Raw genomic sequence first — 56,404 nt, 5'->3', positions numbered from 1 at the left:
CACGTTGTTGATCGATGGGCTGGTCGAAAACATGAGCCTTCGAATAGTAGAGCTACCGGTTTCTGGTCTGTCGCGTACTTTGACAGTCGTTGCCAGAAAGGGCGAGTTGCAGAACCTGCCAAAGGCTTTCGCAGACCTGTCGAGCCAAGAGCTGTCGAAGCAGATCAAAGCACAGATGGGAAATATCGCGGAAACGAGCTTGGATTGCGGCTGAACCAGATCCTTTGAGACAAAGAATACACGGCGGTGCTCGGTGCTTTTCCCAAGTCACCACGTCTTTGTTCAGGTGGATAAGATGTCGACCTGGCCTAATTAATGTTTCGTCTTAACAATGCGCAAGGACGGGGCAATTGCAGGTCGTATGGTTCAAACGCGACTTACGTATGGAAGACCATCGTGCGTTGGTGCAGGCCGCGCAACATGGACCTGTTCTGCCGATTTACGTTGTTGAGCCCGAGCTTTGGCAGCAACCGGATGCGTCCGCGCGGCATTGGAGTTTTGTGGCCGAGACGCTTGTGGAATTACGTGACGATCTGGCTCGAATGGGTCAACCTTTGGTCGTGCGTTTTGGGTCCATTACCGAAGTTCTTGGGACGTTAAAGCAAAGCGGGCTTCTGCAGGCACTCTGGTCCCATGAAGAGACGGGGAACGATTGGAGCTACAAGCGTGATCTGCGTGTCGCAGCGTGGTGCCGCGAACAGGGCGTGCCCTGGTTCCAGGTGCAAAACCACGGCGTTTGGCGAAAGCTAAAGTCCCGGGATGGTTGGGCGACACGTTGGGATCGGGTCATGGCGGAACACGTCAGCCGAGCACCATTTCTGCACCCCGTCAGCGTCGAGCCGGGGCAAATACCAACGATCCGCGATCTGGGTCTGTCCGATGATCCTTGCCCGCAGCGTCAGGCTGGGGGTCGGCGCGCTGGCATGGAACGCCTTACGAGTTTTCTGAGCGATCGCGGAGAAAACTATCAACGCGCGATGTCCATCCCGGTTGACGGGGCGATGGCGTGCTCAAGGCTCTCGCCGTACCTGGCGTGGGGCGCCATTTCGATGCGCGAAGTTGCCCAAGCCTGTGAAAAGCGCCGCCATAACCTGCCGAAAGGGGCGCGAAACTGGCAAAAGTCGTTACGTTCATTTTCCGGACGATTGCACTGGCACTGCCATTTTATCCAAAAGCTTGAGGACGACCCCCGGATCGAGTTCGAAAACATGCATTCGGACTACGACAGTCTGCGTCCTGACATCCCTGACGCTGAACTTTTGCGCGCTTGGTGCGTAGGTGAGACAGGATACCCGTTTCTGGATGCCTGTATGCGGTCATTGCAGGCGACAGGGTGGTTGAATTTTCGGATGCGCGCGATGGTGATGGCAACGGCAAGCTATCACCTGTGGTTGGATTGGCGCGCGCCGGGGCAGCATCTGGCGCGGATGTTCACCGACTATGAACCCGGCATTCACTGGAGCCAGGTTCAGATGCAATCGGGCACGACAGGCATCAATACGGTGCGCATCTATAACCCGGTCAAACAAGGGTATGATCAGGACCCAAGCGGCGCATTTATCCGAAGGTGGCTGCCTGAATTGGCGGAAATTCCTGACCAATACATTCACGAACCTTGGAGGTCGGAAACGCCCTGTACCGTGATAGGGCGGCGTTACCCAGCTCGTATCTTTGACCACCTTGCCGCGGCAAAAACCGCGCGTGAGCGTGTCTGGGCAGTGCGACGTGGTCCCAGGTTCCGGGCTGAGGCGCAAGCGATCGTTGCCAAACATGCGAGCCGTAAGACAGGGCGTCCAAAGCGTGGGCGGGGGTCAAAAAACGGGGCGGTGCAGCTGAGTCTTCCTTTTGGAGATGCCCAATGAAAATGCGCAAGAAATCGGAGCTGCCTCAAAAAACATGCGCCACATGTGGTCGTCCGTTCGCATGGCGCAAGAAATGGGCGAAGGTGTGGGATGAAGTTCGCTATTGCTCGGTTCGGTGTCGGCGATCTTCTTGAATCCTGTGCTGCCGAAGCAGTCTTTGGTCTTCGAAAGATACGGCTGATCTTCAGCCCGTTTGCTGGGGTGCAAGTTCATCAATGCGTATGGCGCCGCGCCAACTCTTGTTTGCCTTGAGATGCCAGCGACTTAAGTCGAACTCAAACAGAACCCACGAGACGATAAATGCCCTCAGCCGCAGTGCTTCTGCCCAATCAACTGTTCGCTGAACACCCCGGTTTAGATGAGAGCCGGGATCGTGTGGTGTTGTTTGAAGACCCGCTATTTTTCGGCGACGCGCAATATCCGATGCGGATGCACAAGCAAAAGCTATGGCTCCACCGTGCAAGCATGGCGCGCTTTCATCAGATCTTGCGCGCCAAAGGCGTCAATGCCGAGATCTACCCTTATGAAAAGCGAGCGGATGCCTGCCTTCGACTGTTTCAACGCCTCGCCTCAGAGGGGATTGATCAAATAGTCATGGTAGATTCTGTGGACTTCATTGCACGCAGACGCCTGGAAAAGGCTGCGCGCGCTTTGGACTTAGTCCTGGACTTCCGCCCATCGCCGGGCTTTTTGAACAAGCCTGACGACAATGAGTTTTGGATCAAGGACCGCAAACGCTGGTTCATGGCCGACTTTTACAAACACCAACGCCGCCGGTTTGGTGTTTTGATGGAGGGCGATCAGCCTCTTGGTGGTCAATGGAGCTTTGACAAAGACAATCGCAAAAAGGTTCCCAAAACGCTGATCAACAGCTTGCCTTGGATAGATTGGCCTGAACATGACGCCGTGGATCAAGCTGCCAAGCGCAGTGTGTTGTCTGAGTTTCCAGATGCGCTGGGCACGATAGAAAAGCTCTACTATCCAACGTCTCATCAGGCTGCGGAAGCGTGGTTGCATCAATTCCTGGAACGCCGCTTTGACAGGTTTGGCGACTTTGAAGACGCTATTTTGGAGGGTGAAAGCTGGCTCTGGCACGCTGTTCTCACGCCTGCGCTGAACATCGGACTGTTGACGCCAAAACAAGTGCTCGACGCAACGTTGTCATTTGCACGGAAACGAAACGTTCCGCTCAATTCGGTCGAAGGTCTTGTGCGCCAGATCATCGGGTGGAGAGAATTCATGCGCGCCACCTATGAACACCTTGGTGTTCAGATGCGCACTTCAAACAACTGGGGCCATACCCGCAAGATGCCCGCGTCTTTTTATGACGGGACGACAGGCATCGGCCCGGTCGACGACACGATCCAGCGCATCCTGCAAACAGGCTATTGCCATCACATCGAACGCCTGATGGTCCTGGGGGGCTTTATGTTTCTCTGCGAGATTGACCCGAATGAGGTGTATCGGTGGTTCATGGAGATGTTCGTTGACAGTTATGATTGGGTTATGGTCCCGAACGTTTATGCCATGAGCCAGCATGCCGACGGCGGGCTTATTACCACCAAGCCTTACTTTTCAGGCTCGAACTATGTCCGAAAGATGAGCCATTGGGGGAAAGGTCCATGGGCAGAGACCTGGGACGGTTTGTACTGGAGGTTCATTTTCAAGCATCAGGACGATCTTGCCCGCAACCCCAGATGGTCCATGATGTGTAAAGCAGCGGCGCGAATGGGGCCAGAGACCAAACAACAGCACCTTAATGCCGCTAACACATTTCTGGATCAGCAGTTTTGAAAGCCTGTTTGCTGGACTCTTGAAGCTCGGGCTATAAGCTTGGTTTGACTTTCAAAAGAGGTACAGAATTGCTGGCTCGGATTGCTTCATTCATGTTCACGGCGGGGGTTGGGATTTGCGGGACCGTTACCGCGTTGGCCGCGGACGTATTGCATCAATGGGTGCAATTGGGACCTGATAACACAATCATAGTTCGTGCGATTTCGACGACACCCGACTGTCCAATGATTGAAGTCGACGGGCAGTTTTTTGCGATGGCCAAACGTGCAGAACCGAACAACGCTTTCGACGAAAGCGTCTGCGAGCACCGCGCGTCAATAGCCACGGAAAGTCTGTCGCTCAATGGAAGCCCGCTGCCAATTCTGCGCCCAAACGCAGAACGCATTATCGTGCTTGGGGATACCGGATGCCGCATTCGGGGAAGCCGCGTTCAGGATTGCAATGATCCAGCCGCCTGGCCGTTGAAATCCATAGCGGAAGAAATTGTGTCGAAATCACCGGATCTGGTAATCCACGTCGGAGATTATCTGTACCGATCATCGGAATGCCCGGATCCCGAGAAATGCGGAGGATCTCCATTCGGTGATAATGATCAGGCTTGGTCCGCCGATTGGTTGGAACCTGCAGATAAGCTGCTGACAACCGCCCCGTTTATCTTTCTACGCGGAAATCATGAAAACTGCGGGCGCGGCGACAAAGGATGGTTTCGCTATTTTGCATCTGGTTCTTTCCCGGCAAACTGCCCTGCAGTGACCGAACCCTGGAGCGCCTCGGTGGGTGATCTTGATTTTGTGTCCTTCGATTCCTCTGCTGGTCCCGCACCGCTCAGCAGCCCTGATTTGTTGCCGGTCTACGGGCAAATGGCCAGGGACGTGTTTGCGAATACCAGCAATGAAACATGGCTGCTTACGCATCGCCCACTATGGGTGAACATGCACGCCTTTGGCGAGCTGATCGATGGCGACGACACACAGCGCGAGGCTTTCGGCGCAATTATTCCAGAGACTGTCAGCCTTATTCTGTCCGGCCATATTCATGCCTTTCAAGCAATAGACCTGTTGCATGGACCCGTTCAGGGCATCGTCGGCAACAGCGGAACGCAGCTTGATCCCATGCCTTCCGGCATTGCCAATGACGTTGAAGTTGCGGGAAGTCTGGCGCGCACCATCGTCAACAACGGTGAGTTCGGTTTTCTGATGCTGAACAGGCAACCTGACGGCGGTTGGCTGATTGACGCGATTGACGCAAAAGGGCAGGTGTTAAACCGCTGCGAACTGGAGAGACGATCGCTTTCTTGCGAGTGAAGTCAGTAAGGCACCGGTTAGATCCGTTTGGTTCAGCATCAAGCAGAATATGTTTGATAAGCCGCCTTAGCCGACGTCATGCGCGGCGAAACACCGTTAAGGCTAGCGCAGTTAGGTGGCGGGCTTAGTCATTTTGCGATGGCGTTCTAGCAGATCAACGCCCAGCTGTTTCAGGAACCACAGCAGGTCGATGAAAATCCAGTTCTCAGCCAGTTTACCGTCCTCGCATCGGTAAAGGTCGACAATACGCATGTCTGCTTCGGTTTCAGAGATATTGGTTAATCCCATAAACCCGCCCTTTGGTTTCATGGTCAGGCTCGGATATCCGAAAAAACCACAATAGGCGCCTTCGCCGATCCGCGTTGCATGGCCATTGTGACGTACGAATTCCAACCCGTCCTCAAATGGCCGGGTATGACCTTTCATGTAACCCTCATGCGTAAAAGACGCGCCGATGCCCGCCGGGCCCCACCATAGCATGTCATCGGCCCAGTCCTTTTCCAGATCGGATTTCGTCGTACGCACCCCCGACGTAATGAGCGTGTTCAACATGCCATAAAGAATATCCAGCGACTCTTCGCCCTGTTCCGGTGGGCAGGGCCCGAACAGCAGCCCGTCTTGCGTTTGTGGCCCAGGGGTAATTGTGTAAACGCCCGTCGGCTCAGGGATGACCTTGCTGCCCGTTTGGATCATCAAACCTATGATGTCGATATGAAGTGACGACTCTGCAATTTTGTTGTCTTCGATGCGGAAAAACTCGCAATACCGCAGGAAGGCCATTTTTTGCGTCGGCTCAATCCCAAGCCACGGCTTTTGAAACTGACCCAGCAAATGACCCATCGAGCACACCCACAAGGACTTGTAGTCATCCAGACGATTGCGGCCTGCAAAAAAGATGTTTTCGCGCCGCTGAATTGGGGCAAAGGCTGATTTGAAGGGAGTCCAGAAGCTTTGGGCGAACGCCTCGGGTCCGCGGAGTTCATTGAAAGGGTAGCTGCAAAGGCATTTAAAGCCTTCTCCCGTGTATCGTGCCAAAATGTCCGCCGCGTTGTTCGGTTCAGCCGCGTCAACTTCACCATAGAAATTCCGTATCAGCTGTTTGGCGTCTTGTAGTTCCATTTTGCGATCCTGTATTGAAAACGTATGCAATAATATATTCCATAATTCAGCACATCAATCCCCGTGGTGGAATTTAAGTTTGAAAATTTATGTAAATGGAGGGTAAAACTGTTGCTAAGAAAGAGAATACGTATGCGAACAATTGATTCGAGGTTCAAAATGGCAAAAGAAACAGAAGCCCTTGGAAAGCCCTCTGCAACACGGACGCCAAAACCCGCGGGCAAGGACAGGGGCACGCATATCCGCTTTCGTCCGTTAAGCGATGAGCATATGCCTGCGGACTTTTCGGTTTCGCTGGAGAATTACCGCCGTGGTGGTACGCGCGAATTCCTGGACAAAGAACCTGACCATGTCGTGACCCATTCGATGCATGGGTTCGAGCCCCGTTTTAAGAACATCGTCGATTACATCGTTCGCATCACCCACCAGATCTGGGAAGAAAAGGACATCGGATTTATCTACGACACCTACAGCCATGATTGCCGGGTGTGGGATGACATCGGCCTGCAATATGGTCGCGACAAGATCGTTGCTGATACCGTTCATACCAACAACGCAATTCCTGATATTCGACTGGTCGCGGATGAAGTGATCTGGGCGGGAAATGACGAGGTCAGTTTTCACACGTCACACCGAACCATGATCCTTGGCACGAACACAGGGTTTTCGCGATTTGGTCCGCCGACAAACCGCCCGTTGCGCCTGCTTTGTATCGCCAATTGCGTCGCGCGGGATAATGAGATTTACGACGAGCATGTCGCCTATGACACCGCCGCCCTGATCCAACAGATGGGGCTGGACGTTGGCGAAACCGCCCGCCGCATCGCTTCGCAACGTGCCCAGGGGCCATTCGCGCCGAACTATGCGGCAAGCGATCCGAACCGTTTGGGCGGCCAAGGGTTCCCCAAGCGCCCGACAATCCCTGACGTTGTTGATGGCAATGTACGTGAGTTCGTTAGCGCCGCGTTTGAAAGTATCTGGAACCGTCGCGACTTTAGCGCGATGGATCGCGTTTATGCGCCGGATGTGGTCTTTGAGGGCTCGACCAGCCGGGTTTATCGCGGTGTCGGTCAGTTGCGCTCGCATGTGATGTCAATGATCGCCATGTTCCCGAATATCAGAATCTCGGTCGATGACATCTATTGGATGGGGAACGCGGAAGATGGGTTTCTGGTCTCGGTTCGTTGGGGCGGAGTTGGTGCCCATCGCGGTAACGGCGCTTATGGCGAGCCAACCGGAAAAGAGGCGCATGTCTGGGGGATCACCCAGTGGCAGATCAAGGATAACAAAGTCCTCAAAGAATGGACTGTCTTCAACGAATTCGGAATCCTGATGCAAATCCTGGGAGAATAACGGCCCGGTCAGAGCGTAAACGCACCCCGCTGGGGGTGCGTCTTGCCTTTAGCCCCGCATATTCGAAAGGCGCGCCAGAACATCCAGGCCTTGCTGCTTCCAGAAATGCAGCAAGTCGATGAAAATCCAGTTCTCGGTCAGTTTGTCGCCCGAGCGGCGATACATGTCGATTACGCGCATATCCCCCGGCTTGCCGGTGGCAGGCATTCCCATAAAACCGCCCGTTGGCGTAAGTGTCAGATTGGGCCAGCCAAAGAAGCCGCCAAAATTCCCTTCGGCGATGCGGGCAATGTGGCCGTTGAAGATGCGATCCCCAAACCCCTCACGGAATGGTCCGGCATGTTGTTTTGCGTATCGTTCGATTGTGTACGTCGCGCCAATTCCAGTAGGCCCCCACCAGATCATGTCATCGTTCCAGCTGCGGGGTAGCTCGGTCAGCAACCCTTGCTCCTCACGTCCTTTCCAGTCGCGGATGTCGTTGATCATGAACTCGATGGCATCCAGTGTCTTTTGCCCCTCGACCGGGTTTTGTGCGTCAAACATGACGCCATCGTGGGTCATCGGGCCGGGCTGGACCAGTTGCGCTCCGGTTTGGGGTGGGAAGGGGTTCAGGCCTGCTTGCATCATCAAATGTGGGATGTCGAAGAACATTGCTGTATCGGTGATCTTGCCTTCGTCCACGCGAATGAATTCGGCATAGCGCAACATGACGATCTTGTTGGTGGGCGGAATGCCCAACCAGGGATGGTCGAACAAGCCCATAAGGTGCCCCATCGAGGCGACCCATATGCCGCCATCCTCAAGGCCGTTTTCCCCGGCCATGAACAGGTCCAACCGTCGCTGCAGGCGTGTCACCGAGGTCTTCAGGGGTACCCAGAATTGATTGGCGACCTCAGCGGGGTCGTGAATTTCGTTGAACGGATGATACCCACGCCAGATTGCGTCTGGCGCACAAAAGGTTTTCACCGCAGCGACAGGGTCATCGTCTATGGCAGCATAAAAGTCTCGAACGAGGGATTTGGCGGATTGTAAGTCGGACATAGGTCACACATTGATATTGTGGTTGGGGTGCGCAAAAAGAAATCCGGCAAATAAAGCCGGATTTCCATAGTTTGATGTTAGCCCTTTACGGCACCTGCCGTAAGGCCACTTACGATTTGTCGCTGGAAGAACAGCACCAGGAAGAACAGTGGAATCAAGGCGCTGACTGCGGCGGCCACCGCGAACATCACATCGCCTGTCTCTCGCACCGTCCCAAGGAAGCTGGCGATCTTTGGTACCATGGTCTGGTTTTCGGAGCTTAGCAGCACGGCACCGATGGCAAAGTCGTTATAGGCCAGCAGGAAACTGAACAGCCCTGTGGTAATTACGCCCGGCCACATGACGGGAATGATCACATAGCGGAACGCCTGGAACCGCGTGCAGCCATCGACCATGGCGCTTTCATCCATGTCTTTGGGGATGTTCAGAAAGAACGAATGTAGCATCCACAGGGTAAATGGCTGGTTGATTGCGACAAGCACGATGACGGTGGTTCCCAGCTTGCCCCATACGTTCCACTCAAAGAACGGCAGCAGGTAGCCCGAAACCAGCGTGATATGCGGCATCGCGCGAAAAACCAGAGCGGCCATCAGCAGCCAGAACGCATAGCGGAAACCGGATCGTGCAAGGGCGTAGCCGCCCAGTGTGCCAAAGGTCAGCGAGATGATCACCGTAAAGAACACCACGATCGCGGTATTGATCGAATTGCGCCAGAACTCTTGCTCGACCCAAGCGCCGTAGTAGCCCTGACCTGTAAAGGCGCTGCCCGTTTCGGCCTTTGTCATCACGCCGTAGATGGCGTTCGTCCAATCGGATTTTGAGAAGAAGTCGGGCTGAACCTTGAATGATCCCCAAACCGTCCAAAGGAACGGGCCGGCGGCGATTAGGACCCACAGGACCACGAAGCTGGTGGTGAACCAGACCAGCCCTTTGGAGCGTCTGTCTGCTACGGATGTCGACATGATCAGGCCCTCTTCCGATTAAAGTCGCGCCATGTACGGACCAGCACGGGTGCCAGCAGGATCGAGACGCCGATGATTGTCAGAATTGAAGTTGCCCCGGCCGATCCGAACAGCTGGACGTCACCACCGCGCAGGTCGTTGAAAATGATCCAGGACAGCGACGTCGCTTTGGCCGAGGCCTGAAAGGCCACGATCGGTTCGAACACGCGGAAATTGTCCATCAATTGCATTAGGGTGATGAACACCACGAGCGGCATCATGTAAGGGACCACAACGTAACGTATTGCCTGCCAACGCGAGGCCCCGTCGATCTTGGCGGCCTCAAGCGTTTCTTTCGGTACGGTCTGCAGACCCGCATAGAACACGATGAAACTGAAGGGAGCGGAGCTCCAAATTCCATAGACCATCAGCATGATCCATGTCAGCGGTGTCGATGCCTTCAGTGACAGGTTCGGGTCGTTGAAGATCTTCTGCAATGTCGCGCCGATGACGCCGTCGGCATCCACCATCCAAAACAGGATCAGCGCCCCGATCAGCGGCGTTACGATCATCGGAAGTAGGGAGACGAAGATTGTCGGCCCCTTGATGATCTGCGGCAACGTATTGACCGCTAGCGCGACGCCCAGACCGATGATTAGGACAAACGGTGTCACGACCGCCGTATATGTGAGGGTAAAGAAAAGAGCCTTATAAAATGGCAGGTTCATCAGTTCGGATATGAACTCGCCCATGGTCTCGGTTTCGTTCCAGGCGGTGCTCACCTCTTCTGTGGCGAGGTGCTTGCGATTTGTATAAGTCCCAAGCCCGTTAAAGCGCCCCAGCGGAGCCTCATCCTGCAGCGCCGAGGTGGCTTCGGCATCAACTTGCAAAACTGTTTCGCATTTGAAGGGTGTGCAGTTTTCAACCTCGACCATGATCTGTTCGTGCTCGACGAAAAGCGACTGCACGGCGACAGAAACAATCGGAAGGGCGATGAACAAGATCATCGCGGACAAAGACGGCAAGATAAACCAGAAGAATGCGCGGTGTTTCACAGCCCCATACCCTTTGTTTCTGCGTGCTTTTGGAAAACAACGACCCGGGGCGGCCAAAGCTGCCCCGGGTTTTGACGCTTAAAGGTAACCGGCCTCTTTCGCGGCAGCGACATAGGCTGCTTCGATGTCGGACAGCGTCTGCTCCGGGCTTTCGTTGCCTTGCAGGAAGTCAGGAAGCTCTTCCTGAATAGCCTGATGCAGCAGACCCATGTAAGGCAGCATCGGGTAGGGCTCGGCACCGCCGCTTGCGGTCGCAGCAATACCTGCCGCGGCTGCACCCGGCTTGTACGAGTCCATCAGCCAAACGGCGGCATCGTTGTTTGCCTCGACCATCTTGTCGGAAATGCCGTGGACCATCGCGATGAACGTCGCCTCGGCGTCTTCGTCAGAGATGTTCTTTGAGATGGTGAAGCCGTCCCACCAGAGTGAGGAAGCGGGCGCCGATCCGCCAGCGACGGTTGGTGCGCCAACAAGGACAGTGCTTTCAGCGACCCCGGCTTCGGATCCTTCTCCGCTCAGCAACTCACCGCCGCTGGATCCCCAAAGCTGGGCAATAGCCAGATCGCCTGATTTCCAGATCGGCACCACGGTCGCGGTGTTGTAGGTCAGGAAATCCGGATTCGACAGCGCGACCAGCTGCTTCATCATGTTCAGCGTTGCAAGGCCGTCTTCGTTGTTGATCGACGGCTCGGCTGTTCCCGGCTTGAAGAACTCGCCGCCGTGACCGAGATACATGTTCACGAATTCCTCGCCCAGGTTCCAGTCGGCCATGCTGAGGAAGGCGAACGGATGGTCCATGATGCCTGCGTCTTTGATGGCCTGGCCGGTCTCAACCACTTCTTCCCAGGTTGCGGGCGCGGGCTTACCGACCTGCTCCAGAATGTCTTCACGCAAGAACAGGTGCTGCGCGTTCGCCATGAAGGCAATCGCCATGATCTTGCCGTCGATCGTGATCAGTTGGTTCTTTTTCAGGCTTTGCCCATGTTTTGCGACCAGATCGTCCAACGGGCGAAGCAGACCTTCGTTCAAGAGCGGCACGATCGAAGAGTTCGCAACAATGACAGAGCTGTATTCAGCTGGATTGGCCGTCAGGGCCTGCTTGTGAAAGGTGCGGAAATCTTTGTTGTGGTTGGCAGCGACTGTAACGCCATCACCCGCACATTCGGCCGCTGTAGACGTAACCGCCTTTAGTGCGGGGAAGTCGTTTGCCAGTATATTGACGTTGCCACTGGCGATTTCGCATTCGGCATACGCTGCAGTGGCGATCAGTGCCGCAACCGCACCGGCAGCGAAGTTTTTAACTAGTTTCATCGTTAGAGGTCCTCCGGTTGGTTCTGTACAGGCGCTAACCTGCCATATCCTTGTTTTTTGGACGCTACTTGATCAGTAGTGCATTCGCATTCAGCATTATGCCAATTTATCTGTACCTGACAAGTTAATCCTTCTCGGCGGCCATATTTCTCATAATTTGCTTTAAAACTAATGATTTTGCCTTCTATTTAGGCGTGTTTCCCATGATCTAGGTAACTTCCACTTGCTATTCTTCCGAATCTTTGGCAGCTTTTTTGAGAACGCATGCAAAAAATTCCGGGGTGACCATGGCGGAAATTCAGCTCAAGAATATTTCAAAGCGGTGGGGTTCATTTATTGGCGTGCACAATTTTGATCTGACGATTGCGGATAAAGAGTTTCTGGTGCTGCTTGGCCCCTCTGGTTGTGGCAAGACCACTACGATGCGCATGATCGCCGGGCTCGAGGATATCAGCGAGGGCGAGATTACGATTGACGGGCAGGTCGTGAATGATCTTGACCCCAAAGATCGCGACGTTGCGATGGTGTTCCAAAGCTATGCGCTTTACCCAAATCTCGACGTTTACGAAAACATCCGCTTTCCTTTGAAGGTTCGCAAAACTGATCCATCAACGCATGACGCGCGTGTCAAGCGCGCGGCCGAGATGGTCGAGCTGACGGAATTCATGCATCGGCGTCCAGCTGAATTGTCGGGCGGTCAGCGACAGCGTGTGGCACTGGCCCGTGCAATCGTGCGTGAGCCTAACGTGTTTCTGATGGATGAACCTCTGTCGAACCTCGACGCCAAGTTGCGCGTCTCGACCCGCCATCAGATCAAGAATCTTAGCCATGAATTGCAGGTCACAACGATCTACGTGACCCACGACCAGATCGAAGCCATGACACTGGCCGACCGCGTCGTCGTTATGAATAAAGGCGTCGTGCAGCAGGTCGGAACGCCGACTGATATTTACGACACACCAGCAAATACCTTTGTGGCAAGCTTTATTGGAAGCCCTGCAATGAACCTGTTGGAGGGTGAGGTGTCCGGCGGCGTGTTCACCGGCGAAAACGTTCGAATTGCAGGCCTGCAGACGACGCACGAGGGCAAAGCAACTCTTGGGTTTCGTGCGGAAGATGCCAGCATCGACCCGGATGGAACATCTGCTGCTCCGCTTTATTCGTTGGAACTGCTTGGCGACGCAACGATTGTCACGCTCAAGCTTGGTGGGACTGTTGCCTCGGTCCGTGCCGGTAAAGAATACCGCGCTGAGATCGGAACGCAGGTGTCGGTCGATATTCCAGCGTCCGCCTGTCACCTGTTCGATGCCAGCACGGGCGAACGAATGGACTGATACGATGCCCAAACCTCAGGCATATGATTTTATCGTGATCGGTGCGGGCTCGGCCGGCTGTGCGGTTGCTGCCGGTCTCATCGAAAACGAAGCTGGCAGTGTTCTGGCGCTTGAAGCCGGGCCGTCAGACAAATGGCCGTTGGTGCGCATGCCTTTTGGTCTGGTCTGGATGATGGGCAGCAAGGGTCGCGACTGGCGCTACAAAACTGTCGGAATGCAGGGCATAAATGGGCGCTCTCTGGCCATACCGCGCGGCAAGATGATCGGCGGATCCGGCTCGATCAACTCGATGGTTTGGTATCGCGGGTGTCAATCGGATTTTGACGATTGGAACGTGCCGGGTTGGACCTGGGAACAGGTCGGCCCGACATTCGAAGCAGTTGAGGCAAAGATTGCCCCTGCCAGAATGGAGGCACCGCATCCGCTGACGCATGCTTTGGAGTGCGTTTTTGACAATGACCCTTCGGCAGATGTTACCCCCGAACGCGAAAGCAGCGGTCCTTGTCGGTTCAACATGCACAACGGGCGCAGATGGTCCGCGGCTGATGCTTTTTTGCGCCCGGCACTATCAAAGGGCGGCAGCGTCCTGCAGAAGACGAATGTAAAGTGCATTCGGTTTGACGGTGACCGGGCTTCAAAAGTGGAGTTGACGGACGGCACCCTTCTGAAGGCGCGCAAAGGCATCGTTCTGTCCGCCGGCGCGATCGGATCGCCCGAAATTCTTCTGCGTTCGGGTGTCGGTCCGGCGGATGATCTGCGTAAGGCGGGTATAGATGTCGTACGCGATGCACCGGAAGTGGGTGAGAATTTACACGACCACCCCGGATGCGGAATTCATTACTCAGGTCCGAAATCTGGCTATGGGCTAAACGCCCATGATGCCATGAACTGGTTGTCAGCCCCCTTGAACTGGATGGTGCGCGGGCGCGGCGTTCTGGCGTCTCCGACATGCGAGGGTGGGTTGTTCTTTGACAGCACCGGGCAGGGCGGACGGCCTGACATTCAAAGTCATTTCATTCCGTTCTACCTCGATTGGAATGGCCGGCGTTACACCATGGGCTCAGGCTATTTCGCCGATGCGGTGGTGTGCCGTCCGAAATCCCGGGGTCGCCTGACTGTAACGGGCGAAGGTTTGGCGATTGATTTTGGACTGTTCAATGATCCCGACGATCTGGATCGTCTGACACGCGGCTGGCAACGCCTGCGCATGATCATGGCAGAGGCCGACTTGTCCCCGCATACGGCACCCGAAGCATTCCCCGGACCCTTAGTGCAGTCCGAAGAAGACGTGCGGGACTATATCCAAAACCGTGCCGCTACCGCATACCACCCCGTCGGCACATTGAGGATGGGAATGGACTCCGGCTCGCCCGTAACGGAACGCCTCGGATTTCGCGGGGTCGAAGGATTGTGGGTCGCTGATGCATCCATCATGCCCAGCATCACAAGCGCCAATACCAACGCCCCATCCATGATGATTGGCCATCGTGCCGGTCAAATAATTTCGGAGGATGCCGCATGAAAGGTTCTCGCCCCGAGCAGGCGGTTTTGACCCGCGACACGGACCTGAGCAAGACGGATGAAACGCGCCGCGTGATCGAAACCATGGTGGATGGTCTGAACGATCACCGTATCGACGATATCGGCGAGTTCTTCAGCCAAGGATTCCGGTGGCTGGGCAATCAGGGCTGCGGAACAAAGACTGGCTTGAAAGAATTTCAGGACAATTGGCAGCGACCCTTTCAGGCCGCGTTTTCGGACAAGACCTGCATCGACGAAGCACGGCTTTACATGGGTGAATGGGCCGCTGCCTTTGGCCGGCAAGAGGCGACGCATTCGGGCGAATTTCTGGGGATCGCACCCACCGGCAAACGTGTCGAGATCAGGTACATGGATTTTTGGAAGGTCGTTGACGGCAAGATAGTCGACAACTGGGTGAATGTAGACTTTGCCCATGTTGCAGCGCAGCTGGGCGTCGATCTTTTTAACGGTGAAGGCTGGGAAGCCTATGACCGGGGCGAGAAGACACCGCCCCGTCCCGCAAACTGAGGGCTGAAAAAATGGCAATTGAGTATCTGAAACGCGGCAAGTCTGACGCTGACCGGGCGGAGGATGACGCCAAAACGCGCGCCGTTGTGGAGGCAACGCTCAAGGATATCGAGACCCGCGGCGATACCGCCGTTCGTGAGCTGAGCGAAAAGTTCGACAACTACTCCCCCGCGTCATTCCGACTGTCGCAACAAGAAATTGACGAATTGATTGATCAGCTGACGGATCGGGAACTCGCGGACATCAAGTTCGCGCAGGAACAAGTGCGTAACTTTGCGCAAGCGCAGCGCGACTCGATGCTGGATATCGAGATCGAAACCCTGCCTGGCGTGATCCTGGGGCATAAGAATATCCCCGTGCAATCGGTGGGCTGCTATGTGCCCGGCGGCAAGTTCCCGATGGTGGCCTCGGCCCATATGTCGGTGGCTACAGCCTCGGTTGCGGGCGTGCCGCGCATCATCGCCTGCACGCCGCCTTTCAACGGCAAACCTAACCCTGCAGTGATCGCCGCGATGTATCTAGGCGGCGCGCACGAGATCTACGTGATGGGCGGCATTCAGGCAATCGGAGCAATGGCACTGGGAACTGAAACCATCGACCCCGTGCACATGCTGGTCGGTCCCGGCAACGCCTTTGTGGCCGAGGCCAAGCGTCAGCTCTTTGGTCGCGTCGGCATCGACCTGTTTGCAGGCCCGACCGAGACGATGGTGATTGCGGATGAAACCGCCGCCGATGCTGAGCTGTGCGCCACCGACCTGCTGGGTCAGGCCGAGCATGGCTACAACAGCCCCTGCGTGTTGCTGACGAATTCGCGCAAACTGGCTGAGGAAACCTTGACTGAAGTCGACCGCTTGCTGGGCATTTTACCCACCGCAGGCACGGCGAAAGTGTCTTGGGACGAATATGGCGAGGTGATCGTTTGCGACACCTATGATGAGATGTTGCAGGTCGCGGATGACATAGCATCCGAACATGTGCAGGTGATGACAGACCGCGACGACTGGTTCCTTGAGAACATGACGTGCTATGGTGCGCTGTTCCTTGGGCCGCGCACCAATGTCTCGAACGGGGACAAGGTGATTGGCACGAACCACACGTTGCCCACCAAAAAGGCGGGCCGTTACACTGGTGGCCTTTGGGTTGGCAAGTATCTGAAAACACACAGCTATCAGAAAGTTCTGACCGATGAGGCTGCTACGCTGATTGGCGAGTACGGCTCGCGCCTTTGCATGCTTGAAGGTTTTGTTGGCCATGCGGAACAATGTAACGTCCGTGTGCGCCGCTATGGTGGGATCAACGTCCCTTACGGTGAACCTGCGCCCTACCGCGAGGCCGCTGAATGAGCGACGTCCATTCAGCGAACAAGGCGCTGATGGCACCGCTTCGTGCGGCGATGTACGACTTTGACAGTGTCCGTGTCCAAGCCGCGCTGAACGGCGCGGTTTCTGACGATGCGGTCATTCACATGCCCTATCCCTTGGGTGACATGACGGGTCCGCAGGCATTGTATGACACCTGCTATGCCCCGTTGCTGAACGCCATGCCCGACCTTGAGCGGCGGGATTGGATTGTAATTGGCGGCAGAACCGAACACGGAGACGATTGGATCGGTTGCGGCGGACACTATTTTGGCACGTTCGCCGCCCCCTGGCTGGACATTCCACCAACCGGGCATCTGACCCATATGCGGTTTCATGAGTTCTATCGCATCCACGCAGGTGAAGTGGTCGAGATCCAGACCCTTTGGGACATTCCCGAAGTGATGATGCAGGCGGGTGCGTGGCCGATGGCTCCGTCCCTGGGGGTGGAGTTTTGCGTCCCGGGTTCAGCCTCGCAGGATGGAATTGTCGCGGGGCCTTGGGACGAGGCCAAATCTCAGGCATCCTGCGATCATATCGTTGAGATGCTTGAGTATCTCAAGAAGCATCCCAGCCAAGGCGGTCCAGAAGTGATGGAGATGGATCGGTTCTGGCACCCGCGTATGAACTGGTATGGCCCTGCTGGAATAGGAACCGGGCGAGGGTTTGCTGGGTTTCGCAATTGGCATCAAATTCCGTTTCTGAACGGGATGCCGGACCGCGGGCAATATGTAAAAGACATTACCTATCATTTCTTCGGGGACGGGGACTACGCCGCGGTCACAGGCTGGCCGAACATGATCCAAACCGTGACGCATGACGGCTGGATGGGCATCGCGCCATCGGGCAAACGGATTACCATGCGCAGTCTGGATTTCTGGCGCCTTGAAAACGGAAGGATACGCGAAAACTGGGTTCTGGTAGACCTGTTGGACGCTTATGCGCAACTGGGCGTTGACGTTTTCGCCCGACTGCGCGAGTTCAATAAGGCCCGTGTTCCCGGTCATGTACCCTTTCCCGTAGGAGAGCCCTGATGGATCTGCCACCCGTCCCTTCTTTTCGCCTCGACGGTAAGCGCGCCTTAGTCACCGGCGCGTCCTCGGGCATTGGTTTGGCCTGTGCGACGGCACTGGCCAGTCACGGGGCAGAAGTCACGCTGGCCGCGCGGCGCGCTGACAAACTGGATGAGGTTGCTGCCGCGTTCGCCGAACGGGGCTGGAGCGCTACGCGCCTGATGTTGGATGTCGCTGATGTCGCTGCCACCGAGGCGGCCGTAGATGCAGCCGGTCCGTTTGATATTCTGATAAACTCGGCCGGTCTTGCGCGGCATAGCCCGGCACTGGAAACTACTGAGGCTGATTTTGACGCAGTTAGCGACCTGAACTTCAAGGGTGCCTATTTCCTGACGCGTGCTGTTGCACGCGGCCTGATCGCGGCCGGTAAACCCGGCAGCGTTATCAATATAACCAGTCAGATGGGGCAGGTTGGCGGCATAGACCGTGCAGTCTATTGCGGCACTAAACATGCGGTTGAAGGCTTTACCAAATCCATGGCGATTGAGTGGGGTCCGCATGGCATACGTGTGAACTCGCTCGCGCCCACATTCATCCGCACGCCTCTGGCCGAGCAAACGCTGGCGATCCCGGAACGGCGCGCGTGGATAGAGGAAAAGATCAAGCTGGGTCGTGTGGGCGAGTTGGAAGATATCACTGGCGCGGCGGTCTATCTGGCCTCTGACGCTTCGTCTCTTGTGACCGGCACGTCTCTGCTGGTCGATGGCGGATGGACGGCAGACTGATGGCAGAGAAGGTTACATCATTCGACGTCGCCCGCCTTGCCGGTGTCAGTCAATCCGCCGTCAGTCGGGTTTTTACGCCGGGCGCATCGGCATCTGCCGCGACCCGGAAAAAGGTTAAGAAAGCAGCGGAGGAGTTGGGTTATCGCCCGAATACTCTGGCCCGAGCGATGATCACGGGCAGAAGCCGGATCATCGGCTTGGTCGTGGCCTACCTTGAGAACCAATTCTACCCGATGGCATTGGAACATCTGGATCGCGCCTTGAAGGAACGCGGGTACCATATCCTTCTGTTCATGGCGAAAGACGACGAGGGTGTCGACGAAATCGTTGAAGAGCTGATGTCTTTTCAGGTCGACGGGATCATCACGGCCTCTGTCGCCATGTCCAGTGATATTGCCAAACGATGCGAAGATGCCGGAATTCCGGTGGTGATGTTTAACCGCGGACAGGAAACCGGCAATCTGGTGCGGGTGACATCTGACAATGTGCAGGGCGGGCGTACGGTCGCCAATTTCCTGGCGCGGGGTGGTCACACGAGGATCGCCCATATCTCGGGCTGGCAAGGGTCTTCGACGGGTTTGGATCGCATGAGCGGGTTTGTCGACGGCCTGAAGGACCATGGGTTGGAACCTATTGCTATCGAAGACGGGATGTACAATCAGGAAACGGCATCAGCGATTGCGCGTGCCATGTGCAGCACGCCGGACCGACCAGATGCGATCTTTGTCGGCAACGACCATATGGCGTTTGCCGTTATGGATACCCTCAGGTTCGAACTGGGGCTGTCCATCCCGGATGATGTCAGCATTGTCGGCTATGACGACGTGCCTATCGCGGCCTGGCCAGTTTATGACCTTACGACCATTCGGCAGCCGATCAACAAGATGGTAGCCGCCACAGTCGATGTGCTGCTGTCCCGCATCGAGGATGGCAAGGCGTCGGAAAGTATCCTGATCCCCGGCCCGTTGAAAATGCGGGGGTCGTCCCGGAAACCAAAAGGCTTTTTCCCATGAGTTATGCTAAAAAGTGGACAGATTTTCCCGACTACATCCTTGGGATCACGAAAGAGATATGGGAGGATCGCGGCACCGAGACGCTGAACCGCTATTACGCGCCCGAAATTCCGGTGCGCACGCCGATGGGGATCAGCCACGGCAACCAGGGTGTGATTGCCGCGACTATGGCCACCTGTCATGAGTTTCCCGATCGCCAGCTCTACGGCGAGGATGTGATCTGGTCCTACTCGGACGAGCACGGCCATCTGTCCTCGCACCGTCTGCTGACCACCGCGACGCATCTGCAGGATGGGCAGTTTGGTAAGGCCAGCGGTAAGAAGTGGGTTGTGCGCGTCATCGCCGATTGCGCGGCCAAGGGCGAGACGATCTATGACGAATGGCTGGTGCGCGACTATGGCGGGCTGGTGCGACAACTGGGGCTGGAGCCCCACGACTACACTCGAGATCTGATCGCAGCCGAAGGCGGGCCAGACAAGGCTGCACGCCCCTTTACCCCCGAGATCGACGTGGACGGCGGTTATCACGGCACCGGCAACGAAAATGAGTGGGGCGCGCGCTATGCCGAGACGCTGACGCGCATCATGAACAAGGATTTCAACCATATTCTGGTGGATTACGACCGTGCGGTCATAGGGGAATACGCGGGCGCGCAACAGGCCATTGGGCGTGAGGCTGTCAGCCGGTTCTGGGTCGGCCTGCGCTCGTCCTTTCCGAATGCCGAATTCAAAATTCACCATCAGATCGGCATGGAGGGCGGAATGATGTCACCGCGCGCCTCGGTGCGCTGGTCGCTGGATGGCACCCATGACGGCTGGGGCGCGTTTGGACGCCCAACCGGGGCCAAGGTCCACGTGATGGGCATGTCCCATGCCGAGTTCGGCCCGTGGGGCCTGCGCCGTGAATTCAGCCTGTATGACGAAGTAGCGATTTGGAAACAGATCCTGCTGGAAACCGGAGACGTCTGAGTGACGCAACGGGCCTCATATCTGGACAACAGCCAGTCTGCGCGGCGTTTTCACGCCCACCGCGCCAGCTTACGGGCGCGGCGGCTGAACAACCGACCTCCCGGAGGGATGGTTTGATTTCGTCAAACCACCCCTATCCAAGGAGAAAAGACCATGAGCACTATTGAACAACGCATCGTCCGCTATGGCGAGCTTCAGCCCTGCAAAACCGCCTTTATCGACGCCCACACGCCGGGGTCGGATCAAAAGGAAAACTTCACCATCGTCGGCGGCGGTGTGTCGGAAAGCCCCGACCAGCATGTCCACATCACCGACAAGATCGGGTTCAACATCGGCGCGGCGGGGCAACCTCCGAAATGCCGCAACTCTCTGCACAGCCACACCACGGCCGAGGTGTTCTTTGTCGCCAAGGGCCGCTGGCGCTTTTTCTGGGGTCGGTACGGTACGGCGGGTGAGTTCATTGCCGAGGAAGGTGACATTTTCAACATCCCCACGGGTATCTTCCGGGGGTTCGAGAATGTCGGACAGGACTACGGCATGATCATGTCGATCCTGGGGGGCGACGATGCGGGCGGTGGCGTGACATGGGCCCCGCAGGTCATCGAGGACGCGCAGGCCCATGGTTTGATGCTGGGCAATAACGGCGTGCTCTACGACAGCAAAAAGGGCGAAGAGCTGCCCCATAACGTGCAGCCCATGCCCCTGTTGACCGAAGACCAGTTGAAAGCCTATCCCGAGGTTCCGGTCGAAGACGTTGTCGGCAAATATGTTGCCCGTTACTGGGACCTGATGGCGCTGGCCGCGAACAAACCCGCCGTGGTGATCGGTGAGAACGGCCTGATCAAGGACAAACCGGGGTTCGAGGTTGATTTCCTGACCCGCGGCTCTGGCGTTGAGGCCCCGGTCGAAGCCACCAAACCCGTGGTTCTGATGCCCGCCAGCGGCCATTGGCGCATTGCCATCAACGATGTGGTTGTCACCCTGTCCAGCGGTGACACAGCGCTGGTTCTGCCCGGCGAACGCTATAGCGTGATGCCGTCGATGACCGGTCAGGCGGGCCTTTACCGGATCACTGCCACCGACGATCCGGCAGGGGCAACCTGGACCGGGGCCTAAACGAACAGGTGGTCGCAGGCCAAAGCGCTGCGACCGCCCTTAAGACCAAGATCAAGGAGACAAAGATGACCCGCGTTCTGACGACCCATGTGGGCAGCCTGCCCCGCACGCAAGAGGTGGTGGATTTCATCTTTGCCCGCGAGCGTGACGAGCCTTACGACCCTGCCGCCTTGGACGCCTGCATGACGGCAGCAGTTTCACAGACGGTGAAACAGCAAAAGGACGCGGGGATCGACATTGTCTCGGATGGTGAGACGTCAAAGATCAGCTATGCGACCTATGTCAAGGATCGCTACACCGGGTTTTCGGGCGACAGCCCTCGAAACGCACCCGCCGATCTGAAAATGTTCCCCAGCTTTCTGCAACGTCTGGCCGAAGCGGGTGGCACTCCGCAATATGCCCGCCCTATGTGTACCGGAGAGGTTCGGTCAAAAGGGCAGGGCGAGTTGCAAAAGGACATCGCCAACCTTAAGGCGGCAATGGTGGAACACGGTGTCGAGCGGGGTTTTATGAACGCCGCCAGCCCCGGCGTCATTTCCCTGTTCCTACAAAACGATCATTACAAATCGCGTGAGGCTTATCTGGCCGCGCTGGCGGATGCGATGAAAGAGGAATACGAAACCATCGTCGCGGCGGGTCTGGACTTGCAGCTTGATTGCCCCGATCTGGCCCTGTCGCGCCACATGCTTTTTACTGACATGACGGATGAAGAGTTCATCGAGGTTGCGCAAATGCACGTGGACGCTCTGAACCATGCGTTGTCGAATGTTCCTGCGGAAAAAGTGCGGGTTCATATCTGTTGGGGCAACTATGAAGGCCCGCATTTGTGCGACATTCCTATGTCCAAGATGTTCGACACTCTGATGGCCACCAAATCGCGCTATGTCCTGTTTGAGACGTCAAATCCGCGTCACGGCCATGAATGGGCTGTGTTCCGCGACCGCAAAGCCGATATCCCTGACGATAAAGTGTTGGTGCCGGGCGTGGTCGATACGACCACCAATTTCGTGGAACACCCAGAACTGGTGGCTCAGCGTATTGCGCGCTTTACCGATATTGTCGGGGCAGAGCGTGTGATCGCGGGTAGTGATTGTGGGTTCGGCACCTTTGCCGGGTTCGGCGCTGTTGATCCCTCGATCGCGTATGCCAAGCTTGCGGCTTTGGCCGAGGGTGCAGCCGCCATGTCGGAGGGTTAGATGACCCCCTTGCTACTGCTGCCGGGCATGATGTGTGATGCCCGGCTGTTTGCCCCCCAGATCGAGGCCTTCACCCCCACGCGCGCCGTATCCGTTCCGGCATTGTCGGGCAGTGATAACATGGCAGATCTGGCAGCGCAGATTTTGGCGCAGGCCCCGGACCGCTTTGCCCTTGGAGGGCTGTCCATGGGCGGGATCGTCGCGATGGAGATCACCCGTCAGGCCCCTGATCGGGTGGCTGGCCTGGCCCTGTTGGACACAAACCCGCTTGCCGAGATGCCTGAGGTTCAGGCCCGCCGTGGCCCGCAAATGGAACGCGCACTGGCCGGAAAGTTGGATAGCGTGATGCGGGACGAGATGAAGCCCAATTACCTCAGCGATGGTGAAAACCGGGCCGAGATACTGGATCTGTGCATGTACATGGCGCTGACATTGGGGCCGGAGGTTTTCTGCGCGCAGTCCGTTGCCCTGCGCGACAGGCCGGATCAAACCGAAACCCTGCGCGCGTTTGACAAACCCGCCTTGGTTTTGTGCGGTCGTGAAGACAAGCTGTGCCCGATCTCGCGCCATGAGTTGATGCATGACCTGCTGCCGCGCTCGGAATTGGTGATCATCGACGGTGCCGGACATTTGCCGACACTGGAAAGACCGTTAGAAACCGCGCGTGCACTGGACCGCTGGCTAAAGGAAGTTGACGATGAATGATGAACTGCTGGCCCTGTTGAAATCGGTCGACACACCTACTGTCTGCAATGCGATTGAGGTTTCTCAAGGCGGACGGGGTTTTGATCGCTTTACCCGAGGAACCGTGCTATGCAGCGATCCAGACGCCGGAGCAATCGTCGGGTTTGCCAGAACCGCAAAGATTGCGGCAGTTGCCCCGTCCTCGGAACCCGCGGACGTCATCAAGGCGCGCCGCATGGACTATTACCGTCACATGGCCGAGGGACCGCGGCCGGGTATTGCGGTGGTTGAGGATCTCGACGGGGAAAATGCAGTCGGCGCGTATTGGGGCGAGATCAATACGACCGTCCACAAGGGGTTTGGTCTGTCAGGCGCTTTAACCAACGGCGTGATGCGCGACCTTGGCGACCTGCCCGAGGGGTTTCCAGTGATTGCCGGCTCGGTTGGCCCCAGTCACGCCTTTGTTCACGTACGCGAAATTGGAACGCCCGTTACCGTCTTTGGCATGCGGGTTGAAGATGGCGATCTGATCCATGCCGACCGCCACGGCGCTCTTGTCATTCCGGCGGACTACATTCCCAGACTGGGCGCTGCGATCCACAAGCTGCTTGAGACCGAAAAGCTGGTATTAGAACCCGCCCGTGCCGAGGGCTTTGATTTCGCCGCCTTCGAGGCGGCCTGGACAGCGTTCGAAAAAGCCCGAACCTGACGTTAGCAGGCGTAGGTGGTCTACTTCAGTGTTTGAGGAGACTTGCAAGTCAGTCCCAGCGTGCCAGACACTGTGATTGATTACTGTTTAATCCGTGGGTGGTGGACAAAATCACATAAACCTGAGTTGGGGCTGTCGCATTAAGTGCGGGAATACGCGTCACAGTCTCCGAGACCTCTGGGCTCAGTCTATGTCATAACCCGTACTGTTTGATAAAAGGTTCTGAACCGCTCCAATCGTTCCGACAGTGCATCGGAAGGTGAAGGCTCAAATGTTGCAGTGCTGGTGGTCTGGACGGACAGGTCACTTATGCTCAGGGCCTTGTCGCCACAAGCTGCGAGCCTGACTGCGCCGAAGGCCGGACCAGTGTCTGACCCGGCCGATCGTTCGATCGGTTTGTCTATCACGGATGCAATCAAGCCCAGCAACAGGTCTGAACGGCTTCCGCCTCCGATCGCGGAAAGTGCGGGTAGGTTTTGTATTGTTTCGCCAAAACTTTCGGCAGCGTCAGCAAAGCAAAAGGCAACGGATTCGACCACGGCCCGGCAGATTTCAGCCCGGGTTGTTGCGTCCTCGAGGCCAAAAAAGCAGGCGCGTATATGAGGGTCGCCGTGGGGGCTGCGTTCTCCGGTCAGGTAGGGCAGAAAAATGGGTACACGTTCAGTATTGGCGGTTTCGGCCAGCGTGATGACTTCACCGGCCGTCACCCCCAATTGTTCAGCGATCCAGGCAATCGGGCGTGCGCCGTTCAACATAGCCGCCATTTGGTACCAGCGATCTGGCAACGTATGCGCAAAGGCGTGAACGTATTTCTCGGGGTTGGGTTTATACGTGTCGTCGGCCACGAAAAGCTGGCCAGACGTACCCAGCGAAATGAACCCCCGTCCGGGTTCAGTGGCCCCAAGCGAAACTGCACCTGTGGCAGCGTCCCCTCCACCCGCCACAACCGGCGTGCCAGTTTTTAAGCCAGTTTCCGACGCGGCACTGGCAGAAACTGCCGCGACCACGTCGTGCCCGTGATGCAAAGGAGGCAGCCAGTCTGGCGAGGTATCGCTTGCTGCTGCGACGTCCGAATTCCAATCCCGCGTGCCCTGGTTCAGCCACATGGTACCGGCCGCGTCAGAAATATCCGTGGCCAAATGGCCATGCAGCTTTAGGGCGACGTAGTCCTTTGGCAGTAAGATATGCGAAATGCGGGCATATTTGTCTGGTTCATAGCGTTTCAGCCACATGATCTTTGGCGCGGTAAAACCGGGCAGGGGTAAGACGCCCGAAGTCGTCCCGATCTGCGGTACGGCCTGGCGCAGCTGATCACACTCTGCTGTCGACCGGCTATCATTCCACAAAATCGCGGGCCTTATGGGGGTCTTGTTTGCGTCGAGCAGTACCGCCCCATGCATCTGGCCGGACAGGCCGATGGCCTTCACGTCGCTCAGCCGAACGGACGTGCCCAAAGTGTGCAACGCGTTGCAGGTCGCGTGCCACCAGATATCCGGCGGTTGCTCGGACCAGCCCGGCTGCGGAGAGGAGGTTTCCAATTCAACTGCGGCTGTCGCGACAATCCGGGTTGTGTCCGAACACACGACCTTGACCGCCGACGTCCCAATGTCGATCCCTATGTACATATGGGAATCTGTAGCTTTCACAGGTTTGCGCGGCAAGGGCGAGGGGATTGATTTTTTGGCGCGCGGAAAGAATATGTAAAGTTACGAAAGAAACAGGCGCAGACCCCGACGTTATGACCAAGATAAAGAACATGGAGGAATTCGCAGCTGTCAGCGGTATATCGCGGCCAACTGTATCCAAGTATTTTCACGACCCCGATAGCGTTCGCGCGAGTACACGCGCACGCATTGAAGAGGCGCTTGAGCGGTTTGACTACCGGCCTAATATCTACGCGATTAACCAAAACAGGAAGCTGACAAAGAATATCGGAATCGTCGTACCCTACCTGGCTGATCCGTTCTTTGCCGAGATCGCCAGATACCTTGAACAAAGCTGTATCGCGGCTGGCTATCGCCCCACGCTGTTCAGTTCGCATGGTGAGCAAAAGCTGGAAAACGAAATTCTGGATAGTTTGCGATCTCTCAAACCTGCGGGAGTGTTGTTGGCCCCTTTGGGGCGCGCATCTGACCGGTTGGCAATCGAAAAGTTCTGCGCCGATGTCCCGACTATCCTTTTTGACAGTAACCTCGATGGCCTTGGAGCGGCATTCGTCGGATCTGATAACTTCAGCTTCGTTTCGCAGACCGTAGAATACATGATCCGAACCGGCGAGCCCCCGTCCTTCTTTGAAATGCGCACCCCGGCAAACCCGAACGCAAACAAACGCCGTAAGGCTTATGTCGATGTCATGGAAAGCCTTGGGCTGGAACCGCATGTCATCAAGGTTGAGGGCAGGGGATGGGCTTTCGAAGACATCGGCAAGCGCGGTGCGTTGAAGGTCTTGGAAGAACGGCAGCTAAAGACAGACTCGGTTTTGTGCAGCAACGATCGTCTCGCAATCGGGTTTCTTGCGGCCTGTTATGAGCAGGGGATTCGTGTCGGCCGGGGCAAAGATTGCAGTCTGCGCGTGGCCTCGAATGATGACCATCCCTTTGCAAAATTCACGTGCCCGTCGTTGACAACTGCGGCCCATGATTATGACAACGTGGCAGCCAAAAGCGCGGAGTCTCTGTTCGAACTCATTGAAAATGGGGGTAAATTCGAAACGCGCGCTGAAACTTTGTTCCCGGCGCGCTTGGTTTTGCGTGAGTCCGCCTGACTTCAAAATTTAACGCGCGTAAAGTTTTTATTGACGCCGCGACAAGATTCGATCTACCCTTCCTGCACGACATCCAAGCTCAGGGAGGACAGGGATGTATCTCAAACACGCACTTCGCGCGGCGACTGCATTGACATTTGTCGCCACGGCAGCGGCCCAAGCGGAAACCATAACGATCGCCACAGTGAACAATGGCGACATGATCCGCATGCAGGGCTATACCGACAATTTCACCGAGGCGACCGGCATTGACGTCGAGTGGGTGACGCTGGAAGAAAACGTTCTGCGCCAGCGCGTTACCACGGACATCACGACCAAAGGTGGTCAGTTCGACATCATGACGATCGGCATGTACGAAACGCCGATCTGGGGTCAAAACGGCTGGCTGGTGCCGCTGGATGGCATGTCAGCAGAGTATGACGTCGGGGACCTGTTGCCTGCGATGGCAGGTGGTCTGAGCAACGATGGCACCCTTTATGCTGCGCCGTTTTACGGCGAAAGCTCGATGATCATGTATCGCACAGACCTGATGGAGAAAGCTGGCATGGAAATGCCAGAGGCACCAACATGGCAGTTCATCCGCGAAGCGGCTGCTGCAATGACGGATCGCGATAACGACATCAACGGTATCTGTCTGCGTGGCAAGGCCGGTTGGGGCGAAGGCGGAGCCTTCATCACTGTCACCGCAAACTCGTTCGGTGCGCGCTGGTTTGACGAAGACTGGAAGCCCCAGTTCGATCAACCAGAGTGGAAAGAGGCACTGACCTTCTTCTTAGACATGATGAATGAATCGGGCCCTGCAGGGTATGCCACCAATGGGTTCAACGAAAACCTCTCACTGTTCCAGCAAGGCAAGTGCGGAATGTGGATTGATGCCACGGTTGCGGCGTCTTTCGTGACCAATCCGAATGACTCGACCGTAGCTGACAAGGTCGGCTTCGCTCTGGCCCCGAATGCGGAAGGTGTCGACAAGCGCGCCAACTGGCTCTGGGCATGGGCGCTTGCGATCCCGGCTGGTACGCAGCAGGAAGATGCCGCCAAGAAGTTCATCGAATGGGCGACCTCGAAAGACTATATCGAGCTGGTAGCCGAGAACGAAGGCTGGGCCAACGTTCCCCCGGGTGCGCGGACGTCTCTCTATGAGAACGACAACTACAAGGACATCCCTTTTGCGCAGATGACGCTGAAGTCGATCCTTGCGGCTGACCCCCAGAACTGCTGTGCGCAGCCGACCCCCTATACTGGCATCCAATTCGTTGCGATCCCGGAATTTGCGGGTATTGCGACACAAGTCAGCCAAGAGTTCTCGGCGGTCTACGCCGGACAGCAATCGGTCGATGAAGCCCTTGCCAAAGCGCAGGCCTTTACCGCCGAAGAGATGGAAGCCGCAGGGTACTGACGTCTTCTCCCCAGTGGGTGGGCAGATCGCTGCCCCCCGCTTCTTCACTTTCACAAATCGTGTTTTTCTCGCAGGCTTGCGTTACGCCTGAACAGAGAGGGTTTGCGTCATGGCTACTCAACACTCCCGATCCGTTGCCCGGTTGATGATGGCACCCGCCGTAGTTCTGCTACTTGGTTGGATGCTGGTGCCGCTGACGATGACATTGTACTTTTCATTCAAGAAATACCTGCCGCTGCGCGGTGGTGATCTGGGTTGGGTCGGACTGGATAACTACATTCGTTTCGTCTCTTCCAGTACATTCTGGCCCGCGGTCCAGGCGACGCTGGTGATCGTTGGTGGCGTTCTGGTGATCACCGTCGTTCTTGGTGTCTTGCTGGCGATGCTTTTGGATCAACCCATGTGGGGGCAGGGCGTCGTACGTATCCTTGTGATAGCGCCTTTCTTTGTCATGCCGACCGTATCTGCGCTGGTTTGGAAAAACATGTTCATGGACCCGGTCAATGGTCTTCTGGCTCATCTGTGGCGCTTTTTCGGGGCCGAGCCGATCTCGTGGCTGTCCGAGGCGTCGATGACTTCGATCGTGATGATCGTGTCATGGCAGTGGCTGCCTTTCGCAACGCTGATCTTGCTAACCGCAATCCAGTCACTGGACAGCGAACAACTGGAAGCCGCCGAGATGGACGGAGCACCGCCACTGAAACGGTTCTACCATATCATCCTGCCGCATCTGGGCCGGGCGATCACCATCGTGATCCTGATCCAGACCATCTTTCTTCTGTCGATCTTCGCCGAGATTTTCGTGACCACCGGCGGCGCATTCGGAACCCGCACACTGACCTACCTGATCTTCCAGCGCGTGTTGGAAAGCCAGAATGTCGGCCTTGGATCGGCTGGTGGTGTCTATGCAATCATTCTTGCCAACATCGTTGCCATCTTCCTGATGCGCATCGTCGGCAAAAACCTGGACGCGTGAGGAGGTAGTATCATGGCCCGCGCCGTCACAACCCGCCGCAAATCGCTGAACACTGCCCTTGCCTGGGCTGTCGGTCTGCTGATCTTTTTCCCGATCCTGTGGACGATCTTGACCAGCTTCAAAACCGAAGCGCAGGCGATTGCCAGCCCACCGATCTTTCTGAACTTCGACTGGACGCTGGAAAACTACGCCATCGTGCAGGAACGCTCGGATTACATGCGCTTTCTCTGGAATTCGGTGATCATTGCAGGCGGTTCCACCCTTTTTGGCGTGATCATCGCAGTCCCTGCAGCTTGGGCCATGGCCTTTGTGCCCTCCAAGCGGACCAAGGACATCCTGCTGTGGATGCTGTCCACCAAGATGTTGCCTGCGGTTGGTGTCTTGTATCCGATCTACCTGCTGTTCATTCAGTTGGGCCTATTGGACAGCCGTGCTGGTCTGGTGGTGGTGCTGATGCTCATCAATCTGCCGATCATTGTCTGGATGCTGTACACTTACTTCCGCGAAATTCCGGGCGAGATTCTGGAAGCCGCGCGAATGGATGGTGCGACGTTGAAAGAGGAAATCCTCTACGTCCTGACGCCCATGGCAGTTCCCGGTATCGCCTCGACTGTGCTGCTGAACTTCATCCTTGCCTGGAACGAAGCGTTCTGGACCCTCAACCTGACGGCCGTTGATGCGGCCCCGTTGACGGCCTTTATCGCCAGCTATTCCAGCCCGGAAGGCCTGTTCTTTGCCAAGCTCAGCGCGGCTTCGACCATGGCGATTGCGCCAATCCTGATCCTTGGCTGGTTCAGCCAGAAACAACTTGTCCGCGGCCTGACCTTCGGCGCTGTGAAATAAGGAACACGACACATGGGACGTATTCAACTCAAGTCCGTGACCAAAAGCTTCGGCGATGTACAGGTCATCCCTCCATTGGACCTGACCATAGAAGATGGCGAGTTCACAGTCTTTGTCGGCCCTTCGGGCTGCGGTAAATCCACCTTGCTGCGCCTGATTGCGGGATTGGAAGATATCACAACCGGCCATATCGAGATCGACGGTTCTGATGCCACTGATGTGCCGCCCGCCAAGCGCGGCCTGGCGATGGTGTTTCAGTCTTACGCGCTGTATCCCCATATGTCTGTGCGCAAGAACATCGCGTTCCCCTTGCGCATGGCCAAGCTAGATCAGGCAGAAATCGACAAACGTGTCGAAGGTGCTGCCAGTGTTCTGAACCTTGCGGATTATCTGGATCGCCGTCCCGGGCAATTGTCGGGTGGACAACGCCAACGCGTTGCCATCGGGCGCGCAATTGTCCGCGAACCGGCCGCGTTTCTGTTTGATGAGCCACTTTCGAACCTGGATGCCGCCCTGCGTGTCGGTATGCGGCTTGAAATAAGCGAGCTGCACGAACGTCTTGAAACTACGATGATCTACGTGACGCATGATCAGGTCGAGGCGATGACCATGGCCGACAAGATCGTCGTTCTTCAGGCCGGGGTGATTGAACAGGTTGGCAGCCCGCTAGAGCTGTACCGAACACCGCGTAACCTATTCGTAGCGGGCTTTATCGGCTCGCCCAAAATGAACTTTATCCAAGGGGATGAGGCGGCCAAACATGGTGCACATACAATCGGTATCCGGCCCGAGCATATCTCGGTCTCTGACACCGAAGGTACCTGGTCCGGTGTGGTCAGCGTGTCAGAACATCTTGGCTCGGACACGTTTTTTCATGTGCACGAAACAGGCTTGGCGGAGACCATTACTGTACGCGCGGATGGTGAGGTTGGATTCCGTCACGGCGACCGTATCCATTTGACCCCCCGCGCGGACGTCATTCACAAGTTTGATGCGCAAGGGCTACGGATAGAATGATGCGTCTGGAAGGCAAAACCGCACTGATCACGGGTTCGGCCCGCGGGATCGGTCTTGCCTTTGCAAAAGCGTATGTCTCTGAGGGCGCGCGCGTTGCTTTGGCTGATATCGACATAACGCGTGCCACAGAAGCTGCTGCCGAAATCGGCACAGCCGCAATGGCCGTTGAGATGGACGTCACGAACCAGGACAGCATTGATCAGGCAGTGACCGATGTCTCAGAGAAACTAGGTCCGATAGACATTTTGATTAACAATGCTGCAATCTTTACGGCGGCCCCGATCGCAGAAATTGAACGTGCAGACTATCAGCGTGTCTTTGATATCAATGTTGCGGGTACGCTGTTCACATTGCAGGCGGTAGCGCGCCATATGATGGAACACGGTACCAAGGGGCGCATCATCAACATGGCGTCTCAGGCCGGTCGGCGGGGTGAGCCCTTGGTTGCCGTCTACTGTGCCAGCAAGGCTGCAGTTATTTCATTGACCCAATCGGCAGGGCTGAACCTTATCGCCCATGGTATCAACGTGAACGCCATTGCTCCGGGTGTTGTGGATGGTGAGCATTGGGATGGGGTCGACGCGTTTTTTGCCAAACACGAAGGCAAAGCGCCGGGGCAGAAAAAACGTGAAGTTGGCGAAGCTGTCCCCTATGGCCGCATGGGGCGTGCCGAAGACCTGACTGGAATGGCTGTCTTTCTAGCCTCGGACGAGGCGGAATACATCGTGGCGCAGACCTACAATGTGGATGGTGGGAACTGGATGAGCTGATGGAACAACTGGCCAACTCGGTAATCAAGCTTGCACGTGACACACTGGATGCGCTGCCAGATGGCGTTCAGCGTCCACTCTACAGTGCGGCTGACATAAATCCTGGCATCGTTCACATTGGTCTTGGGAATTTTCACCGTGCGCATCAGGCGTGGTACATTCACCAATTGATGCAAAGCGGCAAAGCCCTGGACTGGGGCATCATTGGTGCCGGGGTGCGCTCTTACGATGCAGACATGCGGCAAAAGCTTTTGGCGCAGGACTGTTTGACCACCTTGATCGAACTTGACCCGGCGGGAGTTTCGGCGCAGGTCATCGGTCCAATGGTTGACTATTTGCCGATCGAAAACGGGAATGCGACCTTGATCCGGCAAATGTCGGACCCCGTAATTCGCATCGTATCTTTGACAGTAACCGAGGGCGGGTATTATCTGGACCCCACAACCGGAGCGTTCGACACATCGCATGATGATGTCCGTCATGATGTGCAGCACCCGGATCAGCCCAGAACTGTTTTTGGTGCCATCGTCGCGGCACTTGGCCAACGCAAAAGCGCCGGGGTGCCGCCTTTCACGGCGTTGAGCTGCGATAACCTGCAAGGGAACGGCGCGATCCTGCGCCGATGTGTCGTTGGGCTTGCCCGAATGTCCGATCCGGATCTGGCGGATTGGATAGATCAGAACGGGGCATTCCCAAATTCCATGGTGGATTGCATTGTGCCGGCCACCACCGATCAGGTTATGGCGCAAACCCGGGCGTTGGGCATTGATGACCGTGCCCCCGTTACACACGAGAATTTCCGCCAATGGGTTATCGAAGATGCGTTTTGCGCAGGCCGTCCCCCCTTGGAAGACGTTGGTGCAACGATCACAAAGGATGTGCACCCCTACGAGGCCATGAAGCTGCGGATATTGAACGGTGGCCACCAAATCCTGGCGAATGTGGGTGAAGTATTGAACATTCCCACGATATCGGCCTGTATGCAGGACAGGGACATATCCGATTTTTTTACGACCGTTCAGGCAAGGGACATACTTGGGCATGTGGCTTCGGTTCCGGGTATGACGCCCGCCAACTACCTGAATTTGATCACACGGCGGTTCGAAAATACGGCTATTCATGACACCACACGCCGCGTGGCATTTGATGGATCGTCCAGACATCCCGGATTTTTGTTGCCAACTCTGCGCGATGCGCTGGACGCAAAAACGTCGATCTCGGGGCTGGCGCTAGCCGAAGCGTTTTGGTGTAGAATGTGTGAAGGGACACGCGAAGACGGAACTGAGATCGCCGCAAATGATCCGATATGGGATCAGCTTCAGGACACAGCCAAAGCCGCGCGTCTCAATCCAATGCTGTGGATTGAAAACGCCAAGATTTACGGATCCTTGGGGCAAGACGATCGGTTTGGAACTGCCTTCGCGAATTGGTTAGAGATCATCTGGAACGACGGATGCCGCCACGCGTTGCAGACTTATCTGGCGCAACCGGCGTAAATGCGCGGTTTGACCAGCCTCGCTGCATAAAGCCCGGCTGCATTGTCCCGATAAGGGTATCTAGTCGTGGGGAAGGTTGCGACTTGCCTGAATGTCACGAATATCGTCTGGCCAGGTGGAGCGGATATAACCCAGAACGTCCCATAAGTCGCCGTCGGTCAAAGTGCCGTCAAAGCCCGGCATGCCGCTGTTGAAATCACTGATGCCGCGGGCTGCGAGCGCTTCGGCGCCACCCAATTTGGTGTAGTCGAACAAAAGCTTGTTGTCGTGGTGCCAGGTATGCCCCGTCACATCATGGGGTGGGGCAGGTAGCACGCCGTTTTCATCGGGTGTTTGCCAATTGGGTTGACCTTCCAGATCAGCTCCGTGGCATACAGCACAATGCTCGGAATAAAGGTTCTGACCATTCTCAAGGTCTCTGTCCAACAACTCATGATCTGCCGCGCTGCTGGTCGCTATGCAACACAGGGCTAACGCGAAAATGTGTTTGTTCATCTCAACCTACCTCAGTTCGGCAGCGTAAGCACGGTCGTTAGTGTGGCTGTTGCTGCAAGCACGAAAAATACGATGACGGCTTCAACCTCGATGGATCGGGCAAGGTTGCCGGCCGCCTTTGCGTCTTGGTTTCGCATGGCTGGAATAAACCGTAGCTTGTTCGCAGCGGCAAGGATCAATAACAGCCCCACGAGTAACACTTTCAACAACAACACCTGCCCGTAGCTTGTGAAGAAAAGCGCGTTGAGATCGCCGACAAGTAGCCAGCCCATCCAAAGACCCGCTATGATCAATATCGGTACAATCACGGTGGCAGCTTGCCCAAAGCGGTGCCCCAGTGTTGCAGCATCTGTAAGGTGTTCGGGCATTCGAGCCATAGTCCGCAAAGGGCTGAAGATACCTACCCAAAAGGCAACGCACGCCAGATGCAGCAAAAGCAAGGCCTGAACACCAAAGCGTTCAAGCTGCGGTACATGTCCAATCTGCGTAAAAGACCACAAAGCCAAAACACCACCGGCGAGCGCGATCCATCGCCCAAAGCCTTGAACAGAAAGCCCGATAAGGATCAAAACCGCGCCCGCAAGACGGGAAACAAGGACCTCACCGACCGATGTCTGCCAAAGTAAACCCAACATTTCAGGGTCGACCATGCCATCGGCTCCGCCCGTTAAGGCGGCACCACGAAGCATGAAACCAAGTACTGTTGCGACAAGGGCAAGCCAGGCCAGGATAATGGCTTGGCGTTTCATCGTTTCGCTGATGAGGGTTGCCAAGCCGGAATACAGGCACATCACAATAACCAGTCCGGTGGATCCCACAAAGCCCACGTACAAAACAAGTTTTGCGAGGATCGCAGCAATTCCCCAAATGTCTGGCATGCTCATTCTACGGTAAAGGAAAACTCGCCTTGCATCGCGTGACCGTCTTCACCCAGACCACGCCACTCGATGACATATGTTCCGCTTCCACTGCTTGGGAGTGGGATGGTGAAGACCTGATCAAAGCTCGTCTGATTACCCAAATCCAAACCCACGGCCGAATGCTCTTCGTGCACCATTTCAACCCGCGTTAATCGGATATCATCTGAGAAGTTGAGGCCAATTTCAGCGGGTACGTCGGTTACCGTGGTTCCGTCGCCGGGGGTCGTCTCCTCAATCTTGGAATGCGCCAGTACGCCACTTGGCAGCGAAACCATCAGTGCGAGCATTAGCATCTTCTTCATTGGGCATCCCTCAATTCGTTGGCGCACGGCATGAACTGACTGGTATTCAAACAGTTTGAAAAAACCGCGTCCAGCACCCGCCTGAACAATGGAGGCGGTTTGTTGTTGCGCGGCTGGGTCATCAGAGCCGGACATGGGGTGCTCTGCTTTTCTCTAATTGCTGCCGCCGATCGCATATGCAAAAATTGCACCCAGCCTGCAGTATCAATTTCATAGTGGGTAGAAAACGGACCTTCGCTGCAAGTGCATTGCTGAAAATCGGACCACAGACCGCGGATAAACCCGGCTTGTGAATTTTAGTTGCTCAGTCAATTTTGTCATACCTCCTGGTCGCTCTGCCAATACTAACCAAATGACATAGTCAATCGCCGGTCTATTTCTTTTAGGGTGAATTTATGAGAGGGCTTAGATGGAAAGCTTAGCCGCCGATCTCCGTCAAATGACACGTACACCCCAGAGCGAGAGCCATGTGGAAAAACTAAAGGTGTTGGGACGTCAGGTTGAATATCAAGCAGGTCACATAATTGCCGACGTCGGCGATCCAATGGTTTTTTTCATCTACATTCTGGAAGGCCGGGTAGAAGTGATTGATCCCAAATCCAGAGAAGTTTACCTGCCGAATTCTCTGGGGCCAACGCAGTTCATCGGTGAAATCGGATTTCTGAGCGGTGGCTTCTATACCTTACCCCTTCGCGCGAAAGAGACGACGCGCGTCATTGCCGTTCCGCGTGAAAAGATGCTGGAGGCCATGGCTCAAATCCCTGAGATGTAGGACATCGTCATTTCAGTCTTCGCAGCCCGCCGACGCCGCCAGATAGAAGACGGAGACAGTTCTCTGACATTGATCGGTGCTGACCGGGACCGCAATATTCGCCGAATCGAAGAGTTTGCGGTCCGTAATAAAATCCCGTTTCGCACTATGGACGTCGGTTCCGCCGATGCGACCGAGGTCGCGCACAGGTGCCACATTCAACATCAAGTGCCTGCTGTGGTATTTGGGAAAGAGCTTGTCGTTGACACCCCTACCCCGGCAAAAATTGCCCGCCTACTTGGTCTTGAGCAGTCCTTCGCGTGCGAAGAAATCATAGATGTCCTGATCGTCGGTGGTGGGCCGGCTGGGGTAGCGGCTGCCGTTTACGCGGGTGCCGAAGGGCTTTCGGCGGTTGTTGTCGAAGATCTGGCCGTCGTTGGACAGGCGGGTACATCCAGTCGAATTGAAAACTATATGGGCTTTCCAACCGGCATCTCCGGCTCGGACCTTGTGTGGCGCGGGGAAGTGCAGGCCATGAAGTTTGGCACCCGGTTTGTCAGACCCAGGCGGGCCGAACAGCTTGAGCGGAATGCTGACGGTGTATTCTGCTTGCTGCTGGACGATGGTCAGATACTGCGCGCCCGTGCGGTTGTTGTGGCGACCGGTGTACAATACCGCCGTTTGCCCTTGGAAAAACTGGAGGAATTCGAAGGGCTTGGCATCTATTACGCCGCGACAGAAATGGAAGCAAGATATTGCAGGGATTCCGATGTGATCGTTGTTGGGGGCGGCAACTCCGCCGGCCAGGCGGCCATGTATCTTTCACGATCTGCAAGACATGTGCATGTACTGGTCAGGGGCGACAGCTTAGCAGCGTCAATGTCGGATTACTTGTTGTCACGTCTGGAAAGCGATCCGGCGGTGACGATCCACTACAAGTCGCAGCTAAAGACGTATCAGGGCGAAAAGGAGATGAGCAGCGTTACGATTGATTGCGACGGCAAGGATTGGCAACTTGATTGCAAGGCCGCGTTCATCATGGTCGGCGCGGCACCCAATACGGACTGGCTGTCTAGAAACTGTCAGCTGGACTCGCGGGGTTTCGTCCTCACCGGGGCGGAAGCAGGTTCGAGCGCTTCTTTTGCAACCTCATGCCCTGGCCTTTACGCAGTAGGTGACGTGCGCGCAAAGTCCGTGAAGCGTGTCGCCGCCGCAGTTGGAGAAGGGTCGGTCGTGATTTCACAGGTTTGGGCGCATTTGAATGGCTGAAACTGCCAGCGCTGTCGTTTTCGGTTTTGTTGAAAGCAATGATGCGCGATCCAACAGTTCTTGATTGATCAAAAGGCTTTATCTCACTCTTTCTCAACATCACTGCCACTTTGAATTGTGTCGGTCTGCCCGAGCCGTTGAACACCGTGCAACGCAGATCGCGAAAGTTCGCCAATTCCCTTCGCCCAACTCGGTTTCCAAGTTCTGAGCGCAACCGCATTTCGCGAGGTGACACCATGTCAAAACCACACCCTATCGTTATCGACATATGGTCGGACTACGTCTGCCCCTACTGCTATCTGGAATTTCCGGCGCTCGACGCATTGGAGGCCGACCAGGATCGGCCGATTACCGTAAACTGGCACGCGTTTGAACTGCGTCCCTAACCAAACGCAACGCTCGACTCTGATGGGGATTACTTGCACGATGTCTGGGCCCGCTCTGTCTATCCGCTGGCGGAAGAGCGCGGGTTGCCCCTGAAACTGCCGCCGTTCCAACCCTACAGCAAGGACGCGTTGGCCGCTGCCGAATACGCCAAAGAAACACCGCATTTCGACGCTTTTTAAAAAGCGATGTTCAAGGCATTTTTCGAAGACGGGCGGGACATCGGATCGCGCGAGGTGATCGAGTACGTAGCTAGGCAGGTAGGTCTTGATCCTGCGGTGGTCTCTGACGCAATCGACAATGGCGATTATCGAGCGCGGGTGGATCGTTCGTTGAGTGAAGGTCTAGCCCTTTGTGCCCAAGGTTTTCCGTCGATTTTTCGGACAGACACCGTCACGGGTCGAAAGCTGCGGTTACCCGGTAAGGCCAATCTGGCGACCTTTAAAGCTGGATTGGCCCAGCTGAATGCGTCTGATCAGTCTGCATAAAGCATCGTGCGACGGCACTGGTTTCGCAGTACCGTCGCGCAATTCAGATTCTTCGGGGTATTCAGCCCTACAGCCGTGTTATCCCACTGCGGTTTCCCAATAGGGCGGCGTGCCGAAATGGTTGCGCAGGTGTTCGATGAACGCCGTGACCTTTTTTGATCCCCGCCTGTTTGGCAAATAAACTGCATGGATTGCCGTATCTGTTTCGCCATGCCCGGCAGTCCAATCCGGCAAAACCTGGGTCAATCGCCCCGCTTTAAGATCCTCGCCCACCAGCCAACTCGGCACCATCAAAAGACCGCCACCGTTGATCGCGGTTTGACGCAGCATCTCGGAGTTGTTGGCGACCATGCTTCCTTTGACCTTCAGGTTTAGACTCTTCCCGTCTTTTTCCATGCGCCACGTGCGATCTCCGTCTGTGAATGCAAAGCAGAGACAGTTGTGATCTTTCAGCTCGTCGGGGTGTTGCGGGGTACCGCGTTCACCCAGATAGTCAGGGCTAGCGCATATCAGCCGCCTGTGTGGCGCGAGTTTACGCGCAATCAGGCTGCTACTGTCGAGCCTGCCAATGCGGATTGCGATATCGATCCGATCCTCGACCAGGTTAACGAAACCGTCGCTCAGCTGGAAATCCAGTTCAATCTCGGGGCACCGCCGCATAAACGAACCCATCGCAGGGGCCACATGCATCGAGCCGAAGACAACCGGCATCGAGATTCTGAGCAACCCACGAGGCGCGCCGTCCGCTTCACTGACGTTACGGTTTGCATCATCAAGGGCGTCGAGCACCAGAATGGTCTGATCCAGATAACGCGCGCCCGTATCGGTCAGCGTTACGCTTCGGGTCGACCGGTTCAAAAGTTGCGTGCCGAGGCTTGCCTCAAGTGAATTTACTTGCCGCGTGAGCGATGACGTAGCCATCCCCATACGACGCGCGGCGGGCGCGAAGCCGTCTTCCTCGACTACGGCGCGAAACGCGCGAAGGGCGGCAAAGTAGTCCATCCATACTCCTAGCCATCGTTGCGTATTGCGCAATACTATTGTCTATTCTTGGGAGATTATCAACATAACGCTACTGGATCATATTCCTCTCAAACCAAGCATTGGGAGCACAACCATGGCCACCGATAAGACTGTCATAGACATCGCCATGACCTCGGATTTCATCTGTCCGTGGTGTCGCATTGGTGAAAAACGGCTTGAGAATGCGCTGGCGATGCTATCGGACGACATCAAGGTTAAACTTCGTTGGCAACCTTTCGAACTCAATCCCCACATGCGGAAAGAGGGGATGGACCGCAAAGTCTACCGGTCGATGAAGTTCGGTTCGTGGGAGCGGAGCCAGTCGCTGGATGCCGAAACGCGCTCTGGCGTGCGGGGTGTTCCGCAATTCGATATCGAAGGCACAATTGTAAGCGGCGCAAAGCCTACGGATGTACTGGCGCAGTTAATTCGGTCGGCGGCACACCAGAAGTCAGCAGGCCAGTGCGCTGCGGGTTAGTGGCAAGGCCTCTGATGGGCAACTTGGGTTGGGCAAGACGGCCCAATCCCCTTTGATGAATTTCAAACTCCAATCTCTGAAACACTCGAAGCCAAGGCTTTGATGACCCTGCCAAATGTGGGTGTCGACCCAACGAACGTCGTGGCTGTGGCGTGACAAAAAGGAAGAGAACCAATGATGTCTCAAGGCCCCAAAACACACCGCAAGACAGCACGCATGTCAATGCACCCAAAATTCGCCGACAGTTTTGCATCCGATGGATCCGCATCTGACCTGTCCGCGGCCGTGATGATCGCCTGGGCCCCGTGGGGCTCATTTGATGGTCCGGATATCCTTCAGAATAAGGAAGTTTCACAATGACACTAACCAATCCAAACGCCTCGCACCGGGGCTTTTCCCGAACCTTCGCACCTTGACACCTGTCGCTTGGCCTGATGATGCCAACCGTGTCGCTTACAAACGGCATTCCGAACATGATGGGACAGCTGGAACAGGCGGCGCGGACAAAAACCATCGCCTTGTCGACGGCAGGCATCGTGCTGCCGTTGCGCCATCCCATTCACGTCACAAAAGCCTCGGCATCATTGGATGTGCTGTCGGGTGGCCGCTTCATGCTGGGTGCGGCTTCCAGCGATCGTGCAACGGAGTACCCCGCTTTCGGCTATGATCATACCGGTCGCGGCGCAGCATATAGGGACGGCATCAAGACGATCCGTTACCTGACCGAGCATGATTTCCCTCGGTTCACGTCTGAGCGCACGTCCTTTGATGGCGGTCTTGATCTGCTTCCTAGGCCAACCGCGCCGCGCCTTCCGATCTTTGCAGCCGGCAGCGGGCAGCAAAGCGTGCAATAGATTGCTGAGCATATGGATGGATTTCCTACCCCCGTGATATCGAAGACCAGCGACGTCGTATCGGGTTGTGGCACACCGCCTTGGACCAGCGCGCGCAGGGCAACTTCAAACCTTTCGCGCAATCACTCTTCGTCGATCTGACCGATGATCCCGACGCGTCTGCAAACCCTATTTTCCTTGGCTTCCGCTTTGGGCGGAATCGGTTGATTGACCATCTGGAGAACTTAAAGACCCTTGGCGTCCATCATGTGATGATCAATTTGCGGCACAGTACGCGACCGGCTTCCGAGGTGATCGAAGAATTGGGTGCAGAGGTTTTGCCGTACTTACCTCCTCTCAATAGCGTTGCGCAAGATGCAAAGATGTTGACGAAAACCGCGTAATTATCATGGCATCCAACAAGCAATAGCTTGAACTCAGACCACTGAGACAGCGGAAAAAGGATGAATGATATGTCCAATCACAAAAACAGGGCCATTGTCATCGGCGGCTCTCTGGGTGGCCTCTTTGCGGGCAACATGCTCAAAAAAGCCGGATGGGAGGTCGATATCTACGAGCGCTCGGCACAAGATCTCGACAGTCGGGGTGGCGGAGTCGTGCTGCAACCGGACGTGGTTGAGGTGTTCCGCGAAGCGGGTGTCAATACCAGCACCATGCGCCTTGGCGTTCGGTCCAAAAACCGGATCGTCTACCGCAAAGATGGCAGCATACAGGACAAACGCCCCGCGCAGCAAATGCAGACGTCCTGGTCTTTGATCTACACCACGATGAAGGAGGCGTTCGGCGATGGACATTATCACCGGGGTCGGGTTCTGACATCCATCGAGCAGAACGAAGACGCCAAAACCGTGACCGCGATCTTCGAAGGTGGCTCGCGCGAGACCGCAGACCTCCTTGTGGGGGCCGATGGAAATGGCTCGACCGTGCGCCAGCTGATTTGGCCGGACGCGCAAGCGACTTACGCTGGCTATCTTGCCTGGCGCGGTTTGGTCCCCGAGCAAGAACTGACCCCAGCTGCCCGAGATGGTCTGGCCGGCGATTTTGGTTTCGCCAATACCAAAGGGTCGCACATTCTGGGCTACCTTGTTCCGGGAGAGGGAAACGCGACAGAGCCTGGCAAGCGGTTTTACAACTGGGTTTGGTACCGTGTCGCGGACCACGAGACTCTCAGTAAGATCATGATCGATAAGAACGGCAAACAGCGTGGATACTCGATGCCCGAGGGAAAGCTGTCCGACACCTGGAAGGCGCATGTTTATCAAGAGGCTGAAGCGTTCTTGCCAAAGCCATTCCGCGAGGCGGTTCTTTCGACACAGGAACCCTTCGCGCAGGCGATCCGCGACCTAACCGTGCCGAACATGGTGCAGGGACGCATCATCCTGCTTGGCGATGCAGCTTTCGTCCCCCGGCCACATACCGCGGCAAGCACGTCCAAAGCAGCGGCGAATGCCCTTGCGCTGTATGACGCGCTGACCCGCCACCCCGACGACGTCGATACAGCGCTGCGACGCTGGGAGCCGGGCCAGTTGATGCTGGGGACGATGCTGTACCGTCAGGGCACCCAAGCGGGCGACAGCATTCTGTTTCGCAAAGATAAGAGTGAGCGGGTCGGATAGGATCTCTACCTGAAAGGGCAACGAAAGGACCAATGTCGTCATGCATACAAGCGACGCGTGCCCTTTCTGTGATCCCAAGACGGCTCTGACGAAAACCAAGAGGGCCGCCTTCAAATGGCAAGGCGTTTCCGCATGTGCCGCCCGCGACGATCCTATCTTGAAGGTATCATTGTAAGGCGGAGCAGATCCTAAAGGAAAGGATTGATGGCCTCGCCGAAGAAAGCACAGTGGATGTGTTGTAAATCACAGAAATCATTGATTTTCCAGGCGAGAGTGCTGTTTCGCCACTCCGGTTCAGAGAAACCATCAATTGGTAAGAAAAGGAGATCGCAAACCAACCGCATCTGTAGAATTGATGGATATCGAAGGTAAGGCCATTGGCGCAGCGCATTTGACGCAAACGCCCCATGGGGTACTGGTGCATGTACGCGTGAGCGGCCTGGAACCCGGTGCAAAAGGGATTCATTTGCATTCACGGGCTGAGTGTGCGGCGGATACTGGGTTCAAGTCTTCCAAGGGACACCACGGCGAAGGCGAAGGTGAACACGGTCTTCTGAATGCAAATGGACCGGGCATGGGCGACCTACGGAACATCTATGTTGGCACAGACGGCGTTGGAGAAATGCAGTTCTTCAAGAATGACGTATTTTTGAACAGTGGAGATCTGCCGCTTCTTGACGATGACGGAACAGCGATAGTGATCCACGCCAATGCCGATGACCAAGTGACACAGCCAATAGGAGGTGCAGGTCCGCGCATTGTGTGCGGTGTCGTTCAAGCCAGCTAAACCAGATTAGATGCCGAAGGGGTCGTGCTTCTTTGGAGCAACCATAAGCTAGCGCAACCTGAATGCGTTGAAGCTGGTCATTTCTGCCGCAAAGATCAATGGCAGAAAAGTCTCGATCTCAGGTCACCTGATCAAGGGAAAATCTGGAAGTTGCAGCCATAGTCCGGACTACGGATTGTGGCTGCAACATCGAAACAGTGTAGTGGATTGGGCCGCCCGCGAAGAAGGCCTAGATTACCTGAATTTCAATGACTGCTGCGATAGCCGAAGCATTTTCTAATTCGACCCTAAAAATATCTTAATGTCCTATCCAACTTTTGGCGAAGGACCACCTGGACCACCTGGACCGCCCTGAGATTGCCGTCCATTTGGTATCTTGCGGGCGCGGGTTTTCGCCATGAAATCGTAAGGATCACATCTTCCCGAACCCGGTTTCCGATTGTCCCACAACCAACATCGTCGAGGTTTCCGCGACTTCGGGCAGGTTTTGCACCGTGGTTGTGATGAACAGGCGCAGGGCGTCGATATCCGGAAACCAAGCCTTTAGAATATAGTCCTCGGCGCCGGTCACCATCAGACATTCCGTAACCTCGGGGCTTTGTCTGACGGTCTGTTGGAACACCGCGTGGCCGTCTGGGTTATGTTTGGCCAATTTCACGGAGATCAGCACACAAATCTGTATGCCAAGATTCTCGGGTGAGATGTCTGCGTGATACCCACGAATGATACCCGTCTGTTCCAATTTTCTGACGCGGCGGGCGCAGGGCGTGGGCGAGAGCCCGACGATTTCGGCAAGATCGCTGATAGCAAGACGTCCATCGCGCCTGAGTTCCGCAAGAATGCGTTTGTCAATGTCATCCAGCGCGGTCACTGTCATAATCCCCTAATATTCGGCTCAATATTAGCGGAAACCATTAAATGTTACAGTGATAAAGAAAAAAACGCCGAGATAGCGCGTGCGAATATGGCTATCCTACTACTGTACCATGCAGGAGATCCGATATGAGGTTGGAAAGCAGGTTAGACAGTGCAGGTGAGCGGGTTGTAAACCCTGCAGGTTTTGCCGATTGGTTATCCGAGACGAATGAAATCACGCGGGCCTTTCTGGCCGCTGGTCAAATTCCTGGTCTGCTGAATATCGCAGGGGGTCTGCCCGAACCCACCACCTATCCCGGTCGCCAGATCGCTGAACTGGCCCGACAGGTTATCCAGGCCCATCCGGCCGAGACGCTGGGGTATGGCCCGATCGAAGGCCTTCCGGAACTGCGCGAGATCGTCGCGCAGCGGTTTTCAACTGGAAACGTAAAACTGACAGCCGCAAACGTGTTGATTACAACAAGCGGGATGCAGGCGCTCGACCTGCTGGGAAAGGTCTTGCTGGACGAAGGGGATCTGGTTGCGGGACAGTTTCCAACCTATCTCGGGGCCCTTGATGCTTGGCGCCCCCGCCGCCCGCGCTATCGGAACATGGATTTGAATGCCGCAGGGTTCGATCCGTTTGAGGCGATGAGCGGCGCAAAGTTCGCCTATACTGTGCCCAACTTCTCAAACCCCACCGGGCGATTGGTTGGGCTGGAGGCGCGGCAAGCGTTGCTGGCCGCATCCCATCAAACTGGGGCTTGGCTAGTCGAGGACGATCCCTATGGCAGCCTTTGCTATGATGGGCCTATGCCCCCGAACTTGCTTGATCTGGCCCTTCAGACCGGGGATGTGTCCAACACCGTCTATCTTGGCACGATGTCAAAATTGATCGCCCCCGGCCTGCGTGTGGGCTGGGTGATTGCCAAGCCCGAGATGATTGCCGCCCTGACGCTTGCCAAACAGGGGTCGGACATGTGCACAAGCGGCATCACGCAGCGAATAACCTATGAAATCCTGAAATCCGACCTGATCGGGGCAAGCCAGCCCAAGGTCCTCGACCTCTATCGTAGACGACGCGATGCCCTGTGTACGGCCCTGACAACCCATCTGGCCGATTGGTTCGAATGGGAGGTGCCCACCGGCGGTATGTTTGTCTGGGCCCAAACGCGCGAGGAACGTATCGACACCGACCGTCTGTTCGAGATTGCGCTGGAGGAAAAGGTCTGCATCTCGCCCAGTAGTGTTTTTGATGCCCATGGGGAGTACCGGCAGGGGATCCGTCTGAATTTCACCTTGAACGACGGGGCCAATTTGACCGAGGCCGTTCGAAGATTGGCCAAAGCGGTCGAACGTCTGCTCAACGAGAAAGGGTAAAGAATGCCGGTAACCGTCCATCCCGAAAAGGCCTCTGTCAGTCAGGACCAGACCGAGGCGTGGCAAGGAGTGCCCGCAAGTATCGTGGCCGATTTGCAGCCATCCTGCCTGATTGATCCTGCGATCCGGGCGCAGACCTTGGGAACCGAGCCACTGCATTTACTGGGGCGGGCCATAACTGTTGCGGTTTCGCCACCGGATTTTGGTGCGGTCATTCATGTGCTGGATCATGCAAAACCCGGCGACGTTGTTGTGATCGCCGCTAGTGGCGAAACCGAATTCGCCATGATCGGCGAAATTCTGGGCGGGCATCTGAGGGCCCTTGGCTGCAAAGGTGTGATCGTCGACGGGGCCGTGCGCGATATAGACACGCTGGGCTCATGGACGGATTTTCCCGTCTTCGCCCGCAGCGTCACGCCCCGAGGCCCGACCAGCGCCAGCGCCGGAGAGGTCAACGCATCCGTTTCTTTCGGCGGATGCAGGATAGCGTCGGGGGACCTGATCTTGGGCGATCGCGACGGGCTTGTTACCCTTTCTTCGGATACTGCCCGTGATTTGCTGCCTGATGCGAAAGACAAAATCGCCAAAGAGGCTGAATGGATCGCCGGGCTGAGAGCAGGCCAACGTGCCACGAAAGTTTTTGGGCTATGAGGGCATGAGCCGTTCCGAAACCGCAATTGTTCGGCTCACGTTGTAGTGATGGAAGCAATCCGCGCAATTCGCTACTTGATAGACGATGATCGGACCGTTCGACTATGTGGCTTGGCGGCTGGTCATCTCGAGTTTCAATGCTAGCCTTGTTGGATAAGACGGCACAGCTGATTGTTACGTAAAAAGAAGTTACACTGCGTGCAAAGCCCATGGGGAGGGTAAGGGTTTGAAAACGCCACGCCACATTTCCGCGCAAGAGGCGGCGCAACTCGTCCGCTCAGGGCATTGGATTGATTATGGCGTGACCATTGGCCAGCCCGATGTTTTTGATGCCGCCCTTGCGAAGCGGGTTGCCGAACTCAGCGATGTCAAATTCCGCTCATGCATCACGGTCAAACCCCGCGCAGTTTTGGAAGCCGACCCGGAGGGCAAGCATTTCCACTGGTTCAGTTGGCATTTCTCCGGCTACGACCGAAACAAAAGCGACAAGGGGATCGCGCACTATATGCCGATTAATCTGGGTGAGATCCCGGATTATTACCGCCGATTTATCGACCCCGGCGACGTCGCGGTGATCAAAGTACACCCTAAGGACGCGAACGGGTACTATAACTTTGGCGGCACAAACCTATGGCATGGCGCCATTCTGAAAGCAGCTAGAACCGTTATCGTCGAAGTAACAGAAGGCCTTCCCTACACCCACGGTTTGGAGTGCGGTATTAACGAAAGCGAAGTTGATTTTGTCATTGACGGTGACAACACACCCGCAACCGAATTACCAGATTTGCCAGTCACGGATGTGGATCGTGCGGTCGGGGCGCTTGTTGCCTCAGAGATCGAAGATGGCTCTTGCATCCAAGTTGGCATAGGGGGCATGCCGAATGCCGTTTGCGCCTCGCTATTGGACAGCGGCGCGAAAGACCTTGGCATTCATTCTGAGATGCTGACCGATAGCATGGTGGATCTTGTGCGTTCCGGTCAGGCCACCGGCGCGCACAAGAATTTGGACAAGGGCAAGCACACCTACGGCTTCGCGCTTGGCAGCCGTCGCCTTTATGAGACGATTGACGACAACCCAGAGTTCCACTGCTGCCCGGCGGATTATACAAACCCGCCTCACATCATCATGCAAAACGACCGTGTTGTGGCGATCAACAACACAACTCAGGTCGATTTGACGGGGCAGGCTGCCTCGGAATCCGATGGGTTCCGACATATCAGTGGCACGGGCGGTCAGTTGCAATTTGTGCGCGGAGCCTATGCATCCGAAGGCGGCAAGTCGTTTATATGCCTCTCGTCAGTTTTCTCGAAAGGAGAGGTGCGTAAAAGCCGTATCGTACTAAACCTGACACCGGGCAATACGGTTACAACGACCCGGATGGATCAAATGTATGTCGTTACTGAATATGGAATGGTCAACCTCAAAGGCCAATCTGTGGCGGAACGCGCACGCGGATTGATTTCGATCGCACATCCCGACTTTCGCGAAGAGCTAGAACGCGACGCGCGCGGGTATGGGCTGATCCCACAGACGGTCTACCCTGTTGGCGCATCTCTACCGACAGGTAACAGCGAGGGTTAAATTTACCGGACGAACGCGTTGGCTCTGATACTGGAAATTTAAGAGATAGGGCTGGTGCTACTGGAAACGGCCACGATGATGGGCATTTCGAGACGCACTGAATGGGATTTTGTCGTTGTCTCAAGACACACAGCGGGAACGAGAGGTCATTAATTCCCAAACAGTGCGGTCCGCAGTATTGCTCACGCCATTATCTGATTCCTGAAACTCCAAGCTTTCTGATAATCGTCATCGAGATCCGGGGTACGTGCGCTGCGAGAACCTATCGACTTCTCACCCGGCGTCGTATCAAATCGCGTGTCGACGCTAAGGATCAACGCGAGGTTATGCGGAAATAGCATCGCGCCGAAATGGCGAGGCAAGTTTTCGAGCCGACGGTAACTCCAAATGGAAAAGGCGTGCCATTTAAGGCTTCGGCTTAGGCAACGGATCGGTACATGGAGCGGATCGAGTTGACTGCGGCCCGTTCGAGTAAAAATTCGGATGACTGCAAAGTCCGCTCTTATCACCTTGGCCAATATCGACTTCCGGTAAGTGCGGCGAACGGAGGCTATGTGACAGGCAATCACGGTACCATGGACCCACCATGGAGGTCGTTGATGGGCGATCAGCAGGCAGACAGCCCGCGACGGATCCAAGAAATCATGACGCAAGCATGCAGGCCTCCTGATACTCAAACGTTGTTTCTGCGATGCTTTGAATGCGTTGCATTCGCCACTTAACCGAGCGAAAACAAGTCGCATTGTCAGGCGTTGGAATGGAGTTCCCTACACCTGACTTTTCGGATGCTGCGGATCCGATATCAATGCGATGCAAGGCTGCTTTCTATCGCTGACAATCCGGTTTCAATGTTGTCGACCACATAGCTTTCCATCGCGGGGTCATCGGATGAGAAATTCGCAATCCACTCGATGAACAGGCTCTCCCCGGGCTGTACTGACAATGTGGCCGTGTATTTCTCTAAGGGCATAGAGGAGCTGACCATCTTGTATGTGTAGGAAAGCCCTTCTTCTTGCGCGATGCGCTTTTGAACCATCTGGTCTCCGGCTTCTGTGGTCAACACGCGGACCAGCGAGCCATCCATGACTTTCAGCGCACACGACGATACATTCGGATGCCAATCATCAATATCGCAAAAGTCACCGATCAGGTGCCAAACCTTTGGCGTTGAAGGTGAAAGTTCTAGGGACCGTTTTACCTGAAACTCTCCTGAACACGCCATCGAGGCGCAAAGCAGACTGGCGGCAATGGCTGAGAGACTGATTTTGGAAGTCATGTTGTTTCCTTTCGAGAGTTTAAAAGCAGCAGAATCTTCTTGCCTCATGATGAGAGTCTTCGCAGGCTTATTGGCGCATGGAGGCGGTCGAAATGTCCGGAGAAAAAGCTGAAAAAAATCTGAAATCTTTCAGTGATGTTCCCTTGGGCGACTTCGTTTTTTCTGTTGAGGCGGATGAGTTGCGCGATGGGTCCGGGAACCCGGTGCATCTGCGGCGCCAGAGTTCCGAAGTTCTTTCATATCTCGTTGATCGGGTAGGCGAGACCGTTTCAAAGGCCGAATTAATTGAAAACGTATGGGCCAAGGCAGCCGTCACCGATGACAGCCTTTCTCAATGTATCGCGGATATTCGCAGGGCATTGAATGATACTGATCACAAGATGATTCAAACGCTTTCCAAGAAAGGCTATCGATTGGTTCCGACGCCTCTTTCTACAGGGACGTCCGCAGCAATGGCTACATCCGGGACTGGCGGGGGTGCCAACCGCATGAAATTGGCTGCATTCAGCCTGATCATAGTTTTCATGTTGGGCTTAGGTGCATTCTGGGGGGTGGGGAAGGAAAGGTTTACCTCTTCGGACAAGCCGCCTTTGCCCAACAAGCCGTCAATTGCAGTTCTGGCATTCGAAGACCTCAGCGTCGGCGCAGATGCCGAATACCTCAGTGACGCTATCGCTGAGGGCATCATTGTGGATTTATCCCGGTATTCCGAACTCTTTGTTATCGCGCGAAACTCAAGCTTCAGTTTTCGCGAAAGTACCACTGACGTCAGCCGAATCTCCCGTGCTCTTGGTGTCCGTTACCTCTTGGAAGGTAGCCAGCAAAAGAGCGGTGATCAGCTGCGCGTGACCGTCCAATTGATTGATGCCGTTCAAGGTCAAAGCCTTTGGTCAAATGTATACAACAGTGACTTAGGTGATGTCTTTGCGATGCAGGATGAAATCGTACAGAGAACCGTCGCGACCGTGGCGCAACGCGTCATCACTATAGAAGGCCAGAAAGCGATCAAGTCGGACGAGGCTAAGCTGACTGCACTGCTTTTGAATTGGAAAGCGCGTCAGCACCTCTTTTCCTTCACCCCCGAGGGCAATGAAAAGGCCCGGCTTGCCAACCTGGCGGCAGTTGAAGCCGATCCGACGCAACCTTACGGATATGTCGGGCTGACATTCGTTCACATCAACAGATACCGTTGGGGATGGACAGATGAAGACCCAATTGTCGAGTTGGATGCCGCACGCAGCTATGCACGCAAGGCCGTTCAGGTCGGTCCCGAGTACTATGATGCGCATACGGCGATGGCATACATGCATATCCAGGAGGGCGAGCTTGAAAAATCAGTGGCTCGCTTTCGAAAAGCATTGGAGCTCAACCCAAACGATACGAGCGCAATGGCCGCGCTGGCCGAAGCCCTGACATATAGCGGGCAGGCGGACGAGGCCGAAGACCTGATGCTGCGCGTTGTTCGTCTGGACCCGCTTCATCAGGACTGGATCAAATGGAACCTTGCATGGGTGCAATGGCACACGCGGAATTGTGACGATGCTTTGGAAACCATGAACGGCATGTCCGAGATCCCTCCGATGGCCTATCGCGTGCTTGCAATCATCCAGATGTGTCGCGGCGATCAGGCTGAGGCGCGCAAAGCGGTAGAGCAGTTGATGGACTTCGACCCTGAATACTCTCTGCAGGACGTACTTCACAACTATGAAGGCAAGTATGTTGTCGCCTCGGATCTGGAACGTGTGCTTAACGACTTGCGCGCAGCGGGTTTGCCGGAATAGGGCGCGGTTGGAACTAAAGTTTCGAAGTTCAGACATCCGCTCTAGGTGACTTCTCCAGCGCTTTGATTAGGCTTGCTGATGTTGCTTTCGGTTTTGCTATCGCCGAGGCTTTGCACACCCTGCCGGGTGAGGATTTGCACGCTAAGTGAAATTGAGAGTGGCATATAGGTTGAGCCATTGCCGAAAATGGTAGGCGAAGTGCGAAGCACTGGTAAATTCGGCTGTTCCATGACCTATCGTTCGGTCCGATATTTCTTCCTATTTCGACCATATGTTGGTGGCAGAACACCTTTTACGCGTTGTAGTTTTCTGTCCGTGATCGGGGCGGGTCCGGCGTGTTTCACGTCAGTTTGCGCATCGAAGCCTAGTTTTCACCGTGCGACTGCAAGAGTGACAAAAACAAAGATTTATTGCCAAGGGCTTGTGAAGCAGGCTTTTTCAAAGGTCGTGGTGATCTGCCACCTCATACCGAAAATAACCTTTCGTGCCGTAACTTCGGCCGCGCACGACAGTTGATACGCGAAAATTCGCACTGAATGGTTTGTCAACAAAGTTGGCTGGTGCAGCATGAATTGCTATCCTTCGTCACCAATTCATGGGAGGGAAAAATGCCATCAGAAGCCATAGATCAGGTTTTGAATGATGCCGTGGCAGCGCAGGACGTGCCATTTGTCGTCGCGATGAGCGCTAGTGCCGACGGCGTCACTTACTCAGGAAGTGCAGGACAGGCTGCTGAAGGTCGTGCCGCAGGTGAGAACACGGTGTTCAGGATTTTCTCTGCAACCAAGGCTGTTGGATCATTGGCTGCGATGATCATGATTGATCGGGGTAAGATGTCTATGGACACACCTGTGGCCGATATCCTTCCCGATTGGAACAAACTGCAAGTGTTGGATGGCTGGGACGGGGATAAGCCAATTATGCGCGCGCCGAGGACAACAGCAACGATACGGCACCTCGCAACGCACCGCAGTGGGCTGGAATACGAATTCTGGTGCCCTGAAACAGCAAAGTACCTCGAAGCAACCGGCCACCCCAGCATCTTATCCGGAACAAAGGAATCTCTGTTCTATCCCTTGATGTTCGATCCGGGTGAGCGGTGGGGCTATGGACCCAGCACTGACTGGCTGGGCCAGGTCGTTGAGGCTGTGGATGGGCGTCGCATAGACCAGTTCTGCCACGAGGAAATCTTTGGCCCCCTTGGCATGAACAATACAGCTTTTGAACCCGATGCGCTGACTGACCGTCTGGCCGGCGTTCAAGCGCGCGGCGAGGATGGTAAGTTTGTTCCGTTCGAATTGGCTCCGCCACCAAATCCCGAAGTTTATGGTATGGGGCACTGCCTGTATTCCACGGCACCGGACTATATGAAGTTCCTGCGCATGCTCCTGAACAGTGGTGAGCTGGACGGCAATCGTCTCTTGTCCGAAGCCGCGTTCGCCGAAATGTTCGAAGACCAGATGGAAGGAAAGCTTTTTGAGCGCATGGTAACCATTGCACCGCCTGTGACGGCGGATGTCGTATTGCCCGGAGGAACAACCCACAGTTTTGCAGCCGTCCGTTCGGAAGCAGATGTACCTGGACGCCGCAAGGCGGGTACGCAAAGCTGGGCGGGTGTGTGCAACACACATTATTGGGTCGACCGCGCGTCAGACGTTGCTGGCGTAATTTTTACGCAGTCGCTGCCTTTCGTCGAAGAGCCTTATATGCGGACATATGAAGCGTTCGAAACGGCTGTCTACGCGAACTGACTGACCATTGGGCGCGGATATTCGCGACCTACGCCCAATTCAGCTTTGCACCGCTAAACTATCTATTCTTTGGCAAAGTGACATTCGCCGTGGTCGCTTGTTTCTACGCGGTCTTTCCAAAAGTTGCCCCCGTTGCTTTGGGTGAAGGAGGGCTCTGATGGGCGCAGCGTTGGTTCGAGAGGGTAATGTCCGGTTAGGGTTGTGAACAGATCGGTGAACACGTAGTGCGCAACACTTGAGGTTGAGATCGCCAAATCCACCGCCCGATATCCAGGACACGACTCTCTTGCTTTACCCGTATTGATAGCAGTTCAGCCGCGGGTATTTGAGAACGGGAAACGCTGCACCCGAAGTACACCGCGCACAGTTTAACCGACCTTGACGTCAATGCGTGGACCGCCCGTGGAAACTTGGGCATTGCCATGACGCTTTTGGATATGGTGTGCGGTGAATTACTTTAGTTGCAGGTGACGAACGAAGCACCTAAGATACCGGATATGTTCGCTTTCTAACCCAGCTGCCGCGTGCTACCAGATCGGGTCAGGCACTGATTGATTTCATGAGGCTCGGCTGAACCTACCAATCTATGGCAACGCCATCGCGAAAGAACCCTCCGGTCGGGCCGCCATTCGGTAAGGTCGCCGCCCATATCTGTGGCTACCCAGCCGGGACACACGGCGTTGACGAGAATGCCCTGAGGTTTCAGCGCGGCGGCGGTCTTGAGGGTCAGCGCGTTCAAGGCCGCTTTGGAAACGCCATAGCCGGGTGTGCCAGCGGACATGCTGGTCAGCGACCCCGCACCAGAGGACACGTTGACGACCCGGGCGTCCGTGCCTCGTTCTAACAATGGCACCGCCGCAATCGTGGTCTCCCAAGGACCGAAAAGGTTCGTATCAAACGCTCGTCGTACCCGGTCCAGATCAGCAAGGTGAACCTGTTGGTCGGCGTCATAATCCACACCCGCGTTGTTCACCAAAACATCAAGGCGACCATAGGCCGATTCAATCGTCAAAAAGAATGCTGCGGCAACAGAGTCCGGGCTAGACACATCCAGTTGCAAGGCTTCGGCCCCATATCCGATTTCATCCGCAGCAGCTCTCCCTTTTGCCAAATCGCGCGCACCGACCAAAACCTTCATCCCATGGTCCCGGGTCAATTGGCGGGACACTTCTTCACCAATACCGCGATTGGCGCCGGTCACGAGTGCGATGCGCTGACTGGTCATGGTCCCTCCGTCAATTCGCCTGGGCCGCGCGTTGGCCGGCAAGAGCCACAAGCCCACGGTCACCGGATTCCCAGAGTGCCGTCATGGTCATCGATGTGACAACCCAGCGGTCGTCTGATTTCTCAAGCTCATAGTCATAGCGGCCACCCAGCACCCATAGGCCGTCATCAAGACGATGGGTTGCTGTGAAATCAGCCTGTGCCGTGGCGAATGTGTCGGACAGAGAGGTTACGGTGTGATTGGCTACCATGTGGTGCGTCGCGTCGAAACCGGGAAGAAAGGCGGACCACCCCGCCACAAGCTCATCAGCGGGTTGCGTGACCGAATCGCCGCCCCAAAGGCTGGTGTAATCCGTCGTGACTGTGTCGGCAAACGCGCCGCGCACGCGGGTCCAGTCGTAGCGGTCAGCGCCGGCCGCGATGTCGGTGATTGTGGTCAAGATATCGGCCTGTTGTTCAGCAAAAGCTGCGGTTCCGATCATGGAAACGGCAGCAAGGGTCGATGTGAGTTTTTTGCGCATGAGGATGCTCCGAATAGAATAGATATGGGTGGACGCCGAACGATTGCTCGGCGTCCAGACAGGTCTTAGTTGCTGGAAGCGGCGCGGAAGTGGTCAGCGACCGTGTCGGCTGCGCGGGTGACATCCGCGGGATTGTCGTAGAAATCGAACTGCGTGACATCCTCCAGCCATTGCGCTGTGGCATCACCTGCAAAACCGGCAAGGAAGGTTTGAACGCCCTGAGGAATTGCCGCGCTTTCCGAGTGCACAATGGCCAGCGGCTTGTCCAAACGCTGCGGATTGTCGGCGGGGTGATAGGTCAGCCAACCTTCCCAGCCTGCATTGTTCCACTTGTCGTCATATTCTGGGATCGCGCCACGGTCGGCCTCATAGTAGTAGCCGCCGATCGGCATCAGCACGCCCTCGGCCCCCTCGGGGCCTGCGGCAGGGATGATCTGACCGCCTGCGGCCTCGGCGGCGTGGGAAACCTCGATCAGCCCGGCGACACCTTCTGCACCGCCATAGACAGCCTCAACGATTTCTTTATTCTGCAACCATGGTGCAACCAGACCCAACCGTTGAATCAGAGGATTGCCGGAGACCGCATCGACCATGTACCCGGCCGAGGCGCAGATCCCCAACCCGTTGATGTGATCTGCGTCTACTTCGGGCAGCGTGGCGACGAACGCAATGGCCGCTTTGATGTCCGATGTCTTGGCCTGAGGGCTTTCAACGAAACGCACGTTGTTCGGCAAATCGCCCGATTTGCCCCAGCCGCGGAAGTCAAAGGTGAAGGCAGCAAAGCCGCGCTCGGCCATCTCGCGCGCATAGTTCGCGGGCATCTGTTCCTGAACCGAGGTCCAGGCCCCGGTCACGACGACTGTGGGCAGTGGCTCGGTCCCGCGCTCTTCCGGCAGGTACAGCGTTCCCGACAGAGTGGCACCTTCATTCTCGAAGGTAACGGTGCGGGTTTCAACCTGCGCAACGGCAGCGGTTGACGCCATCAATGCGGCAGCGGTGTTCAGGGCGAGGGTGTTCATAGCGGTATCTCCCAAAATCTGTCTGGATGGGCACATGCCCGATGACATCTGAGATACGCGGTCGGCGGCAGGGATACTTGCACCGGACTGCTGCGTTTTTGAAAAATCCTGCTTCAGACGGCATTCGCCGCACGGAACGCGCGCGGGGTCTGCCCTACCACCTGTTTGAAACTGCGCGTGAAATGCGCCTGATCTGAGAAGCCACAGGCCAAGGCTATATCGCCCAGAGGGCGCGCAGGATCCTCGATCATTTTCATCGCCTGTTCGACCCGGTAGGCCATGACATATTGCATAGGGGTCGAGCCCAGCGTTTCCTTGAACACCCGCGCGAAATGCGAGGGGCTCATGCCCGCCTCATGGGCCAGTTGATCGACGGTGATCGTCTGATCCAAACGGTCCTGCACATAGGTCAGCACCCGTTGATAATGCTGAGAGGTAAAGCGCGCCGACAGCTCGACCTCTTCCGCGCGGCGTTTGCCGTATTTCTGCAGCAGTTTGACAAGAAACACCCGGCTCATGGCTTCGAACATCACGGCTGAGGACATGTCGTCCGTTGCCAGCGCATCGCGCAGAATGACACCTGCGGCACATAGGTCAGGATCGGAAAACTGCGGCTGGTCGTGAAACTGCTCCGGTGCGAGCAGCATACCGAGTTCCGTCTGAGCAAAGCGCTGGACCTTGTCCGGGTTAAGAGTGATCACGATCACATCGGACTGCCCGTACCACCGCCAACCCGACCGCATGCCTGCCGGGGTCACGATGACCTCATCCTTGCAAAAGGTGAAATCCCGCAGCGTGCCGTCCCGCCAGTTTTGCACGCGATGTCCCTTTTCCTGTAGGTTCAGAAGGACGTGGTGTTCCGAAAACACCTCTTCCGGCATCCGATCAGGGTCGGCCCGAAAATACCGCACTGACATCAACCCCGCCGCCGAAGGGCGCTGCATCTCGTCACTGTTCAGCAACGGTTCTGACGGATAGATATCAGCGTATCTAAGGGGCAAGGGGCGGCTCCGGCTGGCAATGCTTGATATGTGGGGTCTGCGCGGGCAGGCTCAATCACGTTGCTGGTGCTTTATGTGGTCTATGAACAGCCTCAGGGGCATCATGGATTTATACTCGCGTGGGAAATACATGAAAATACCGGGGGTGGGGGCCAGGTGATCCTCAAGAACTGGCGTCAACACTCCGGTATCAATCAGTGGGGCGACGTAAACCCTGAAGGTATAGGCCAACCCTAACCCTCTTTTCGCCAGATCGACGGTTGCAGGAAGGGCGTTCGCGATCAGATTGCCCTGCACATCGACGGCATATTCCTCCTCAGCCGATTGAAAACTCCACGGGGCAATCTGGCCCGAGGACTGGAACCTGTAGCGGATACAGGTATGCCCCAGCAGATCGCGCGGCGTTTCCGGCATACCCCGTTCCGACAGATAATCCGGGCTGGCGACAACAGTCACCGGCAGCGGCTGCGTCAACCGCACTGCCACCATATCCTGCGCAACACGATCCCCCAGACGGAATCCAGCATGCAACTCCTCGCCGAGTATGTCTGAAAGGGCATCCGTCAGCGACAGTTCCAACTCGATCTCGGGATACGCGGCGCAAAAGCTCTTGAGGATCGGACCCACATAAAGGTGATAGGCAAACTCCGGCATCGCCAGTTTCAACGTACCCCGAGCGGCGTGACCGGTGCTGCGCGCGCTTTCGACCGCCTCGGAGAGTTGATC

General features: G+C 55.9%; 57 protein-coding genes (2 of these 57 cut by a window edge). 39 read left to right on the top strand and 18 right to left on the bottom strand.

The window, feature by feature from the left end:
* From ACR0DG_RS17080 to ACR0DG_RS17060, 5 genes are all read left to right on the top strand, one after another.
* A protein-coding gene (locus ACR0DG_RS17080) for a LysR family transcriptional regulator (protein ID WP_480698842.1) crosses the window boundary here: on the top strand, positions 1-214 show its final stretch. Its footprint begins 749 nt before the window's first position; the window shows 214 of its 963 coding nt (coding positions 750-963); its start codon lies beyond the left edge, outside the window; the stop codon is at positions 212-214.
* A 136-nt stretch (positions 215-350) separates the two neighbouring features.
* Positions 351-1,862: an FAD-binding domain-containing protein gene (locus tag ACR0DG_RS17075; protein ID WP_480698840.1), complete on the top strand. Its 1,512-nt coding sequence runs from the start codon at positions 351-353 to the stop codon at positions 1,860-1,862.
* Positions 1,863-1,864: 2 nt separating this feature from the next.
* Positions 1,865-1,996, top strand: a complete 132-nt coding sequence (locus ACR0DG_RS17070) for a DUF2256 domain-containing protein (RefSeq protein ID WP_480698904.1) — start codon at positions 1,865-1,867, stop codon at positions 1,994-1,996.
* Between the two features lie 166 nt (positions 1,997-2,162).
* Positions 2,163-3,656, top strand: a complete 1,494-nt coding sequence (locus ACR0DG_RS17065) for a cryptochrome/photolyase family protein (RefSeq protein WP_480698838.1) — start codon at positions 2,163-2,165, stop codon at positions 3,654-3,656.
* Positions 3,657-3,880: 224 nt separating this feature from the next.
* Positions 3,881-4,960, top strand: a complete 1,080-nt coding sequence (locus ACR0DG_RS17060; protein WP_480698836.1) for a metallophosphoesterase — start codon at positions 3,881-3,883, stop codon at positions 4,958-4,960.
* 111 nt (positions 4,961-5,071) lie between these two features.
* Here the strand turns inward: ACR0DG_RS17060 and ACR0DG_RS17055 are convergent, their stop codons facing one another.
* A complete protein-coding gene (locus ACR0DG_RS17055; RefSeq protein ID WP_480698834.1) occupies positions 5,072-6,079 on the bottom strand; it encodes an ester cyclase in 1,008 nt (335 codons plus the stop codon).
* Between the two features lie 159 nt (positions 6,080-6,238).
* Between ACR0DG_RS17055 and ACR0DG_RS17050 the strand changes: the two genes are divergently transcribed.
* A complete protein-coding gene (locus ACR0DG_RS17050) occupies positions 6,239-7,432 on the top strand; it encodes a nuclear transport factor 2 family protein (RefSeq protein WP_480698832.1) in 1,194 nt (397 codons plus the stop codon).
* A 48-nt stretch (positions 7,433-7,480) separates the two neighbouring features.
* Here the strand turns inward: ACR0DG_RS17050 and ACR0DG_RS17045 are convergent, their stop codons facing one another.
* The 4 genes from ACR0DG_RS17045 to ACR0DG_RS17030 all read right to left on the bottom strand — a co-directional run bounded on the left by ACR0DG_RS17045 (position 7,481) and on the right by ACR0DG_RS17030 (position 11,780).
* Positions 7,481-8,473 carry a nuclear transport factor 2 family protein gene (locus ACR0DG_RS17045; protein ID WP_480698830.1) on the bottom strand — a complete coding sequence of 331 codons (993 nt, stop codon included), beginning with the start codon at positions 8,471-8,473 and terminating at the stop codon, positions 7,481-7,483.
* 77 nt (positions 8,474-8,550) lie between these two features.
* Positions 8,551-9,435, bottom strand: coding sequence for a carbohydrate ABC transporter permease (locus ACR0DG_RS17040; protein ID WP_480698828.1), 885 nt, complete (start codon positions 9,433-9,435; stop codon positions 8,551-8,553).
* A 2-nt stretch (positions 9,436-9,437) separates the two neighbouring features.
* On the bottom strand, positions 9,438-10,469 hold the full coding sequence (locus ACR0DG_RS17035) for a carbohydrate ABC transporter permease (RefSeq protein ID WP_480698826.1): 1,032 nt from the start codon (positions 10,467-10,469) through the stop codon (positions 9,438-9,440).
* A gap of 78 nt (positions 10,470-10,547) precedes the next feature.
* Positions 10,548-11,780: an ABC transporter substrate-binding protein gene (locus ACR0DG_RS17030; RefSeq protein WP_480698824.1), complete on the bottom strand. Its 1,233-nt coding sequence runs from the start codon at positions 11,778-11,780 to the stop codon at positions 10,548-10,550.
* Positions 11,781-12,067: 287 nt separating this feature from the next.
* Here ACR0DG_RS17030 and ACR0DG_RS17025 point away from each other — a divergent pair, with 287 nt between their 5' ends.
* From ACR0DG_RS17025 to ACR0DG_RS16970, 12 genes are all read left to right on the top strand, one after another.
* Positions 12,068-13,114 (top strand): ABC transporter ATP-binding protein, encoded by a 1,047-nt coding sequence (locus tag ACR0DG_RS17025; protein WP_480698822.1) that lies wholly within the window; start codon positions 12,068-12,070, stop codon positions 13,112-13,114.
* A gap of 4 nt (positions 13,115-13,118) precedes the next feature.
* Complete coding sequence (locus ACR0DG_RS17020) at positions 13,119-14,636, top strand: GMC family oxidoreductase (RefSeq protein WP_480698820.1); 1,518 nt, start codon at positions 13,119-13,121, stop codon at positions 14,634-14,636.
* Positions 14,633-15,163 (top strand): ester cyclase, encoded by a 531-nt coding sequence (locus tag ACR0DG_RS17015; protein WP_480698818.1) that lies wholly within the window; start codon positions 14,633-14,635, stop codon positions 15,161-15,163. The genes ACR0DG_RS17020 and ACR0DG_RS17015 overlap by 4 nt, the downstream gene beginning before the upstream one ends.
* A gap of 11 nt (positions 15,164-15,174) precedes the next feature.
* Entirely contained in the window at positions 15,175-16,506 is a 1,332-nt protein-coding gene (gene hisD, locus ACR0DG_RS17010; RefSeq protein ID WP_480698816.1) for a histidinol dehydrogenase, read from the top strand.
* Positions 16,503-17,555, top strand: a complete 1,053-nt coding sequence (locus ACR0DG_RS17005) for an ester cyclase (RefSeq protein ID WP_480698814.1) — start codon at positions 16,503-16,505, stop codon at positions 17,553-17,555. Before hisD ends, ACR0DG_RS17005 begins: the two co-directional genes overlap by 4 nt.
* Positions 17,555-18,319, top strand: a complete 765-nt coding sequence (locus ACR0DG_RS17000; protein WP_480698812.1) for an SDR family NAD(P)-dependent oxidoreductase — start codon at positions 17,555-17,557, stop codon at positions 18,317-18,319. Before ACR0DG_RS17005 ends, ACR0DG_RS17000 begins: the two co-directional genes overlap by 1 nt.
* Positions 18,319-19,332: a LacI family DNA-binding transcriptional regulator gene (locus ACR0DG_RS16995; protein ID WP_480698810.1), complete on the top strand. Its 1,014-nt coding sequence runs from the start codon at positions 18,319-18,321 to the stop codon at positions 19,330-19,332. The genes ACR0DG_RS17000 and ACR0DG_RS16995 overlap by 1 nt, the downstream gene beginning before the upstream one ends.
* Positions 19,329-20,300 (top strand): ester cyclase, encoded by a 972-nt coding sequence (locus ACR0DG_RS16990; RefSeq protein ID WP_480698808.1) that lies wholly within the window; start codon positions 19,329-19,331, stop codon positions 20,298-20,300. The genes ACR0DG_RS16995 and ACR0DG_RS16990 overlap by 4 nt, the downstream gene beginning before the upstream one ends.
* A 153-nt stretch (positions 20,301-20,453) precedes the next feature.
* Positions 20,454-21,416, top strand: coding sequence for a cupin domain-containing protein (locus ACR0DG_RS16985; protein WP_480698806.1), 963 nt, complete (start codon positions 20,454-20,456; stop codon positions 21,414-21,416).
* A gap of 65 nt (positions 21,417-21,481) precedes the next feature.
* Complete coding sequence (locus ACR0DG_RS16980; protein WP_480698805.1) at positions 21,482-22,612, top strand: cobalamin-independent methionine synthase II family protein; 1,131 nt, start codon at positions 21,482-21,484, stop codon at positions 22,610-22,612.
* On the top strand, positions 22,613-23,317 hold the full coding sequence (locus ACR0DG_RS16975; protein ID WP_480698803.1) for an alpha/beta fold hydrolase: 705 nt from the start codon (positions 22,613-22,615) through the stop codon (positions 23,315-23,317). It begins immediately after the preceding gene.
* Positions 23,310-24,005 (top strand): RraA family protein, encoded by a 696-nt coding sequence (locus ACR0DG_RS16970; RefSeq protein ID WP_480698801.1) that lies wholly within the window; start codon positions 23,310-23,312, stop codon positions 24,003-24,005. The genes ACR0DG_RS16975 and ACR0DG_RS16970 overlap by 8 nt, the downstream gene beginning before the upstream one ends.
* 188 nt (positions 24,006-24,193) lie before the next feature.
* Here ACR0DG_RS16970 and xylB read toward each other — a convergent pair whose 3' ends face one another.
* Entirely contained in the window at positions 24,194-25,630 is a 1,437-nt protein-coding gene (gene xylB, locus ACR0DG_RS16965; RefSeq protein WP_480698799.1) for a xylulokinase, read from the bottom strand.
* 113 nt (positions 25,631-25,743) lie between these two features.
* Here xylB and ACR0DG_RS16960 point away from each other — a divergent pair, with 113 nt between their 5' ends.
* From ACR0DG_RS16960 to ACR0DG_RS16930, 7 genes are all read left to right on the top strand, one after another.
* A complete protein-coding gene (locus tag ACR0DG_RS16960; protein WP_480698797.1) occupies positions 25,744-26,769 on the top strand; it encodes a LacI family DNA-binding transcriptional regulator in 1,026 nt (341 codons plus the stop codon).
* Between the two features lie 94 nt (positions 26,770-26,863).
* On the top strand, positions 26,864-28,168 hold the full coding sequence (locus tag ACR0DG_RS16955; protein WP_480698795.1) for an ABC transporter substrate-binding protein: 1,305 nt from the start codon (positions 26,864-26,866) through the stop codon (positions 28,166-28,168).
* Between the two features lie 109 nt (positions 28,169-28,277).
* The gene (locus tag ACR0DG_RS16950) at positions 28,278-29,144 is read left to right on the top strand and encodes a carbohydrate ABC transporter permease (protein WP_480698793.1); all 867 of its coding nucleotides are present in this window, start codon (positions 28,278-28,280) and stop codon (positions 29,142-29,144) included.
* Positions 29,145-29,156: 12 nt separating this feature from the next.
* Positions 29,157-29,987 (top strand): carbohydrate ABC transporter permease, encoded by an 831-nt coding sequence (locus ACR0DG_RS16945; RefSeq protein ID WP_480698791.1) that lies wholly within the window; start codon positions 29,157-29,159, stop codon positions 29,985-29,987.
* A 12-nt stretch (positions 29,988-29,999) separates the two neighbouring features.
* Positions 30,000-31,004, top strand: a complete 1,005-nt coding sequence (locus ACR0DG_RS16940) for an ABC transporter ATP-binding protein (RefSeq protein WP_480698789.1) — start codon at positions 30,000-30,002, stop codon at positions 31,002-31,004.
* Complete coding sequence (locus tag ACR0DG_RS16935) at positions 31,001-31,774, top strand: L-iditol 2-dehydrogenase (protein WP_480698787.1); 774 nt, start codon at positions 31,001-31,003, stop codon at positions 31,772-31,774. The genes ACR0DG_RS16940 and ACR0DG_RS16935 overlap by 4 nt, the downstream gene beginning before the upstream one ends.
* Complete coding sequence (locus tag ACR0DG_RS16930; protein WP_480698785.1) at positions 31,774-33,270, top strand: mannitol dehydrogenase family protein; 1,497 nt, start codon at positions 31,774-31,776, stop codon at positions 33,268-33,270. The genes ACR0DG_RS16935 and ACR0DG_RS16930 overlap by 1 nt, the downstream gene beginning before the upstream one ends.
* A 60-nt stretch (positions 33,271-33,330) precedes the next feature.
* Here ACR0DG_RS16930 and ACR0DG_RS16925 read toward each other — a convergent pair whose 3' ends face one another.
* Genes ACR0DG_RS16925 through ACR0DG_RS16915 form a run of 3 tightly spaced genes read right to left on the bottom strand, consistent with a single transcriptional unit; the run spans position 33,331 to position 34,987 of the window.
* A complete protein-coding gene (locus ACR0DG_RS16925; protein WP_480698783.1) occupies positions 33,331-33,765 on the bottom strand; it encodes a c-type cytochrome in 435 nt (144 codons plus the stop codon).
* An 11-nt stretch (positions 33,766-33,776) separates the two neighbouring features.
* The gene (locus ACR0DG_RS16920) at positions 33,777-34,649 is read right to left on the bottom strand and encodes a copper resistance D family protein (RefSeq protein WP_480707235.1); all 873 of its coding nucleotides are present in this window, start codon (positions 34,647-34,649) and stop codon (positions 33,777-33,779) included.
* Positions 34,646-34,987 (bottom strand): copper resistance CopC family protein, encoded by a 342-nt coding sequence (locus ACR0DG_RS16915; RefSeq protein WP_480698779.1) that lies wholly within the window; start codon positions 34,985-34,987, stop codon positions 34,646-34,648. Before ACR0DG_RS16915 ends, ACR0DG_RS16920 begins: the two co-directional genes overlap by 4 nt.
* 439 nt (positions 34,988-35,426) lie before the next feature.
* On the opposite strand from ACR0DG_RS16915, the gene ACR0DG_RS16910 reads away from it, so the two are divergent.
* The 5 genes from ACR0DG_RS16910 (at position 35,427) to ACR0DG_RS16890 (ending at position 37,879) form a co-directional block, all read left to right on the top strand.
* Complete coding sequence (locus ACR0DG_RS16910) at positions 35,427-35,759, top strand: Crp/Fnr family transcriptional regulator (protein WP_480698777.1); 333 nt, start codon at positions 35,427-35,429, stop codon at positions 35,757-35,759.
* Between the two features lie 147 nt (positions 35,760-35,906).
* Entirely contained in the window at positions 35,907-37,007 is a 1,101-nt protein-coding gene (locus tag ACR0DG_RS16905; protein WP_480707233.1) for an NAD(P)/FAD-dependent oxidoreductase, read from the top strand.
* A gap of 236 nt (positions 37,008-37,243) precedes the next feature.
* The gene (locus ACR0DG_RS16900; RefSeq protein WP_480698773.1) at positions 37,244-37,393 is read left to right on the top strand and encodes a DsbA family oxidoreductase; all 150 of its coding nucleotides are present in this window, start codon (positions 37,244-37,246) and stop codon (positions 37,391-37,393) included.
* A 33-nt stretch (positions 37,394-37,426) separates the two neighbouring features.
* Positions 37,427-37,573, top strand: a complete 147-nt coding sequence (locus ACR0DG_RS16895; RefSeq protein ID WP_480698771.1) for a hypothetical protein — start codon at positions 37,427-37,429, stop codon at positions 37,571-37,573.
* 6 nt (positions 37,574-37,579) lie between these two features.
* Positions 37,580-37,879: a DsbA family oxidoreductase gene (locus ACR0DG_RS16890; protein WP_480698769.1), complete on the top strand. Its 300-nt coding sequence runs from the start codon at positions 37,580-37,582 to the stop codon at positions 37,877-37,879.
* Positions 37,880-37,957: 78 nt separating this feature from the next.
* On the opposite strand, the gene ACR0DG_RS16885 is transcribed toward ACR0DG_RS16890, so the two are convergent.
* Positions 37,958-38,881 (bottom strand): LysR family transcriptional regulator, encoded by a 924-nt coding sequence (locus ACR0DG_RS16885; protein WP_480698767.1) that lies wholly within the window; start codon positions 38,879-38,881, stop codon positions 37,958-37,960.
* 115 nt (positions 38,882-38,996) lie between these two features.
* Between ACR0DG_RS16885 and ACR0DG_RS16880 the strand changes: the two genes are divergently transcribed.
* The 4 genes from ACR0DG_RS16880 (at position 38,997) to ACR0DG_RS16865 (ending at position 42,637) form a co-directional block, all read left to right on the top strand.
* Positions 38,997-39,380 (top strand): DsbA family protein, encoded by a 384-nt coding sequence (locus tag ACR0DG_RS16880; RefSeq protein ID WP_480698765.1) that lies wholly within the window; start codon positions 38,997-38,999, stop codon positions 39,378-39,380.
* A 446-nt stretch (positions 39,381-39,826) separates the two neighbouring features.
* A complete protein-coding gene (locus ACR0DG_RS16875) occupies positions 39,827-40,234 on the top strand; it encodes an LLM class flavin-dependent oxidoreductase (RefSeq protein ID WP_480698763.1) in 408 nt (135 codons plus the stop codon).
* A 452-nt stretch (positions 40,235-40,686) separates the two neighbouring features.
* Complete coding sequence (locus ACR0DG_RS16870; protein WP_480698761.1) at positions 40,687-41,850, top strand: FAD binding domain-containing protein; 1,164 nt, start codon at positions 40,687-40,689, stop codon at positions 41,848-41,850.
* Between the two features lie 355 nt (positions 41,851-42,205).
* Positions 42,206-42,637: a superoxide dismutase family protein gene (locus ACR0DG_RS16865; RefSeq protein ID WP_480707231.1), complete on the top strand. Its 432-nt coding sequence runs from the start codon at positions 42,206-42,208 to the stop codon at positions 42,635-42,637.
* 412 nt (positions 42,638-43,049) lie between these two features.
* Here ACR0DG_RS16865 and ACR0DG_RS16860 read toward each other — a convergent pair whose 3' ends face one another.
* Positions 43,050-43,514, bottom strand: coding sequence for an Lrp/AsnC family transcriptional regulator (locus ACR0DG_RS16860; protein WP_480698757.1), 465 nt, complete (start codon positions 43,512-43,514; stop codon positions 43,050-43,052).
* Positions 43,515-43,639: 125 nt separating this feature from the next.
* Here ACR0DG_RS16860 and ACR0DG_RS16855 point away from each other — a divergent pair, with 125 nt between their 5' ends.
* The 3 genes from ACR0DG_RS16855 (at position 43,640) to ACR0DG_RS16845 (ending at position 47,105) form a co-directional block, all read left to right on the top strand.
* Positions 43,640-44,872, top strand: a complete 1,233-nt coding sequence (locus ACR0DG_RS16855) for an aminotransferase-like domain-containing protein (protein ID WP_480698755.1) — start codon at positions 43,640-43,642, stop codon at positions 44,870-44,872.
* A 3-nt stretch (positions 44,873-44,875) separates the two neighbouring features.
* Positions 44,876-45,523: an RraA family protein gene (locus ACR0DG_RS16850; protein ID WP_480698753.1), complete on the top strand. Its 648-nt coding sequence runs from the start codon at positions 44,876-44,878 to the stop codon at positions 45,521-45,523.
* A gap of 226 nt (positions 45,524-45,749) precedes the next feature.
* On the top strand, positions 45,750-47,105 hold the full coding sequence (locus ACR0DG_RS16845) for an acetyl-CoA hydrolase/transferase family protein (protein ID WP_480698751.1): 1,356 nt from the start codon (positions 45,750-45,752) through the stop codon (positions 47,103-47,105).
* A gap of 802 nt (positions 47,106-47,907) precedes the next feature.
* Here ACR0DG_RS16845 and ACR0DG_RS16840 read toward each other — a convergent pair.
* Positions 47,908-48,381, bottom strand: coding sequence for an SRPBCC family protein (locus ACR0DG_RS16840; protein WP_480698749.1), 474 nt, complete (start codon positions 48,379-48,381; stop codon positions 47,908-47,910).
* Between the two features lie 143 nt (positions 48,382-48,524).
* Between ACR0DG_RS16840 and ACR0DG_RS16835 the strand changes: the two genes are divergently transcribed.
* Positions 48,525-50,162 (top strand): winged helix-turn-helix domain-containing protein, encoded by a 1,638-nt coding sequence (locus tag ACR0DG_RS16835; protein ID WP_480707229.1) that lies wholly within the window; start codon positions 48,525-48,527, stop codon positions 50,160-50,162.
* 41 nt (positions 50,163-50,203) lie between these two features.
* Here the strand turns inward: ACR0DG_RS16835 and ACR0DG_RS16830 are convergent, their stop codons facing one another.
* Entirely contained in the window at positions 50,204-50,392 is a 189-nt protein-coding gene (locus ACR0DG_RS16830; protein ID WP_480707228.1) for a hypothetical protein, read from the bottom strand.
* Between the two features lie 378 nt (positions 50,393-50,770).
* On the opposite strand from ACR0DG_RS16830, the gene ACR0DG_RS16825 reads away from it, so the two are divergent.
* Positions 50,771-51,913 carry a serine hydrolase domain-containing protein gene (locus ACR0DG_RS16825; protein ID WP_480698745.1) on the top strand — a complete coding sequence of 381 codons (1,143 nt, stop codon included), beginning with the start codon at positions 50,771-50,773 and terminating at the stop codon, positions 51,911-51,913.
* 508 nt (positions 51,914-52,421) lie between these two features.
* On the opposite strand, the gene ACR0DG_RS16820 is transcribed toward ACR0DG_RS16825, so the two are convergent.
* From ACR0DG_RS16820 to ACR0DG_RS16800, 5 genes are all read right to left on the bottom strand, one after another.
* Positions 52,422-53,138, bottom strand: a complete 717-nt coding sequence (locus ACR0DG_RS16820; protein ID WP_480698743.1) for an SDR family NAD(P)-dependent oxidoreductase — start codon at positions 53,136-53,138, stop codon at positions 52,422-52,424.
* Positions 53,139-53,148: 10 nt separating this feature from the next.
* Positions 53,149-53,658 carry a nuclear transport factor 2 family protein gene (locus ACR0DG_RS16815; protein WP_480698741.1) on the bottom strand — a complete coding sequence of 170 codons (510 nt, stop codon included), beginning with the start codon at positions 53,656-53,658 and terminating at the stop codon, positions 53,149-53,151.
* Between the two features lie 65 nt (positions 53,659-53,723).
* On the bottom strand, positions 53,724-54,677 hold the full coding sequence (locus tag ACR0DG_RS16810; RefSeq protein WP_480698739.1) for an alpha/beta hydrolase: 954 nt from the start codon (positions 54,675-54,677) through the stop codon (positions 53,724-53,726).
* 113 nt (positions 54,678-54,790) lie between these two features.
* Positions 54,791-55,678, bottom strand: a complete 888-nt coding sequence (locus ACR0DG_RS16805) for a helix-turn-helix domain-containing protein (RefSeq protein WP_480698737.1) — start codon at positions 55,676-55,678, stop codon at positions 54,791-54,793.
* Positions 55,679-55,729: 51 nt separating this feature from the next.
* A protein-coding gene (locus tag ACR0DG_RS16800; protein WP_480698735.1) for a LysR family transcriptional regulator crosses the window boundary here: on the bottom strand, positions 55,730-56,404 show its 3' portion. 222 nt of this gene lie beyond the right edge of the window; the window shows 675 of its 897 coding nt (coding positions 223-897); its start codon lies off the right edge, out of view; it ends in the stop codon at positions 55,730-55,732.

Source organism: Ruegeria sp. BG8, from assembly GCF_056538325.1.
Note: the sequence above shows the minus strand (reverse complement) of the source record. Positions and strands in the feature narration are given on the sequence as shown.

Excerpts from the sequence above, each read along its gene's own strand:
- ACR0DG_RS17070 (WP_480698904.1), top strand. The coding sequence starts at position 1,865 with ATGCGCAAGAAATCGGAGCTGCCTCAAAAAACATGCGCCACATGTGGT.
- ACR0DG_RS17065 (WP_480698838.1), top strand. The coding sequence starts at position 2,163 with ATGCCCTCAGCCGCAGTGCTTCTGCCCAATCAACTGTTCGCTGAACAC.
- ACR0DG_RS17060 (WP_480698836.1), top strand. The coding sequence starts at position 3,881 with ATGATTGAAGTCGACGGGCAGTTTTTTGCGATGGCCAAACGTGCAGAA.
- ACR0DG_RS17055 (WP_480698834.1), bottom strand. The coding sequence starts at position 6,079 with ATGGAACTACAAGACGCCAAACAGCTGATACGGAATTTCTATGGTGAA.
- ACR0DG_RS17050 (WP_480698832.1), top strand. The coding sequence starts at position 6,239 with ATGGCAAAAGAAACAGAAGCCCTTGGAAAGCCCTCTGCAACACGGACG.
- ACR0DG_RS17045 (WP_480698830.1), bottom strand. The coding sequence starts at position 8,473 with ATGTCCGACTTACAATCCGCCAAATCCCTCGTTCGAGACTTTTATGCT.
- ACR0DG_RS17040 (WP_480698828.1), bottom strand. The coding sequence starts at position 9,435 with ATGTCGACATCCGTAGCAGACAGACGCTCCAAAGGGCTGGTCTGGTTC.
- ACR0DG_RS17030 (WP_480698824.1), bottom strand. The coding sequence starts at position 11,780 with ATGAAACTAGTTAAAAACTTCGCTGCCGGTGCGGTTGCGGCACTGATC.
- ACR0DG_RS17025 (WP_480698822.1), top strand. The coding sequence starts at position 12,068 with ATGGCGGAAATTCAGCTCAAGAATATTTCAAAGCGGTGGGGTTCATTT.
- ACR0DG_RS17020 (WP_480698820.1), top strand. The coding sequence starts at position 13,119 with ATGCCCAAACCTCAGGCATATGATTTTATCGTGATCGGTGCGGGCTCG.
- ACR0DG_RS17015 (WP_480698818.1), top strand. The coding sequence starts at position 14,633 with ATGAAAGGTTCTCGCCCCGAGCAGGCGGTTTTGACCCGCGACACGGAC.
- hisD (WP_480698816.1), top strand. The coding sequence starts at position 15,175 with ATGGCAATTGAGTATCTGAAACGCGGCAAGTCTGACGCTGACCGGGCG.
- ACR0DG_RS17005 (WP_480698814.1), top strand. The coding sequence starts at position 16,503 with ATGAGCGACGTCCATTCAGCGAACAAGGCGCTGATGGCACCGCTTCGT.
- ACR0DG_RS17000 (WP_480698812.1), top strand. The coding sequence starts at position 17,555 with ATGGATCTGCCACCCGTCCCTTCTTTTCGCCTCGACGGTAAGCGCGCC.
- ACR0DG_RS16995 (WP_480698810.1), top strand. The coding sequence starts at position 18,319 with ATGGCAGAGAAGGTTACATCATTCGACGTCGCCCGCCTTGCCGGTGTC.
- ACR0DG_RS16990 (WP_480698808.1), top strand. The coding sequence starts at position 19,329 with ATGAGTTATGCTAAAAAGTGGACAGATTTTCCCGACTACATCCTTGGG.
- ACR0DG_RS16985 (WP_480698806.1), top strand. The coding sequence starts at position 20,454 with ATGAGCACTATTGAACAACGCATCGTCCGCTATGGCGAGCTTCAGCCC.
- ACR0DG_RS16980 (WP_480698805.1), top strand. The coding sequence starts at position 21,482 with ATGACCCGCGTTCTGACGACCCATGTGGGCAGCCTGCCCCGCACGCAA.
- ACR0DG_RS16975 (WP_480698803.1), top strand. The coding sequence starts at position 22,613 with ATGACCCCCTTGCTACTGCTGCCGGGCATGATGTGTGATGCCCGGCTG.
- ACR0DG_RS16970 (WP_480698801.1), top strand. The coding sequence starts at position 23,310 with ATGAATGATGAACTGCTGGCCCTGTTGAAATCGGTCGACACACCTACT.
- xylB (WP_480698799.1), bottom strand. The coding sequence starts at position 25,630 with ATGTACATAGGGATCGACATTGGGACGTCGGCGGTCAAGGTCGTGTGT.
- ACR0DG_RS16960 (WP_480698797.1), top strand. The coding sequence starts at position 25,744 with ATGACCAAGATAAAGAACATGGAGGAATTCGCAGCTGTCAGCGGTATA.
- ACR0DG_RS16955 (WP_480698795.1), top strand. The coding sequence starts at position 26,864 with ATGTATCTCAAACACGCACTTCGCGCGGCGACTGCATTGACATTTGTC.
- ACR0DG_RS16950 (WP_480698793.1), top strand. The coding sequence starts at position 28,278 with ATGGCTACTCAACACTCCCGATCCGTTGCCCGGTTGATGATGGCACCC.
- ACR0DG_RS16945 (WP_480698791.1), top strand. The coding sequence starts at position 29,157 with ATGGCCCGCGCCGTCACAACCCGCCGCAAATCGCTGAACACTGCCCTT.
- ACR0DG_RS16940 (WP_480698789.1), top strand. The coding sequence starts at position 30,000 with ATGGGACGTATTCAACTCAAGTCCGTGACCAAAAGCTTCGGCGATGTA.
- ACR0DG_RS16935 (WP_480698787.1), top strand. The coding sequence starts at position 31,001 with ATGATGCGTCTGGAAGGCAAAACCGCACTGATCACGGGTTCGGCCCGC.
- ACR0DG_RS16930 (WP_480698785.1), top strand. The coding sequence starts at position 31,774 with ATGGAACAACTGGCCAACTCGGTAATCAAGCTTGCACGTGACACACTG.
- ACR0DG_RS16925 (WP_480698783.1), bottom strand. The coding sequence starts at position 33,765 with ATGAACAAACACATTTTCGCGTTAGCCCTGTGTTGCATAGCGACCAGC.
- ACR0DG_RS16920 (WP_480707235.1), bottom strand. The coding sequence starts at position 34,649 with ATGAGCATGCCAGACATTTGGGGAATTGCTGCGATCCTCGCAAAACTT.
- ACR0DG_RS16915 (WP_480698779.1), bottom strand. The coding sequence starts at position 34,987 with ATGAAGAAGATGCTAATGCTCGCACTGATGGTTTCGCTGCCAAGTGGC.
- ACR0DG_RS16910 (WP_480698777.1), top strand. The coding sequence starts at position 35,427 with ATGACACGTACACCCCAGAGCGAGAGCCATGTGGAAAAACTAAAGGTG.
- ACR0DG_RS16905 (WP_480707233.1), top strand. The coding sequence starts at position 35,907 with ATGGACGTCGGTTCCGCCGATGCGACCGAGGTCGCGCACAGGTGCCAC.
- ACR0DG_RS16900 (WP_480698773.1), top strand. The coding sequence starts at position 37,244 with ATGTCAAAACCACACCCTATCGTTATCGACATATGGTCGGACTACGTC.
- ACR0DG_RS16890 (WP_480698769.1), top strand. The coding sequence starts at position 37,580 with ATGTTCAAGGCATTTTTCGAAGACGGGCGGGACATCGGATCGCGCGAG.
- ACR0DG_RS16885 (WP_480698767.1), bottom strand. The coding sequence starts at position 38,881 with ATGGACTACTTTGCCGCCCTTCGCGCGTTTCGCGCCGTAGTCGAGGAA.
- ACR0DG_RS16880 (WP_480698765.1), top strand. The coding sequence starts at position 38,997 with ATGGCCACCGATAAGACTGTCATAGACATCGCCATGACCTCGGATTTC.
- ACR0DG_RS16870 (WP_480698761.1), top strand. The coding sequence starts at position 40,687 with ATGTCCAATCACAAAAACAGGGCCATTGTCATCGGCGGCTCTCTGGGT.
- ACR0DG_RS16865 (WP_480707231.1), top strand. The coding sequence starts at position 42,206 with ATGGATATCGAAGGTAAGGCCATTGGCGCAGCGCATTTGACGCAAACG.
- ACR0DG_RS16860 (WP_480698757.1), bottom strand. The coding sequence starts at position 43,514 with ATGACAGTGACCGCGCTGGATGACATTGACAAACGCATTCTTGCGGAA.
- ACR0DG_RS16855 (WP_480698755.1), top strand. The coding sequence starts at position 43,640 with ATGAGGTTGGAAAGCAGGTTAGACAGTGCAGGTGAGCGGGTTGTAAAC.
- ACR0DG_RS16850 (WP_480698753.1), top strand. The coding sequence starts at position 44,876 with ATGCCGGTAACCGTCCATCCCGAAAAGGCCTCTGTCAGTCAGGACCAG.
- ACR0DG_RS16840 (WP_480698749.1), bottom strand. The coding sequence starts at position 48,381 with ATGACTTCCAAAATCAGTCTCTCAGCCATTGCCGCCAGTCTGCTTTGC.
- ACR0DG_RS16830 (WP_480707228.1), bottom strand. The coding sequence starts at position 50,392 with ATGGAACAGCCGAATTTACCAGTGCTTCGCACTTCGCCTACCATTTTC.
- ACR0DG_RS16825 (WP_480698745.1), top strand. The coding sequence starts at position 50,771 with ATGCCATCAGAAGCCATAGATCAGGTTTTGAATGATGCCGTGGCAGCG.
- ACR0DG_RS16820 (WP_480698743.1), bottom strand. The coding sequence starts at position 53,138 with ATGACCAGTCAGCGCATCGCACTCGTGACCGGCGCCAATCGCGGTATT.
- ACR0DG_RS16815 (WP_480698741.1), bottom strand. The coding sequence starts at position 53,658 with ATGCGCAAAAAACTCACATCGACCCTTGCTGCCGTTTCCATGATCGGA.
- ACR0DG_RS16810 (WP_480698739.1), bottom strand. The coding sequence starts at position 54,677 with ATGAACACCCTCGCCCTGAACACCGCTGCCGCATTGATGGCGTCAACC.